Annotated in this window: 47 protein-coding genes and 3 tRNA genes (2 of these 50 cut by a window edge); 21 read left to right on the top strand and 29 right to left on the bottom strand. The window is 43.0% G+C overall.

Going from position 1 to position 56473, the window contains the following annotated elements; genetic code table 11:
* A protein-coding gene (typA, locus tag ACZ42E_RS01900) for a translational GTPase TypA (protein WP_464892771.1) crosses the window boundary here: on the top strand, positions 1-1158 show its 3' portion. It extends 663 nt beyond the left edge of the window; the window shows 1158 of its 1821 coding nt (coding positions 664-1821); its start codon lies off the left edge, out of view; the stop codon is at positions 1156-1158.
* Between the two features lie 143 nt (positions 1159-1301).
* Here the strand turns inward: typA and ACZ42E_RS01895 are convergent.
* The 4 genes from ACZ42E_RS01895 to ACZ42E_RS01880 all read right to left on the bottom strand — a co-directional run bounded on the left by ACZ42E_RS01895 (position 1302) and on the right by ACZ42E_RS01880 (position 3554).
* A tRNA-Val gene (locus tag ACZ42E_RS01895) sits at positions 1302-1377 on the bottom strand.
* A 5-nt stretch (positions 1378-1382) separates the two neighbouring features.
* Positions 1383-1457, bottom strand: a tRNA-Glu gene (locus tag ACZ42E_RS01890).
* A 75-nt stretch (positions 1458-1532) separates the two neighbouring features.
* On the bottom strand, positions 1533-2417 hold the full coding sequence (locus ACZ42E_RS01885) for a YitT family protein (protein ID WP_464892770.1): 885 nt from the start codon (positions 2415-2417) through the stop codon (positions 1533-1535).
* A gap of 249 nt (positions 2418-2666) precedes the next feature.
* Positions 2667-3554 carry a YitT family protein gene (locus ACZ42E_RS01880; protein ID WP_464892769.1) on the bottom strand — a complete coding sequence of 296 codons (888 nt, stop codon included), beginning with the start codon at positions 3552-3554 and terminating at the stop codon, positions 2667-2669.
* Positions 3555-3749: 195 nt separating this feature from the next.
* On the opposite strand from ACZ42E_RS01880, the gene ACZ42E_RS01875 reads away from it, so the two are divergent.
* The 7 genes from ACZ42E_RS01875 to ACZ42E_RS01845 all read left to right on the top strand — a co-directional run bounded on the left by ACZ42E_RS01875 (position 3750) and on the right by ACZ42E_RS01845 (position 12593).
* A complete protein-coding gene (locus ACZ42E_RS01875) occupies positions 3750-5123 on the top strand; it encodes an MATE family efflux transporter (protein WP_464892768.1) in 1374 nt (457 codons plus the stop codon).
* A gap of 158 nt (positions 5124-5281) precedes the next feature.
* Complete coding sequence (locus ACZ42E_RS01870) at positions 5282-6325, top strand: mannose-1-phosphate guanylyltransferase (protein ID WP_464892767.1); 1044 nt, start codon at positions 5282-5284, stop codon at positions 6323-6325.
* Positions 6312-7709, top strand: coding sequence for a phosphomannomutase/phosphoglucomutase (locus ACZ42E_RS01865; RefSeq protein WP_464892766.1), 1398 nt, complete (start codon positions 6312-6314; stop codon positions 7707-7709). The genes ACZ42E_RS01870 and ACZ42E_RS01865 overlap by 14 nt, the downstream gene beginning before the upstream one ends.
* Before the next feature lie 76 nt (positions 7710-7785).
* Positions 7786-8949, top strand: a complete 1164-nt coding sequence (locus ACZ42E_RS01860) for a glycosyltransferase family 4 protein (protein WP_464892765.1) — start codon at positions 7786-7788, stop codon at positions 8947-8949.
* Positions 8942-9964, top strand: a complete 1023-nt coding sequence (locus tag ACZ42E_RS01855; RefSeq protein ID WP_464892764.1) for a hypothetical protein — start codon at positions 8942-8944, stop codon at positions 9962-9964. The genes ACZ42E_RS01860 and ACZ42E_RS01855 overlap by 8 nt, the downstream gene beginning before the upstream one ends.
* Positions 9965-10050: 86 nt before the next feature.
* The gene (locus tag ACZ42E_RS01850) at positions 10051-10416 is read left to right on the top strand and encodes an ArsR/SmtB family transcription factor (protein WP_464892763.1); all 366 of its coding nucleotides are present in this window, start codon (positions 10051-10053) and stop codon (positions 10414-10416) included.
* Between the two features lie 20 nt (positions 10417-10436).
* Positions 10437-12593, top strand: a complete 2157-nt coding sequence (locus tag ACZ42E_RS01845; RefSeq protein ID WP_464892762.1) for a heavy metal translocating P-type ATPase — start codon at positions 10437-10439, stop codon at positions 12591-12593.
* A gap of 34 nt (positions 12594-12627) precedes the next feature.
* On the opposite strand, the gene ACZ42E_RS01840 is transcribed toward ACZ42E_RS01845, so the two are convergent.
* From ACZ42E_RS01840 to ACZ42E_RS01815, 6 genes are all read right to left on the bottom strand, one after another.
* Complete coding sequence (locus ACZ42E_RS01840; RefSeq protein WP_464892761.1) at positions 12628-16146, bottom strand: glycoside hydrolase family 130 protein; 3519 nt, start codon at positions 16144-16146, stop codon at positions 12628-12630.
* A gap of 128 nt (positions 16147-16274) precedes the next feature.
* Complete coding sequence (pepF, locus tag ACZ42E_RS01835) at positions 16275-18062, bottom strand: oligoendopeptidase F (protein WP_464892760.1); 1788 nt, start codon at positions 18060-18062, stop codon at positions 16275-16277.
* A gap of 141 nt (positions 18063-18203) precedes the next feature.
* Positions 18204-20132, bottom strand: a complete 1929-nt coding sequence (locus ACZ42E_RS01830) for a TRAP transporter permease (protein WP_464892759.1) — start codon at positions 20130-20132, stop codon at positions 18204-18206.
* A complete protein-coding gene (locus ACZ42E_RS01825; protein ID WP_464892758.1) occupies positions 20129-20644 on the bottom strand; it encodes a DUF1850 domain-containing protein in 516 nt (171 codons plus the stop codon). Before ACZ42E_RS01825 ends, ACZ42E_RS01830 begins: the two co-directional genes overlap by 4 nt.
* 14 nt (positions 20645-20658) lie before the next feature.
* A complete protein-coding gene (locus ACZ42E_RS01820; RefSeq protein WP_464892757.1) occupies positions 20659-21624 on the bottom strand; it encodes a TAXI family TRAP transporter solute-binding subunit in 966 nt (321 codons plus the stop codon).
* A 332-nt stretch (positions 21625-21956) separates the two neighbouring features.
* A complete protein-coding gene (locus ACZ42E_RS01815; RefSeq protein ID WP_464892756.1) occupies positions 21957-22691 on the bottom strand; it encodes a TIGR00266 family protein in 735 nt (244 codons plus the stop codon).
* Between the two features lie 107 nt (positions 22692-22798).
* Here ACZ42E_RS01815 and ACZ42E_RS01810 point away from each other — a divergent pair, with 107 nt between their 5' ends.
* Both ACZ42E_RS01810 and ACZ42E_RS01805 read left to right on the top strand, forming a co-directional pair.
* Positions 22799-23296: an NUDIX hydrolase gene (locus ACZ42E_RS01810; RefSeq protein WP_464892755.1), complete on the top strand. Its 498-nt coding sequence runs from the start codon at positions 22799-22801 to the stop codon at positions 23294-23296.
* Between the two features lie 30 nt (positions 23297-23326).
* On the top strand, positions 23327-23920 hold the full coding sequence (locus tag ACZ42E_RS01805) for a DUF502 domain-containing protein (RefSeq protein WP_464892754.1): 594 nt from the start codon (positions 23327-23329) through the stop codon (positions 23918-23920).
* On the opposite strand, the gene ACZ42E_RS01800 is transcribed toward ACZ42E_RS01805, so the two are convergent.
* The 5 genes from ACZ42E_RS01800 to ACZ42E_RS01780 all read right to left on the bottom strand — a co-directional run bounded on the left by ACZ42E_RS01800 (position 23917) and on the right by ACZ42E_RS01780 (position 28263).
* Positions 23917-24795 carry an LCP family protein gene (locus ACZ42E_RS01800; protein ID WP_464892753.1) on the bottom strand — a complete coding sequence of 293 codons (879 nt, stop codon included), beginning with the start codon at positions 24793-24795 and terminating at the stop codon, positions 23917-23919. The two genes, ACZ42E_RS01805 and ACZ42E_RS01800, sit on opposite strands and share 4 nt — an antisense overlap.
* Before the next feature lie 148 nt (positions 24796-24943).
* Entirely contained in the window at positions 24944-26101 is a 1158-nt protein-coding gene (locus ACZ42E_RS01795) for an LCP family protein (protein ID WP_464892752.1), read from the bottom strand.
* A gap of 85 nt (positions 26102-26186) precedes the next feature.
* Entirely contained in the window at positions 26187-27272 is a 1086-nt protein-coding gene (gene hflX / locus ACZ42E_RS01790) for a GTPase HflX (protein ID WP_464892751.1), read from the bottom strand.
* A 15-nt stretch (positions 27273-27287) separates the two neighbouring features.
* Entirely contained in the window at positions 27288-27968 is a 681-nt protein-coding gene (locus ACZ42E_RS01785) for an SdpI family protein (protein WP_464892750.1), read from the bottom strand.
* Positions 27969-27990: 22 nt separating this feature from the next.
* A complete protein-coding gene (locus tag ACZ42E_RS01780) occupies positions 27991-28263 on the bottom strand; it encodes an autorepressor SdpR family transcription factor (protein ID WP_464892749.1) in 273 nt (90 codons plus the stop codon).
* Between the two features lie 229 nt (positions 28264-28492).
* Between ACZ42E_RS01780 and pflB the strand changes: the two genes are divergently transcribed.
* The 3 genes from pflB to ACZ42E_RS01765 all read left to right on the top strand — a co-directional run bounded on the left by pflB (position 28493) and on the right by ACZ42E_RS01765 (position 31947).
* Complete coding sequence (gene pflB, locus ACZ42E_RS01775) at positions 28493-30724, top strand: formate C-acetyltransferase (protein WP_464893456.1); 2232 nt, start codon at positions 28493-28495, stop codon at positions 30722-30724.
* A 21-nt stretch (positions 30725-30745) separates the two neighbouring features.
* Complete coding sequence (gene pflA / locus ACZ42E_RS01770; protein WP_464892748.1) at positions 30746-31483, top strand: pyruvate formate-lyase-activating protein; 738 nt, start codon at positions 30746-30748, stop codon at positions 31481-31483.
* Between the two features lie 65 nt (positions 31484-31548).
* Positions 31549-31947: a hotdog fold thioesterase gene (locus ACZ42E_RS01765; RefSeq protein WP_464892747.1), complete on the top strand. Its 399-nt coding sequence runs from the start codon at positions 31549-31551 to the stop codon at positions 31945-31947.
* Positions 31948-32036: 89 nt separating this feature from the next.
* Here the strand turns inward: ACZ42E_RS01765 and ACZ42E_RS01760 are convergent, their stop codons facing one another.
* Genes ACZ42E_RS01760 through ACZ42E_RS01750 form a run of 3 tightly spaced genes read right to left on the bottom strand, consistent with a single transcriptional unit; the run spans position 32037 to position 36417 of the window.
* Complete coding sequence (locus ACZ42E_RS01760) at positions 32037-34565, bottom strand: hypothetical protein (RefSeq protein WP_464892746.1); 2529 nt, start codon at positions 34563-34565, stop codon at positions 32037-32039.
* 57 nt (positions 34566-34622) lie between these two features.
* Positions 34623-36275 carry a zinc-ribbon domain-containing protein gene (locus tag ACZ42E_RS01755; protein ID WP_464892745.1) on the bottom strand — a complete coding sequence of 551 codons (1653 nt, stop codon included), beginning with the start codon at positions 36273-36275 and terminating at the stop codon, positions 34623-34625.
* A 10-nt stretch (positions 36276-36285) separates the two neighbouring features.
* Positions 36286-36417 carry a hypothetical protein gene (locus ACZ42E_RS01750; protein WP_464892744.1) on the bottom strand — a complete coding sequence of 44 codons (132 nt, stop codon included), beginning with the start codon at positions 36415-36417 and terminating at the stop codon, positions 36286-36288.
* Between the two features lie 1034 nt (positions 36418-37451).
* Here ACZ42E_RS01750 and ACZ42E_RS01745 point away from each other — a divergent pair.
* From ACZ42E_RS01745 to ACZ42E_RS01730, 4 genes are all read left to right on the top strand, one after another.
* Positions 37452-38621: a [FeFe] hydrogenase, group A gene (locus tag ACZ42E_RS01745; protein WP_464892743.1), complete on the top strand. Its 1170-nt coding sequence runs from the start codon at positions 37452-37454 to the stop codon at positions 38619-38621.
* A gap of 17 nt (positions 38622-38638) precedes the next feature.
* Complete coding sequence (locus tag ACZ42E_RS01740) at positions 38639-39001, top strand: iron hydrogenase small subunit (RefSeq protein WP_464892742.1); 363 nt, start codon at positions 38639-38641, stop codon at positions 38999-39001.
* Positions 39002-39023: 22 nt separating this feature from the next.
* Entirely contained in the window at positions 39024-39683 is a 660-nt protein-coding gene (locus ACZ42E_RS01735; protein ID WP_464892741.1) for a formate dehydrogenase subunit gamma, read from the top strand.
* Positions 39684-39848: 165 nt separating this feature from the next.
* Complete coding sequence (locus ACZ42E_RS01730; RefSeq protein ID WP_464892740.1) at positions 39849-41624, top strand: long-chain-acyl-CoA synthetase; 1776 nt, start codon at positions 39849-39851, stop codon at positions 41622-41624.
* A gap of 46 nt (positions 41625-41670) precedes the next feature.
* On the opposite strand, the gene ACZ42E_RS01725 is transcribed toward ACZ42E_RS01730, so the two are convergent.
* Positions 41671-43320, bottom strand: a complete 1650-nt coding sequence (locus ACZ42E_RS01725; RefSeq protein WP_464892739.1) for a methyl-accepting chemotaxis protein — start codon at positions 43318-43320, stop codon at positions 41671-41673.
* Positions 43321-43509: 189 nt separating this feature from the next.
* On the opposite strand from ACZ42E_RS01725, the gene ACZ42E_RS01720 reads away from it, so the two are divergent.
* Positions 43510-44514, top strand: a complete 1005-nt coding sequence (locus tag ACZ42E_RS01720; protein WP_464892738.1) for an S-layer homology domain-containing protein — start codon at positions 43510-43512, stop codon at positions 44512-44514.
* Between the two features lie 393 nt (positions 44515-44907).
* Here the strand turns inward: ACZ42E_RS01720 and ACZ42E_RS01715 are convergent, their stop codons facing one another.
* The gene (locus ACZ42E_RS01715; RefSeq protein ID WP_464892737.1) at positions 44908-46086 is read right to left on the bottom strand and encodes a methyl-accepting chemotaxis protein; all 1179 of its coding nucleotides are present in this window, start codon (positions 46084-46086) and stop codon (positions 44908-44910) included.
* Between the two features lie 177 nt (positions 46087-46263).
* Between ACZ42E_RS01715 and ACZ42E_RS01710 the strand changes: the two genes are divergently transcribed.
* A complete protein-coding gene (locus ACZ42E_RS01710; RefSeq protein ID WP_464892736.1) occupies positions 46264-46683 on the top strand; it encodes a Fur family transcriptional regulator in 420 nt (139 codons plus the stop codon).
* A gap of 25 nt (positions 46684-46708) precedes the next feature.
* A complete protein-coding gene (locus tag ACZ42E_RS01705) occupies positions 46709-47257 on the top strand; it encodes an NADH peroxidase (protein WP_464892735.1) in 549 nt (182 codons plus the stop codon).
* A gap of 61 nt (positions 47258-47318) precedes the next feature.
* On the opposite strand, the gene ade is transcribed toward ACZ42E_RS01705, so the two are convergent.
* From ade to ACZ42E_RS01690, 3 genes are all read right to left on the bottom strand, one after another.
* Complete coding sequence (ade, locus tag ACZ42E_RS01700) at positions 47319-49022, bottom strand: adenine deaminase (RefSeq protein WP_464893455.1); 1704 nt, start codon at positions 49020-49022, stop codon at positions 47319-47321.
* Between the two features lie 93 nt (positions 49023-49115).
* Positions 49116-50441 (bottom strand): NCS2 family permease, encoded by a 1326-nt coding sequence (locus ACZ42E_RS01695; protein WP_464892734.1) that lies wholly within the window; start codon positions 50439-50441, stop codon positions 49116-49118.
* Positions 50442-50700: 259 nt separating this feature from the next.
* Entirely contained in the window at positions 50701-51483 is a 783-nt protein-coding gene (locus ACZ42E_RS01690) for an enoyl-CoA hydratase/isomerase family protein (protein WP_464892733.1), read from the bottom strand.
* 187 nt (positions 51484-51670) lie between these two features.
* Between ACZ42E_RS01690 and ACZ42E_RS01685 the strand changes: the two genes are divergently transcribed.
* Positions 51671-52483, top strand: a complete 813-nt coding sequence (locus tag ACZ42E_RS01685) for an MBL fold metallo-hydrolase (protein WP_464892732.1) — start codon at positions 51671-51673, stop codon at positions 52481-52483.
* Between the two features lie 3 nt (positions 52484-52486).
* Here ACZ42E_RS01685 and ACZ42E_RS01680 read toward each other — a convergent pair whose 3' ends face one another.
* The 6 genes from ACZ42E_RS01680 to coaE all read right to left on the bottom strand — a co-directional run.
* Complete coding sequence (locus ACZ42E_RS01680; RefSeq protein WP_464892731.1) at positions 52487-53053, bottom strand: L,D-transpeptidase family protein; 567 nt, start codon at positions 53051-53053, stop codon at positions 52487-52489.
* A gap of 120 nt (positions 53054-53173) precedes the next feature.
* Complete coding sequence (locus tag ACZ42E_RS01675) at positions 53174-53560, bottom strand: bacteriohemerythrin (RefSeq protein WP_464892730.1); 387 nt, start codon at positions 53558-53560, stop codon at positions 53174-53176.
* Positions 53561-53671: 111 nt separating this feature from the next.
* Positions 53672-53758 (bottom strand) — tRNA-Leu (locus ACZ42E_RS01670).
* Between the two features lie 86 nt (positions 53759-53844).
* A complete protein-coding gene (locus tag ACZ42E_RS01665) occupies positions 53845-55461 on the bottom strand; it encodes an ABC transporter substrate-binding protein (RefSeq protein ID WP_464892729.1) in 1617 nt (538 codons plus the stop codon).
* Positions 55462-55578: 117 nt separating this feature from the next.
* Positions 55579-56145: a lytic transglycosylase domain-containing protein gene (locus ACZ42E_RS01660; protein WP_464892728.1), complete on the bottom strand. Its 567-nt coding sequence runs from the start codon at positions 56143-56145 to the stop codon at positions 55579-55581.
* A gap of 47 nt (positions 56146-56192) precedes the next feature.
* Positions 56193-56473 carry the final stretch of a dephospho-CoA kinase gene (gene coaE / locus ACZ42E_RS01655; RefSeq protein ID WP_464892727.1) on the bottom strand. The gene runs 322 nt beyond the window's last position, so only the last 281 of its 603 coding nucleotides appear in the window; the start codon falls outside the window, past its right edge — the gene reads right to left on this strand; its stop codon occupies positions 56193-56195.

Genomic DNA, 56473 nt, shown 5'->3' with positions numbered 1-56473 from the left:
GGTATAGGTAAAATTTATCAAGGACAAATCTCTAAAGGCCAGGAAGTAGTAATATGCAATATGGAAGGGAAAGAAGAAAAGGTTAGGGTAAATACCCTGTATACTTTTGAAGGATTAAAAAGGGTAGAATTGGAATCCGCTGGCGCAGGAGAAATAGTTGCTGTATCAGGTGTAGAAGGCATAAATATCGGAGATACTTTATGTTCTCCTGAAAAGATTGCACCGGTAGATTTCGTCCATATTGAAGAACCTACCATATCCATGAATTTTGTTGTAAACGACAGCCCTTTTGCCGGATTGGAAGGAACCTATGTGACCAGCCGTCACCTTAAAGAACGGCTCATGAAAGAACTGCTTTCCAATGTGTCACTTAGAGTAGAAGAACTTTCTCCCGATACATTTAAAGTCTCCGGACGGGGAGAGCTTCATCTTTCTATACTGATTGAAACTATGAGGCGCGAAGGTTATGAGTTTGCCGTAACTCGCCCGGAAGTAATTCTGAAAGAAGAAAATGGTATATTGAAGGAACCTATAGAAAAGCTGTTTATTGAAGTACCTGAAGAGTATGTAGGTACCGTTATCGAAAGCTGTGGAAGGCGCAAAGGCGAACTTATCAATATGACCAATAAAACAGGTAATATTGTAAAATTGGAATTTTTAATACCTTCCCGCGGCCTCATAGGTTACCGGTCAGAATTTCTGACCGAAACCAGGGGCAACGGCATCATGAACCATGTTTTTGAAACTTATGCACCATTTAAAGGGGAAATCCCTTCCCGTACCCGGGGAGCACTGGTAGCTTCTGAAACTGGAACAGCTGTTGCATATGGTCTTTACAACGCTCAGGAAAGAGGAAATCTTTTTATTTCTCCGGGAACCGAAGTATACGAAGGCATGATTGTAGGGGAAAATTCACGATCCGGAGATATAACCGTAAATGTATGTAAGAAAAAGCATCTTACCAACACAAGAGCTTCCGGATCTGACGACGCACTTAGACTGGTGCCTCCTGTGGAAATGTCGTTAGAAAAATGCCTGGAATTTATAAATGATGATGAACTCCTGGAAGTTACGCCAAAGTCGCTGCGCTTAAGAAAAATGATACTGGACAAAACTACCCGCGAAAGAAAGCAAAAACAGAAAAATAAAGCTTCATGAAAATACCCTTACTCACCAGCCTGAACTTCAGAATTCAGGCTGATTTTTGTTTTTTGGCCAAAATAAAAGAGGTTAATCTTAAAAAAGATTAACCTCTTTTTCCCTATTTTTAACTGTCTAACCACAGTTTTTAAATCTAAATATGGTGGGCGATGCAGGGCTCGAACCTACGACCCCCTGCTTGTAAGGCAGGTGCTCTCCCAGCTGAGCTAATCGCCCGTAATTGGTGACCCCTAGGGGATTCGAACCCCTGTTACCGCCGTGAAAGGGCGGTGTCTTAACCACTTGACCAAGGGGCCTTATTCATTTCAACCGCTCAACGATAGCTATTTTACCTTCTTATCATCATAAAGTCAAGGGGTTTTCATATAAAATTAAAAATCGACATTGCTGGGGCTGAAACCTTTGCCAAAAGCTTCAATAGTTTCATTTATTATGATAAAAGCTTCCGCATCAATCTGAAATACAATCTCTTTAAGCCTGGGAAGTTGTGTTTTACCTACCGTTACCAGAATAATTTTTCTATGTCTTCCGGAATAAGCCCCTTCAGCCGGAATATAAGTACATCCTCGTCCCAGTTCATTCATAATAGCATAAGCTATAGCTTCACTCTGTTCAGAAATTATCATGGAGGTCCGTGTAACATTAGGTCCAGCTTCCACCGCATCTAAAGTCTTAGAAAAGACATATATTGATATAGCTGAAAACAATGCCAGCTCCAGGTTAAATACTGCCAGTGAAAGAGCTAAGACAGCCAAATTGCCTATGAAAAAAGTTTGTCCTATGCTATATCCCCACAGCCTTTTCACTATAACTGCCACTATATCCATCCCGCCTGATGAAGCTTTATAACGCAAAATAATGCCAGATCCCAAACCATTTAAAGCTCCTCCAAAAATAGCAGCCAGCAGAAGGTTATCAAGGTTTAGATCAATAGGCGGCATGATGCCCAGCAAGAATGTCTGCAGCAAAGTAGCAAACAAACTGTAAAAAACAAAACGGCGGCTCACAAACTTGTACCCGGCCAAAAAAATTGGGATATTTAGAAGTATAAACCATACCCATACATCTACACCCGTTATAAACTGCAGTACTATGGCTATACCTGTAACCCCACCGGTTAAAACCCTGGCTGGTATGAGTATGGACTGTATGGCTATAACTACAATAATGGAACCTGCTATTATACCTACAATATCTTTCCAGGAAACCTGTTCCGTGAAACTGCTTATACCCTTTTTAACCTGCATGCTTACCATATTTTCACCTCCAGTTTTAATCAATTACCCATTTGTGCTCCACAACTAATCACGTCAAATAAATTACAGCATCAAACATACTGCCCGGGTAAACAACCATTTAAAAGTAAAATTTTTATCTGCCTTGCTGTATTTAACCTGCCATATTAATTATAATAACCGATGGTAAATTAATTTTTAAATTCTTCTTGTCAAAATGTGCAAAAAATAAAAGGACGGGTTAATTTGTTTTCCCGTCCCGGCATTTCTTCAAAATTCAGCCGTGCTTGCTTTAAAGCCTTTTCCTAATACTTCAATAGTTTCATTGACCATCATAAACGCTTTGGGATCAATTTCAAAAACGATTTCCTTTAGCCTGGGCAACTGCGTCTTTCCCACTGTAACCAGAATCATACTTTTTTCTTCCCCTGTATATGCTCCCTTCCCTGACAAATAAGTACAGCTTCTATTAAGCCCATTTATAATTTCATCAGCTATAGCTTCTGTTTTTTCAGAAACAATCATGGCTGTTCTGGCCACATTAGGACCAGATTCCACACTATCAATGGCTTTGGAACAAACATAAATAGATATAGCCGAAAATAACATGGTTTCAATATTCGAAGTAAGCAGAGAAAGAATTAAAACCAACAAATTACCCAAAAAGTATGTCTGCCCCAAACCATATCCCCATAATCTCTTGATAATTACTGCTATTATATCAATACCCCCGGTAGACCCTTTATATCGCAAAATAATACCCGTCCCCAAGCCATTTAAAATCCCTCCCAAAATAGCAGCTAACAATAAATTATCCAATTTAAGGCTTAAGGGCTCCATGATACCAATAAATAAAGATTGAACCAAAATAGCAAATAAACTGTAAAACACAAAGCGCCTGCTTACAAATTTATACCCGGCTATAAAAATAGGAATATTCAACAATATTAACCAGGTCCAAATAGGTATTCCTGTTACAAAACGCAAAACCATAGCTATTCCTGTAAGTCCCCCAGTTAATACCTTTACTGGAGCAAGTACGCACTGAATTCCTATGACCGTTATAAAAGCTCCTATAAATATCCCTACCATATCATTAACAGTTATTCTTTCTTTAAATTTATCCATCCCTCTTTTGATTTGGATACCAGTAAGCATTTTTAACCACCCTTCCTGTTTTATATTACTTTTATTCATTAAATTAATTACTTTATTTTTGTTTATGAAGCCAGAATAGATTATAAACACCGCGAGCAAAAAAATAAAGACATTTTAAAATACTTTACTTGCTTTAATGACAAAATATTAAGTATATTAAGTAAGTGATTAATAAACAAAAAGAAGGGATAAATCATGCGATTTAAAGGTAATCTGGGCGAAGACAGCATAGGAAGACTGCTGATAACCATGTCTCTTCCAGCCATGATTGGCATGACTATTCAGGCATTATACAACATTGTCGATACCTTCTGGGTAGGGAAAATCGGCAGCGGAGAAGCTATCGCTGCATTAACTATCTGTTTTCCCATTCAGATGGTTATGATTGCTATTGCTTCCGGAACAGGAATAGGTTTAACTTCCATCATCTCGCGCCGCCTGGGCGAAAAAAAAGCCAGTGATGCCATAAATGCTGTAGAACACGGGCTTCTTATCGTATTAATCTATGCCGTTATTACATTGATCCTGGGCCTGCTGTTTATAGAACAAATCCTGAGTATTTTCGGAGTTACCCCTGAACTATATTCTATGAGTTTTGACTATATCAGTGTTATTTTTATAGGAAGTATACTAAAGTATTTTGCCATGATGTCAGGAAGCATGATTCAGGCAGAAGGGAATGCTGGCATCCCTATGAAATCAATGGTTACCGGCGCGGTAGCCAACATGGTGCTGGATCCCTTATTCATCTTCGGCATCGGTCCTTTCCCTGCCTGGGGAGTTAAGGGAGCAGCTGTCGCAACCCTTATAGGACAGGCCGCAGGAAGCGCTATAAACCTTCACTATCTCTTCTTCAGCGGGCAGAGTCAGTTAACCCCCGGGCTCAGAAGTTTTAAATTTAATACTCTAATCTTTAAAGAAATATACAAAGTAGGCTTCCCTTCCATGATAATGCAGCTGGTAGGAAGCCTTATACTGCTGGTTTTAAATCACAGCCTGGCTCCTTACGGCTACCGGGCTATTGCCGCTATGGGCATATATTTCAGGATCCAGTCTCTTATATTCATGCCGCTTTTCGGGCTTAACCAGGGCCTTATCCCCATCGTAGGGTTTAATTATGGAGCCAGGAACCTTAACCGCATGAAACTGGCTATTAAAAGAGCAGCTCAAGGGGCTTTTATTATAATGACCACAGGATTCCTCTGTTTTCAGCTTTTTCCGGCCCAGCTGGTTTCCATTTTTAATCGCGATCCTGAGCTTATAAAAATGGGAATAATAGCCATGCGCAATATAACCTGGCTGCTTCCTTTAGTAGGGCCTTCTATAATAATGTCCAGCACCTTTCAGGCAGTCGGAAAAGGGTTTACTGCCATGTGGCTTTCCCTTCTGCGCCAGGTAATACTCCTTTTGCCCCTTTTGTTTATACTCCCCAGATTCTGGGGAATAAAAGGTATATGGCTGGCCTTTCCCTTTTCAGACTTTATTTCTATAAGCATAACGGCAGCCGTTTTCGTAAAATATATAAGACATTTAGAAAAACACGGTTTTGTTGAAACAGAAGCCAAATAATAAACCCCATTCCTCCCGAAACGGGAGGTTTTTTTGTCAAAATAAGTTATATTATTTCTCCCGGCAGTTAATACTATTGAGAGGCACAAATTCATATGTAATATCTAGGACATTTGTTTATCCAACCTGATCTACAGGTTATAGAGGGAGGTAAAAATATGCTGTCAGTCATCCTGGCCGGGGGAAAGGGGTTAAGGCTTTGGCCGGAAAGCAGAAGTTTCCGTCCCAAACAGCTCTGCCGGCTGATAGGTGAAAAATCCATGCTCGAGCATACTATTGACAGAATAAAAGAAGCAGGAAGCCAAAAAATAATAATCCTGACCAGCAACCATTTAGTAAAGGCGATTGAAGAAATAATTGCCAAACATCCAGATAGAGAAAACATTCAAATTATCAGTGAACCAGAGAGTAAAAATACTGCTCCGGCAATAGGTTTAATTCTTTCCTATTATGCAGAAAACATAGATGACATAATCGGTTTTTTCCCGGCCGATCATCATATATTAAATCTGCAAAAATTTGCCGAAACTATACAAAAAGCCTGCCTGGCAGCTAGAGCCGGCCATTTGACTACTATCGGCATAAAACCGGACCGTCCGGAAACCGGTTTTGGCTATATAGAAAAAACTAAAATGGAAATAGGGCAAATACCTGATGTATATAAGGTTAACTCTTTTTATGAAAAACCTGACTTTAAAACAGCGCTTAGCTACATAAAAAGCGGGAACCATATGTGGAATTCAGGTATATATATTGGCCAGGTCAAGACTTTTTTAGAAGAATTCGCCCACAATCTTCCGGAAATATATGAAAAAATAAAAAAAGGCCCGGAATTTTATATAAGTTCATATCCCGACCTGCCGGATATAAGCATAGACTACGGCATAGCTGAAAAATCATCGCGCCTGGCCGTAGTCCCTTCTGATTTCGGCTGGTGTGATTTAGGAAGCTGGAGTTCACTTGAAAAAATATACCCCAGAGACGAAGCCGGGAATATAGCATTCGGCCCTGATATTGTATTTTTAAACTCCAGCAACTGCATTGCCAGACAAAAGGAAAAAACCCTGATTTTATTCGGAGTTGATAATTTGCTGGTAGTAGAAACGGAAGATATAGTTTTTATATGCAACCAGAACAAATGCCAGGATATGCGGGAAATTACTGACATGCTTCAAAAAATCGGCCGCTATGATTTGCTGTAAAAAGATAAGAAGGGTAGCCGATAAGGAGGAGATGACCATTAAAAATATCTTTAGACAGTACGACATCCGCGGCATAGTGGAAAAAGAACTTACTTACGAAAATATGGACAATATTGTACGCTCTTTTGCGTTTTATGCTCACAAAAAAGGTGAAAATACCATGCTTATAGGCATGGATAACCGGGAATCTTCCCCCGATCTGCACCGCATAGCTGTTAATGCTCTTCTGGAATCTGGCTGTCAGGTAGTTGATCTGGATACGGTAATAACCCCTATGTTCTATTTCGCTTCCAAACACCTCCATATTAAATCCGGCATAATGATCACTGCCAGCCATAACCCCAAAGAATATAACGGCATGAAACTGCTTCTGGGGGATTCTACCATTTACGGAGACGAAATTCAGCATATAAGAGAGCTTACGGAAAAGAAAGCTTCCATAAAAAGAGATGGGGGTTCTATCCAAAAAATAAATATTTTCCCGGACTATGCTGCCATGATAAAAAGCAAGATAGGTTCCCTGCCCCGCAAATTAAAAATAGTAGTCGACTGCGGTAATGGCACGGCTTCTTTTTTTGCTCCCCAAATATACAGAAACCTGGGTTGTGAAGTAATTGAACTATACTGCGAATCAGACCCCCGTTTTCCCAATCATCATCCTGATCCGGTTGATCCAAAAAACATGCAGGATTTAGCCAGGAAAGTAAAAGAAACCGGAGCCGATTTCGGTATCGGCATTGACGGAGATGGGGACCGCATCGGGGTAGTAGATGACCTGGGAAACCTTATATGGGGGGATATGCTGATGATACTTTTCTGGCGGGACATACTTCCCCGCTATCCTGGCACCCCGGCTATAGTAGAAGTAAAATGTTCACAGAGCCTCATTGACGAAATAGAACGCCTGGGGGGAAAGCCGATTATGTATAAAACCGGGCATTCACTCATAAAAGCCAAAATGAAAGAAATCGGAGCTGTATTTACCGGTGAAATGTCAGGCCACATGTTTTTTGCAGATGAATATTACGGTTTTGATGATGCGATTTATGCAGGGGCACGCCTTATTTCACTGGTTGCCCATAAAGGGGAAAAGCTGAGCAGGATGCTTGCCGATATCCCCAAATACCACGCCACTCCTGAATTAAGGATAAAAAGCAGTGATGAGACAAAATTCAGGATAGTAGAAAAAGTGATAAGCCATTTTAAGAACAAATATAAAATCATCGATATCGATGGAGCACGTATAATATTCCCGCACGGCTGGGGACTAGTGCGAGCTTCCAATACCGGACCAGAAATCATCGTGCGCTGCGAAGCAGATTCTCCGGAAAATCTGGAAAAAATAAAAAATGAAATATTTTCCTTTCTGGAAAAGATATCCTGATTTATTCAAAATACAGGTATATTTTATAGAAATATATGGAAAAATATTTAAAAACTTTAGCAAGGAGGAACCTGTTTTGGCCATCTTAAATTTAGGCACTTTCCCCCCCAAACAATGCGGGATAGCTACCTTCTCCCAGGACTTGAAAAACAGTCTGGAAGTAAACGGGGAAAAAGTAAAAATTATAGCTGTCTCTGACGCGGGTTATGATTACCATTATGGGGAAGAAGTCATTTTCAATATAAGACAGCAGAAGAAAACTGATTACCTGGAAGCAGCGATACTGGTTAACAATACCCCGGATATTGAAATAGTGATAGTTCAGCATGAATACGGCATATTTGGCGGCGAAAGCGGAAGCTATATCCTGAGCTTTACTGAAAAACTGAATAAACCATATGTGGTGGTAACCCATACTGTTTTGCCTGAACCTCAAAAAAATCAGCTTAAAATATTGAAAAACCTTTGTACCGGAGCAGGCGGCGTAGTATGCATGACAGAGAACTCTGCTCAGCTCCTGACAGGATTATATAAGGTAAACCCGGACAAGATAAAGGTTATCAGTCACGGTGTCCCTCCCTTTAAAAAGGAGGCTTCCGAAGTTCTCAAAGCCAAATATAATTTAACCGGATACCAGATAATAAGCACTTTCGGCCTTATTGGCCCCGGCAAAGGGCTGGAGCTGGGCATCAAGGCTATGGCCGAAGTAGTAAAAGAATATCCTGACACTATATACCTTATTCTGGGACAAACCCATCCGGTACTTAAAAAAACAGAAGGGGAAAAATACCGGGAAATGTTAATCCGGTTAATTTCAGAACTGCATCTTGAAAACCATGTCCGGTTTGTAAACAGGTTTTTATCTGATGAAGAACTGGGAGAATACCTTTATCTTACTGACATCTACCTGAGTCCTTACCCTAATAAAGACCAGGCAGTAAGCGGAACCTTAACCTTTGCCATAGGCTGTGGACGGGCTATCGTATCTACCAGCTACACCTATGCCCTGGAAGTGCTTAAAAATGGGCGGGGGCTTTTAGCCAGCCAGGCAGATCCTGATGAACTGGCCAGATTAATCAAAATGATTTTAGGGGACAAGGAACTTAAAGAAAGATTGCAGTCTAATGCCTGTGAGTTAGGGCAAAAATGGCTGTGGCCCAATATAGGCCAGGAATATGCCCATTTCATAAGAAAAATTATTCAAAACAGCAAAGGAGAGCAAAACTTAAGCTATGCTTGATTACAGGCATTTTATGCGCCTTACGGACGAAAACGGCATCCTGCAGTTTGCCAAATTGAGTTCTCCTGACCCTTTAAGCGGATATACACTGGATGACAATGCCCGGGCACTGATTATAGCTCTCCAGATGGAAGAAGGTTATGAACTGGCTTATAAATATGCCTCCTGGCTCTCAAACGCTATACAGCCTGACGGAAGCTGGTCCAACTTCCAGCTTAACGGTACCTATTACCATACTTTTGATTCGGAAGACAGCATAGGCAGAGCTCTTCTCGCCTGCAGTGCAGGCATGAACAGCCCTTTTGCCGATATAAAAGCCATGTGTCAAAAAATGCATGCCCTTTTCCTGCCTTCTTCCCTCAAATTTAAGTCTCCCCGGGCAGTCGCCTATACCCTGCTCGGTTTATGCAAAATAGAAGATAAAAAACTTAAAGCAAAATATATAAAAAATTATGGAGATAAATTGGCACATTTCCTTATCTCCCTTTACCAAAACCACCATACCAGAAGTTTTCGCTGGTTTGAGCCTTACCTTACTTACTGCAACGGCATCCTTCCCCAGGCTCTCTGGGCCTACTATGAAGTAAGCGGAAATAAAAAAGCCCTGAAAATTGCCCATGATTCCCTTAATTTTTTAAACAGCGTCCTGTTTAAAAAAGGTTATTTAAACATTATCGGCAATCAGGGCTGGTACCACAAAGGCAAAAAAATCCCTTTTTATGATCAGCAGCCAGTAGATGCAGCTTCCACTGCCTTTGCCTGTTTTGAAGCGTATAACATAAGCGGGGAAAGCGAATATCTGGAACTGGCTGTACTCGCTCACAAATGGTACCGGGGGCACAATATAAATAACCTTCCCCTTTATGACAAAAAAACAGGAGGCTGTTTTGACGCCCTTACCCCGGAAGGGGTCAACCTCAACCAGGGAGCAGAAGCAGTCATTTCCCTTCTCCTTGCTGATACCCTGATGCTTAATTTCATTCGCGAAAAAGCCAATATGGAAAAAACCTCTTAAAAAATATCCCTCTTTACATAAGGGGGATATTTTATTTATCATAAACATATGAATAGTTGTTCAATTGTTTATATAGGGGGTGCAGAATGAAAAAAAACAGATTAAGAGAAGAACTTTGTGAGGTTCATGAGGTACATGAAGAAAAGGTTGCCCGGGTAAAAGATATAATGCTGCCGGAAGAAAAAGCCCAGGCCCTGGCCCAGATATTTAAAACTCTGGGAGACCCTACCCGTATACGCATCATTTTTGCCCTCATGCAGGGGGAACTCTGCGTATGCGACCTGGCTGAAATAACCAGCTCTTCAGAATCAGCCGTATCCCATCATTTGCGGCTTCTGCGCACCCAGAAGCTGGTTAAATACCGCCGGGAAGGGAAAAACCTGTTTTATTCGCTTGATGACCACCATGTAGAAAAGCTTTTTAAAGAAGGACTGGAACACGTATATGAATAAAAATGCGGGAGAGGATCAAAATGGAAGCATCAGTTCTGAAAGCAAGCCCTGCTGAAACATTGCAGGCCGACTTTTATGTAACAGGCCTTGACTGCCCGAATTGTGCCGCCAAACTGGAAAAAGCGGTACAGGAGCTGCCGGGAGTTGTAAGTGCCTCCTTAAATTTTGCCAGCGGTAAGCTCAAGGTAGAATTCGTGGAAGGGAAAGCAAGCAAACAGGAAATCATAAACCTTGCCCACTTCTTAGGCTATGAAGCCAGAGAAGCTGAAGGGAACAAAGTTTACGAGGAGGAAAAAAACAGCTTTTATGCCCTGCTCTTATCCAACCCCTTCGGCGTTTCCTCCATAATATCAGGGATCTGCCTTCTGGCAGGCGGAATTATCTGGCTTATAGGAGGAAATGCTCGTCTGATGGATTTTTTCTTTATAGCTGGCATAATCGGGGGTATCATCATGCCCGGCCGCAGTGCCTTTAATACCCTGTTAAGGCTTAGAAAGCTCGACATAAACGCACTTATGATAATAGCGGTTACCGGTGCTATCTTCATAGGGGAAACAGCAGAAGGCGTAATGGTCGTATTCCTTTATTCCCTGGGCAATTTCCTGCAGGCTTATACCTTTGACAAAACCCGAAACTCCATAAGAAGCCTTATGTCCTTAACTCCCAAAGAAGCACTGGTTATAACCGACAAAGGTGAGATAATAAAACCCTTAAATCAGATTATGATTGGGGATATAGTTCTGGTGCGTCCCGGCCAGTCTATCCCGGTTGATGGCATAGTAGTAAGCGGAAATTCTGCGGTTGACCAGTCTTCCATTACCGGAGAATCTGTACCGGTTTACAAAGAAAAAGGGGATGAAGTTTTTGCCGGCACCTTAAATACCAACGGGATTTTAAAAATAAAAGCCACCAGATTATATAAAGACACTGCCCTGCAGAAAATAATCTACCTTCTGGAAGAGTCCCAGGCAGAACGCTCCCCTGCTCAGCAGACAGTAGACAGGTTTGCCGGCTACTATACCCCGGCAGTTATCATGATAGCTCTACTGGTAGCCGCCATTCCTCCTCTACTGTGGGGGGAAGAAGCACACAAATGGGTTTACCAGGGTTTAGCCCTGCTTCTGGTAGCCTGTCCCTGTGCCCTGGTAATCTCCACCCCGGTAGCTATAGTATCTGCCCTGGGCAGCGCTTCCCGCAAGGGAGTACTCATAAAAGGAGGAAGCTATCTGGAAGAATTGGGGAATATCAAAGCAGTAGCTTTTGATAAAACAGGAACTTTAACCAGGGGAAAGCCGCAGGTTAGCAGAGTTATTACCAGGAAAGGGGATGAAAAAACCCTTTTATCTATTGCGTGTGCCATAGAAAAAAATTCCGAACACCCTCTGGCCCTGGCCATAACCGAATACAGCATGGAAAAAGGAATCTTTCCCTTTTCAGTATCCCATTTTGCAAATGTGCCTGGCCGGGGTGCTGCAGCAGTTGTCGAAGGGAAAAGATATTATATAGGAAACCCCCTTTTCATTGAGCAAAACGGGATTAAAACTGACTGCATCAAAAAAGATATAGATAATCTCGAAAATGAAGGCCAAACGGTTGTAATCATCGCTTCTTCCTCAGAAATCCTAGGTCTTATAGGTATTTCCGATACCCTGCGGGAAGAAGCCAAAGACGCAATAAAAAAACTTAAGGAAACCGGTATAGAGGAAATAATCATGCTTACCGGAGATAATGAAAAAGTAGCTTTAAGTACAGCAGAAAAACTGGGGATAAAATCTTTTAAAGCAGAGCTTCTGCCCGAAGACAAAACAAAGATAGTAAAAGAAATAAAGAAAAAATATAAACTGGCTATGGTAGGAGACGGCATAAACGATGCCCCGGCCCTGGCAGCATCTGATATAGGCATAGCCATGCGGCATAAGAATACGGACATAGCTATGGAAACTGCCGACATGGTCCTTATGTCCAACAACCTGTCTGCCCTGCCCGAAATAATAAATTTGAGCCGCCGGACAGTAAAAATCATAAAACAAAATATATTGGCATCAGTACTTATAAAATTATTAATCTTTCTTCTAATAATACCCGGCATGCTCACCATGTGGCTGGCAGTGCTGGCTGATGTAGGAACTGCTCTGGCCGTAACCCTTAATGGAATGAGGCTTCTTAAATATGACTAAAGTAAAAAAGGCGGTGCCTTGAGCACCGCCTGCCTTATTTCCTAAAAGCCTCTGGAATAAGATCGGCCAGTTTTCCGGTAGCCACTCCTATGCTGGTATCAGCTGCCCCATAATAAACCAGGATTTCATCATCATCTTCCAGTATTTCCTTGTCTTCAGCCGGCACCGCACCACAGGTAAAAACTACATTGGGCACCCAGGCTCCATCCAATCCTACCTCATAATCCTTTTCCGGCTCCAGGATGGGATTTAGTGAACGGTACAGAATTTTGCCCGGATTTTCCATGTCCACCAGCAAAACTCCCAGCCGGTATATATAATTATGGTCAACTCCGTGATAAATGAGCAGCCATCCGTATCTGGTCTTTAAAGGCTGGGCTCCAGCCCCAATTTTCAAAGAATCCCACATGCGTCCCGGTCGGGGACCAGCAATTATGGCATGTTTTTCTTTTATCGGAAACTTCAGCTCATCTGTATAAGTTACCCATATACTCGGTTCAATGCGGTGATAAATAACATACTTGCCTTTTATCTTTTCCGGCCAGATAATAGCATCTTTGTCCCATATATTGGTAAAAGCCAGCCCTTCCCGCTTCCATGCCGTATAATTCCCTTTTTCAAAATCGCTCAGCTTGATAGATGCACAGGCCACCTGGGCTATATTGCCATCATAGGCCGTATACAGCATAAAAATCTTATCCCCCATTATAATCACCCGCGGATCTTCACATCCCATTTTCTCTTCCGGAATAGCAGGCGAAAATATAGGGCGGGGAAGCCTTTCAATAACATTAAAACCATCAGTAATAGCCAATCCTATATGAGAAACATTATACTCCCCTACTGCACGGTAGAAAAGATATACTTTATCTTTTATGCGCAAGGCTCCCGGATTTAAAACATACTTCGATTCCCAGCTGTGTTCCTTTATAGGCTCCAGAATCGGATTTTTTTCATATCTCTTGAGATACCTGCTCGGTTCATTGGTAATCTCCTGTACTACTACCGCTACATCCCGCGGGCGGGTCGGAAGCAGCGTATCCAGAAGGTTGTGGCTGCTTTTGCCCTGCTGGATTAACCGGTAAACTATATCCTTTATCTCTTCTGGTTCATACCCCAGCTCCCGATATAAAACTTCCAGAAATTCATGATTAAACCAGCGGCTTTCTACACTGGTAGTAAAAGGGGTAGGAATTTTAAGCCCTCCTTTAAAACTGTACCCTGCCCAGCTCCAGGCCGTACAGCTTAAAAAGGTTCCATCCTCCAGAACCTGGCTCAAGCCATAGCTGTCAGCCATAAGCTGGAAAAGGCGGGCTTTTTCCCCCTCTCCCTCTTCCTGCAGTTTCTCAGCCAGCTTCCTTATCTTATCTACTAACCGGCGGTGCTGATAATTTTCAAAAATATGGTAAGCGGAAAAATCTTCTCCTTTAGCCATAGATAGGAGGGAATTTTTTATCTTCTCGCCGATATTTTTTCTCTGCCTTACAGTAAGCTCAAACAGTTCTCCATAACTTTCTGCCAGGGAAATCCGGCGCAGAATACTGGTAAAATATCTTAAACGCGGATATTTGCCTCCCCTTTCTTCCGGCAGCTTCCTCACTGCTATCCTGGCGGTTATGCGGTTAAGATAGCTTATTTTATGCCCGCTAAGCCCTCCTCCCTGTACAATCTCATCTTTCAAAACCAGAGGCTTAAGCTTTATCTTGCTGAAACTCTCTGGCCTTATATTCTCAACCAGCCACAGAAGGTCCCTATCCGTATAACTCCAGCTTTCAATAAGATTGGCATAAGTTACCGCATCCCGCACATCCATACTCTCCATCAAATCCTGCGGTTTATAAAACCCCAGGGGAATCATAAGGTTTAAAGGCGGGAAGCGCATAAGCATCTCCCTTAAGATTTCATCATTTATGGTAAACATTTCAACGGGGAATAAATCCATAATCTTGCCTGCAAAACAGCTCAGCCCTTCTTCTGTATCAAGCCGGCCAGGGAACAGCTCTTCCAAAGCCTTTTCCAGCCTCAGCATGAAACTTTCCACGGCACCAACAACCAGAAAAGGAGGAGCGTCTTTTTCTATTCCCAAACCATCACTCAAAAACCGGTCAAACCTTTCTTCATACACCTTGCGCAAATGCCTGAAAATAGCATCCGTATTTACTATCCTTTCATCCTTGCCGGTTATAGTTTTGGGTACCACCACAGGCTTATTAGGCACATATTCCATATACCCAAGCGGTATAATGGGAGGTTTGTGCTGTTCCTTCAATTCCAGCCAGCGGCGGTTAAAGTCAGGTTTTATCCCTTTTAATCTTTCAACCAGGTATCCTCTTATTTCATCCGCTTTATACCCTAAAAGCTTTCTGCTCTCCTCTTTTTCCAGGTTTTTCAGCTCTTCTGCGAAAAACTCCAGTTTTTTTGCAAAATTGGCGGCATACGCTGCATAACAGGCAGTTAAAATTTTTATTATCTCATCTGTCTCTCCGTCGTCGGCAAATGAATACAAAAGCATAAGCTCAGTAAGCACATATGCCCATCTCAACTCTTCCATCTCTTCTCCGTGTCTTAATAACCTCTTGACTTCCGTGGGATATAAAGGTTTTACCGAGGTTACCCCGTTCTTTTCTTCCTGATACACCCCTTTAAACGCTTCCTGCATGCGCGGCAGCAAATGGGCATAAAACAGATTTCCCGCGCCATGCAGACTGTTCCTGCCGGTATCTATCTTTCTGGTAACCAAACGATCCTTGAGCCATACTGCACTGTCCCTCTTTATTGCCGTGAGCAAGGTTTTTAAAGTTTCTTCCACCCTTTTCCTATCCACAGTAAAACTAAAACCTTTTTCTCTTTTTAAATCAAACAGGCAAATATTCTTATTCCAGCACAATGCTCTGCTTATAAGCCAGAAATCTATCCCTTCCCCGCTTATCAAATCTCCCCAAAAACGAGCTTCATGTGCCAGCTCTTCGATAAAATCATGACAAATAGCATAAACTCCTCCCCAGGAATTCTCTATGAGGGACCCATAAAAAACTTCCAAAACCGGGGATATTAAAAGGAGGTGTAAAAGGCTTTTATCCATATCAGCATTAAAATCGCCTATCACCATATCATAATTGCCCTGGATTGGAAATATAAATCCATCCATCCACAAATAATCCTTATCGGCAAAAAGATCCAGAGCATCAGTAGAAAAGAATATAAGATCAGCATCAATAAACTTGCACATTTCAAGCAAGGCTCTTACTTTCATACCTCTCCCCTGCATGCCTTCCGGCAGGCACCACTTAAGGCAGGGATGATGTATGGCAATATCTTCTCCCCAGCTTTTTTTATCCCTTTCCTGGCTATCGCCTATACAGACAATAAGCTGCCTTTTCCCCATCCATTTAAAAAGAAGCTTATCTACCTTTTTCAGTATTTCCAGCAGGTTGTGGTCTTCCTTCTCAAAGAGAATACCCACTACCAGGTCATAGTTTTTAAACCCTTCTAAATCCCGGTAAAACTCACGCAAACTCTGTTCAAACTCTGCCTCCCGCATTAAATGCGCCAAAGCCTAAACCTCCTTCACAGCAACTCATAGTATAATTATGCTCCGTTAAGGCGGATTATATTAGTCTTACAAAAACAAATCAGGCTGTTCTGGCTTTATTCAAACTACCAGAACAGCCTTTCTTTCTACTACTTAACCAGCTTTTCCATCTCCTTTACCAGAGAAGCAAAGTAGCTTAAGGCTTCCTCTACCGGCTGGGGGGTAGCAAGGTCTACCCCGGCCTTTTTAAGTATATTGAGCGGATAGTCAGAGCCTCCAGCTTTCAAAAAGTTCATGTATCTTTCCACCGCCGCTTTCCCTTCTTCCTTTATATGCTGTTTTATGGCCGTAGCAGCTGAAAAGCCGGTAGCGTATTTATACACATAAAACGCAGAATAGAAATGGGGGATTCTCGCCCATTCCAGGGCTATCTCATCATCCAGCACCACCTCGTTTCCGTAATAAAAGCGATTAAGCTCTTTATAGATGCTGCAGAATTCATCAACCGTTACCGGCTCTCCCTTCTCTACCTTTTCATGCACTATCTTTTCAAATTCAGCGAACATAGTCTGCCGGTAAACGGTGCCCCTGAATTCTTCCAGGTAATGATTGATAAGGTACAGCTTTTCCTTTTCATCATTAGTATTCTGAAGCATATAGTCGAGCAGGAGCGATTCATTTACAGTCGAGGCTACTTCTGCCAGCAGTATGGGATACTGGCTGTAAACATAAGGCTGGCTGGTATTTGAATAATAGCTGTGCAGGGCATGTCCCATCTCATGCGCCAGAGTAAAAACATCATCCAGCCGGTTATCATAATTAAGAAGCACATAAGGATGGCTGTCATAACAGCCCCAGGAATAAGCCCCGCCTGTTTTCCCTTCATTTTCATAAACATCTATCCAGCCGCTTTCCAGACCTTTCTTAAGCTGGTTAATATAATCATCCCCCAGAACCTTTAAGCCTTCCAGCACCAGTTCCCTGGCCTGGCTGTAGTCATATTCCTTTTTGTATTCCTTAACCAGAGGCACATAAAGGTCGTACATGTGAAGTTCATCTACGCCTAAAACCTTTTTACGCAGGGCGATATACCTATGCAATGCATCTATATGTTTATGAACAGCATTAATCAGGTTTTCATATACCTCTACCCTGACATTGTCCTGGTCCAGGGAAGCTTCCAGAGCTGAATTGTACCTGCGCACCCTGGCATAAAAAATATCCCGCTTTATGGAAAAACTTAAAGAGGCGGCCAGGGTATTTTTCAGTTTTTCATAAGAACTGTAAAGGCCTTTAAAGGCAGCCTTTCTTACTTCCCGGTCATAGCTTTCCATAAACCGGCCAAAATTACCCTTGGTAAGCTCTACTTCCCGCCCTTCTTCATCCTTTATCACGGGAAACTTTATGTCTGCATTATTGAGCATGGAAAATATCTGGGAAGGGGCTGCAGAGATATCAGCCGTCATAGCCAGGATTTTCTCTTCATTTTCCGAAAGAATGTGTTCTTTCTTGCGCCTCAGTTCATCAAAATAATGCCGGTAAAGAGCTAATTCCGGCTCCTCAAGAAAACTGTCCAGGGTTTGGTCAGGAATATTCATCATTTCAGGAATCATGAAAGAAAGACTGCTATTTACCTTAACCCCCAGCATTTCTGCCTTATCACACAGGACCTGGGATGATGACAGAGTATTATCCTCATCCCTCTTCATGCGGGCATAAACATAAAGCTTTTCCCCCAGCCTTTCTATTTCTTCACTGAGCTTGATGGCCGTCAAAAGTTCCTGAGCAGAGCCCCCCAATTTCCCTTTATACTTTTCTATTTCCCCTAAAAGTTTTTCTACCCTGGCATAATCATCATACCAGGATTTTTCATCCGGATACATATCAGAGAGCTTCCATTTATACTCTTCACTTATCTCCTGTCTCTTCTTGGACATCCTTTCTCCTCCTTGCCAAACCATTTCCCTAACATTATAAAATACCTCTCATGCTAGTATCTACCAAAAAACAATCCCTGATACATAAGCATTCCTTAAAATCCAGGATAAAAGATAAAGCCGGGAATCACTTCCCGGCTTTTACGCATTGGTTCTGGATATCCTGATCCTTTGCAGCAAATAGGCTGCTGCCATAACCATAAGTCCTATCAGGTCAGTATACAAACCTGGACTGATCATCAAAAGGCCGCCTACAAAAAACATAATCCGGTCATAAAAACGCCCATGGGTAATAAAATAACCCGAAACAGCTGCCGCTACGCCAATCATCCCTACCACAGCGGTAAATACTGCCAGCAGCACCTGCGATAAGTGAGCGTCTATCATAAGCAAAACCGGTGACATTACAAATATATAAGGAACGATGAAGGCTGCTATTGCCAGCTTGGCCGCATTTATCCCTGTCTTCAATGGATTGCTGCGGGCAATGCCGGAACCGGCAAAAGCCGCCAGAGCTACCGGCGGAGTAACATCAGCAATAATCCCGAAATAAAAAGCGAACATATGGGCAGCCAGAAGGGGCACTCCCAGCCCGACAACGGCTGGAGCTGCAATAGTGGAGGTAATAACATAGTTAGCCGTAGTGGGAACCCCCATGCCCAGGATAATTGAGGTTATCATGGTGAAAAACAGGGTTAGCAGCAAATTGCCATCAGCCAGGCTGATAAGTGTTGAGCCAAGCTTCAGGCCTAATCCTGTTTTGGTAACTACCCCAATTATTATGCCAGCTGTGGCGCAGGCTATTATTACCCCTAAAGCGCTCCTTGCCCCATCTTCCATCCCCTTTAAGATATCCCGCACTGATATGCGGGTAGATCTTTTAAGCATGGCAGTTGCGATAGTGAGGGCTATAGCCCACAAGGCCGCTTTCATAGGGGAAAAACCTTTTACCAGCAGATATACAATAGCTATAAGAGGAAGGGCTAAATGTCCCCGTTCTTTTAAAACCTCACCAATCCTTGGCAGTTCTTCTCTGGGTATCCCTTCCATGCCGTTTTTTCTGGCTTCCAGATGAACGCCCAGCATTATACCGGCAAAATAAAGCAGGGCAGGTATGATAGCTGCTTTTACCACCTCTATATAGGGCACCCCTACAAATTCTGCCATAAGAAATGCAGCTGCTCCCATAATAGGAGGCATAAGCTGTCCTCCGGTAGAGGCAGCCGCCTCAACTGCCCCTGCAAATTCTGGCTTATAGCCGAGCTTTTTCATCATGGGGATAGTAAGGCTTCCGGTACCTGCTACATTGGCTACCGAGCTTCCAGAAATAGTCCCCATAAGGCCGCTTGATATTACTGCCACCTTGGCCGGTCCGCCTCTGGCCCAGCCTGCTACTGCATTGGCCAGATCGATAAAAAATTGACCCAGTCCAGTTTTTTCAAGATAGGCAGCAAAAAGTATGAACAGGAAAATAAAAGTGGAAGAAACTCCCAGAGGAATCCCAAAAACTCCTTCGGTCGTAAAATAAAGATGTTCAACCAGCTGGGGCAGGTTTACCCCTCTATGGGCAAAAGCTCCCGGCATGTAAGGTCCAGCATAAGCATAAGCCACAAATATAACCGCTATAACTACGATAGGCCAGCCCACTACCCGGCGGGCAGCTTCCAGAACCAGCAGAATACCTAAAGTTCCCACAGCTATATCCAATGCTGTAGCCATACCAGCCCTGGCTACCAGGTCTTGATAGAAAAACACTATATAAAGTGGAACCAGAGCAGCAACTACAGCCAGAATCCCGTCAACAAGGTGCAGATGTTCCCGAGACCATGATTTGCGGGCAGGATAAAGTAAAAAAACTAAAGCCATGGCAAAAGAAAGGTGCACAGCCCTCTGCAGTATAGCATCCAGAGTGCCAAATATTCCGGTATATATATGAAACAGCGAAAAACTTATCGCAATAATCGCTATTACCAGCCGAAAAAAGCCATCATAACGACGGTAGTCTGACTCCCGGTCATATTTAGCCAGAAACTCATACATATTAAAACCTGTTTCATTTTTTGCTGTCATTTCCCTGCCTCCTTTCCTGCTTGCCAGTTTTGATACCAAATGGCAGCCAAGCATTTATTGGTGATCTTCAGTTCTATAAGTTCTCCTGGTTCACAATAGTCAGCAAACAGATACTTTTTATCTCCATAAATCAGGGCCTGCCTGGCTATGGGCATAAAACCCCAAGTAATTTTCTCATATCGGCGGTTCATATTCTCGATTTTAAAAACACCATTTTCTTCAACAAACTTTCCCTCTTCCGGCAAAAAAGGAAGCCCTACTCCTAAAGAACTATAAGTTGTAGAAGTCAATAAAATTACATTTCCCGGTGCGGGAACAAAATGTTCCTGCACCGGGGTCTTCTGTACCGAATGTAAATACTCGTAAGTAAAAGTTTTTTCATAAACAAGCGGGATGATTAAAATCTCCCTCCCGTCCTGCCGGGACAAAACCAGAGAAGGCAGCGGATAAAATAAAACTATAATCAAAATAAGGAAAGCTGCCAAAATAAGCATCTTTAATTTGCTTCTCATATAACCCCACTTACTTATTCATTAAAAAACTTTTCGGCACCTTTATGCATAGGTATAGACAGCCCTTCCTTTGCCGTCTCCTTGCTTATAACCTTGCCTATCGGATGAGCAGCCCCCAGACGGTCCAGGTTGTTAAAGATAGCCCTGGTAATTTCATAAGCCATTCCTTCATCCATTCTGTCCGTAGCTACCAGCATAGCCATAACTGCTACCGTTTCCACATCTTTATCCTGTTTAGGATATGTTCCTGCCGGAATAACTACCCGGGTATAAAAAGGATATTCCTTTAAAAGACTGGCCTGTGCATTTCCTTCTACCGGAAGCAGCACTATATCATGCTGAGCCGCAATATCCTGTACAGCAGCAGTCGGGAAACCTGCTGTAAGAAAAGCGGCATCAATGTTCCCGTCTTTCAAGCTGTTGGCAGCTTCGGCAAAAGAAAGATACTTAACATTGATATCATCATATGTTATGCCATAAGCCTTAAGTATCTGCCGGGCATTGGCTTCCACTCCGCTTCCCGCAGCTCCAACCGCAACCGTCTTGCCTTTCAAGTCAGCTATACTCTTAATGCCGGTTTTCTTCAATGTAACAATCTGGCAGGTTTCCGGATACAGGCTGGCTATAGCCTTAAGCCCTTCCACCTTGTTGCCTTCAAACATCTCTATCCCATTGGCAGCATAATAGGCAATATCATTCTGAATAAAAGCCAGGTCAGCATCCCCGCTCTTTAACTGATTGGTATTGGCTACTGAAGCCCCCGTTGAAGCAGCGGTAGCATTCATGCCTTCAATATTGCTGTTAAGTATTTCGGCAATAGCTCCCCCTAAAGGATAATAGGTTCCTGCCGTTCCGCCGGTAGCAATCGTCAAAAATTTTTTCGGCGCAGCCGTGTCATTTTTTCCGCCACAGCCTGCCAAAGCTGCCAGCATGGTTAAAACCAGCAGCAAAACCAAACCTTTCTTTCCCAGGTTTTTCAATGTAAAACACCCTCCTTTTTAATATTTATAAACCTGCTCCGTTCAGGCACATACTTTATAATTATAGCCTATTTTGCTCTCCTATAAAATCTATTTTTCTTGCCAAATCGACAAAAATTATAGCATAATTTCCATCTAAACCATTACCTGTATAAAATAATATCTGCTTAATCCTTATTTTTTATCCTCAGCTATACTACCTAAAAATAAAAACAGCAGTTATTCTAATATAGAAAAGTAGAGAAAAAACCAGTAAGAAATAAAAAATCGGAAAACACAAAAAGGTCCTGTTTTAATAGCCTAAAACAGAACCTTTCTAGCCTTATTTTATATTAATCAATATTTATGCTTATCCCTCTATTCTCATCCCTGTTCTGCCATTTGGCAGCGGCGGCAATGCGGTCAGCCAGCCTCGATAAAGGCAAGCTCTGCATGTAAACAATCCCCGGCCCTTCCAGCCGCACCAGGAACAGCCCTTCTCCGCCAAACAAAGCGTTTTTAAAGCCGCCTATAAATTGAATGTCATAGTCAATGCCAGGCGTAAAGGCCGCCAGGCATCCGGTATCCAGCTTTAAAACTTCCCCCCGCTTCAGTTCGCGTTTAATCAAAGTGCCACCAGCATGTATAAAAGCCATTCCGTCCCCTCTTATCCGCTGCAGAATAAAGCCTTCCCCTCCGAAGAGGCCTGCTCCCAGCCTTTTGGTAAAAGCTATGTCTATATCTACCCCTTTGGCTGCGCACAAAAAAGCATCTTTCTGGCAGATGATTTCCCCGCCAAATTCTTTAAGGTCAACTGGAATAATCTTGCCCGGATAAGGAGCGCCAAAGGCTACTTTCTGCCTGGTCCTTCCTTCATTTAAAAAGGTGGTAATAAAAAAGCTTTCCCCGGTAAGCATCCGCTTAAACCCTTTAAAAATACCGCCTTCCACACCAGTCTGCATCCTTATATCCTGGTCCATATACATCATGGCTCCTGCTTCCGCCCTTACCCCTTCTCCCGGATCCAGTTCAATCTCCACGATCTGCATATCATCCCCGTATATGGTATAGTCAATAACATCAGCCATGCCCTCTATCCCCTTTCCTATTGGATATACTTAAATTATAATATATATTTAAGCCAGTTGCGATTTTTTTGGAAGAAAAAGCTAAATTTTTAACAGGAAGTGAAAAAATGGATTACAAATACTGCCCTTTATGTACCGGTATCCTGGAATGGGGGTTTTTCTACGGGCGCAACCGCCAGTACTGCCCCAGCTGCGGCTTTATAAATTATGTAAACCCCCTCCCCACTACCGTAGCCCTGGCTGAGAGGGACGGCAAAATACTCCTTATAAAAAGAGGCATTGAACCATTAAAGGGAGTCTGGACTCTGCCCTCCGGCTTTATGGAAACCGGGGAAACCCCGGAGCAAGCCTGTTTAAGGGAGCTCAAAGAAGAAACCAGCATGGAAGGGAATATAGAAGGCCTCATCGGGGTATTTCACAGCATAACCCCCATGTATGGTGATATAATAAGCATCGTCTATTATATAAAGCTCTGTCCGGGAAATCCTGAGCCAGGTGATGACGCTGACGGGGTCAAGCTGGTAGCTATCAATGAAATTAAAGACCTGGGTTTTCCCTCTTTCAATAAGGCTTTTGCGCTTTTTAAACAGAAATATTTTTCCTAAACCATCCTAAAGCAGGCAGGAGGAATCAGAATGAGAAAGCTGGCTTCGCTTTTTTTAGCTGGGTTAGCCACCCTTCTTCCCATAGTAATATCCCTTTACTTTATATACTGGATTTTTTCCGCCGTTGACAGCATACTGGCCCCCGTAATCATGCATTACCTGGGCCGCCCCATCCCCGGGCTAGGTTTTGTTCTAACTATTGCCCTGGTAACCTTTATAGGCCTTATTTCTACCAATATCGCAGGTAAAAAAATAATCGCCTGGTGGGAAGACATTCTGATAAAAATCCCTCTTTTAGGCAAAATATACGGCACAACCAAAAGAATAACCAGCTCCTTTTTTTCCAAAGAAAAAAGCTCTTTCAGCAAAGTAGCCCTGGTTGAGTTTCCCCGCCCCGGCATATATTCCCTGGCTTTTGTCACCAATGAAGGGGTCCCTTTCCTGGAAGAAGAGGTTTACACCCTTTTTATCCCCACTACCCCCAATCCTACTTCTGGCTGGTTTGTAATGATGCCCAAAGAACAGGTCAAAATTCTGGACATAAGCATTGACCGGGGAATAGAGATGGTTATATCTGCGGGTATGGTAAATGGTGAGGATAAAATAAGTACCCAGAAAATTTAATAGCCAGGTTCCTGTATCACTTCAAACCGGCTGCCTTCATAAAGCGAAGGCAAAATACTCCTGGCCACCTTTTCATCAACTATCCAGTAGCTGGCTCCGGAGTAAGGGCACCAGTAGTGATAACCAGGCAAAGTCTGGGTAATTACATTTTCTTCCCCTATTTGATAGGCTACTCCCGCTAGATAAATAATTTCATCAAAAGATAAATTTGTATCTATACTCTTGCTGAGCTCATCTACTATTCCTGGAATTTTATCTATATTTTCCCTCTGTTTCAGCTGGTTAAACAGGGCTACCATCAGCTTCTGCTGCCTTATGGTCCTTCCTATGTCAGCATCAGGCCCACCCCTGAACCGTACATATGCCAGAGCTTCCCTTCCATTAAGCCACTGCGGCCCCTTTTTTATTATAAGTCCCTGCCTGTACCATTTTATATCAACATCTACATCGATATAGACTCCTCCCAGCCTGTCAATTATCTCCTCAAAACCCTGCAGGTTAGTTAAAACATAGTGGTTAACCTTTGCCCCCAAAAGCTTGCTTACCTGTCTGCAGGTGGCTTCCGGCCCGTAAAGCTGGGACAGCATGTTTATTTTTCGCGTTCTCCCCTGGTAATTTACCCTGGTATCCCGGGGTATGGACAGTAAAATTATCCTGCCTATCTTTTTATTCATGCTCACCAGGATTATGGCATCACTTCTGGCCATATCTTCTCCAGGACGGGCATCTATACCTAAAAGCAGGATATTTACACTTTCCCCCTCCGCCAGCTGTTTCTGCAGGGAAGGGAAAAAGGCTTCTTCCAGCTTAACACCAAGCAAGGTCAGGCTTATTAAAAGGGCAATCAGAAAAGGAGGCTTTTTGAACTTTTTCACAGGCATCATCCCTGATAAGCAGCTTTCTATGCTTTAATTAATATGCGTAAAGCTGCTCTTAAATAACTCCTGCCTGAAACAAAAAAGAGCCTTGCCGGCTCTCCTATTTGCCTGCCCTTCGGCAAAAAAATCTAAAAAGGCAGTATTTTCAGGGGGAAATAGAATTATTCCCTTCCTCCCCGGTATAGCTATTGTCAATACTGCTGGTACTGCTGCCAGTATCACTATCTATACCGTTTGCAGCTCCCGTATCCTCACCTTTATCACTTTCAGAAGGCAAAACGGTATTCTGCTGTATCGTGGTATTAGTGTTTTCCCCGGTATTTGCGGAAACACTGGTTTTGCTTTTCTCACTTCCGGCATAACGCGTTCGGTTGCCTCCTTGCCAGGAAGGAGGATCTTTGGCTACTTCATAAGTTTTGCCATTAAACAGGTCATCAATTATTCCTCTGGCAATTTCCCGGTCTGCCTCCCAGTAGCTGGCTCCTGTCCTGGGATCGGTAAAAGAATAGCCGGGAAGAGTCTGGGTAACGATATTGGCTGGATCAAATTTTCTGGCCATTTTCGCCATGCGCACCGCTTCCGTGAGGGGGATATTGGTACGCACATTCTCCATAAGCTCCGGAACCAGTTTGGGAAGTTTTAAAATATTGCCGCTTTTGAACATCTGTTCCGCCAGGGCTTTGATGAACTTCTGCTGCCTGGCTGTACGCCCTATATCAGCAGTGGGTCCACCCCGGTAGCGTACATAGCGCAGGGCATCTTCCCCGCTTAACACCTGTTCCCCCCTGGATAAATTTATATTCAAAGTTGGGTCTGGGTCATAATGGTACATATCAGTTTCCACATCAATTTTGACCCCGCCCAGAGCGTCGATTATCCTGGCAAAGCCGGCAAAATTGACAATTACATAATATTTTACTTCACAGCCTAAAAGTTCTCCTACCGTCGCACAGGCTGCTTCCGGCCCCCTGAAAAGGTTTACGCTGTTTATCTTGGCAGAAACCCCGGGCTTTACTTCTATCCTAGTATCTCTGGGTATCCATACCAGAGCTGCCCTGTTATTCTTTTTGTCAATACTGGCTAAAATCATGGTATCACTGCGCGAATTAAGCTCAGTCTTTCTAGCATCAATCCCCATTATAAGCACATTAACCCGGCCCTTGCCGACCAAATCCTTAATATCATCAGGGCTGAAAAAGTGAAGCTCAAGCTGTTTGCCTATCAAACAACCGGTGCCAAAGGTAAAGGCAAAAACAACTATGATTGATATCAAAAATCTTACTTTGTACCTTATGTCCTTCACCAGCTTTCTCATTTTTTCTACACCGAAACTATTTTAGCAGGATAAAACAAAAAATGTCCATAAAAAAATAAGGGGTGCCCCCTTATCAAAGCAGCCGTGAAATCCTTTTAAGCAAATCCTCAAGACCCTCTCCGGTTCTGGCTGAGATGTAGACTCCGCTGCCATTTTCATGCGGAACTTCCCCTGCCAGGTCAATCTTGTTATATACCAGCAATATCTCCCGGTTATCCGCACCCAAATCCTTAAGCACCTTTTCTACTGTTTCTATCTTATTAAGGTATTCGGGATCAGAAATATCAACTACATGCAAAAGAAGGTCGGCATAAACAGTTTCTTCCAGGGTGGAACGAAAAGCCGCCACCAGGTGATGGGGCAGATCCTGAATAAATCCTACCGTATCGGTTATTAAGACTTCCTGCCCCCCTTTCAGCTTTATCCGCCGGGTTGTAGTATCCAGAGTCTGAAAAAGCCGGTCATCAGCTTCCACCTCTTCACTTTTCCTTTCATGCAGAGCCCGGCAGAGCAGGTTAAATAAAGTAGATTTTCCCGCATTGGTATAGCCGACCAGGGCAATTTCCTTGATCCCCGAACGCTGTCTCTTCTTCCTGTGCAGTTCCCGGGTTTTCTTCACCTTTTCCAGCTGCTTTTTAAGCTCCTGTATCCTTCTTCTTATATGTCTTTTATCAAGCTCCAGCTTCTGTTCCCCGGCTCCTCTGGTACCAATACCGCCGCCCAGCCGGCTCATCTCCTTCCCTTTGCCGGTTAAGCGCGGCAGCCTGTAGCTAAGCTGTGCCAGCTCCACCTGCAGCATTCCTTCCCGGGAACGCGCCCGCTGGCTGAAAATATCAAGGATAAGCAAAGTCCTATCCACAATTTTTATCTCTCCAAGCGCTTCCTCAAGATTTCGAAGCTGTACGGGAGAAAGCTCCTGGTCAAATACTATAAGGTCAGGTTCTGTCTCTTCTGCCAAGTGTTTCAATTCTTCCAGTTTCCCTTTGCCTATATATATGGAAGGGCTTGGTTTTTCCCGGGCCTGGGTCAAAACAGCAGTTACCTCCCCTCCAGCTGCCTTGACCAGCCCCTTTAGTTCATCCAGGCGATAAGCAAATGCCCTGTCATCTTCGCCCCGTCTTCTCATTCCTACCACAATAGCTTTTTCTATTCGGTCCAAGGCTACATCTCCTCTTTAATCCTGTAATTTTTCATAAATGGTATACGAATAAACAACCGGCACCAAAACCATAACCATCAAGGAAGCAAAAAACAAACCTGTTCCCCAGACGCTGTCCATAAAAGAAGCCAGCAGGCAAACTATTCCTCCCAGTACCCATACCCTGGCCCCCAGACGGTGAGTCTTCTGCCATACTTCCTCACTGGCCAGCGTCCAGGGAGTCCTGATCCCCACAAAATAATTGTGCCTCAGCTGTCCCATAAAATTGCCAATTAATATAAACAGTACCGCTACCATAGCTTTTACCAGAAAGCCTACATTTAAATTATAGCCCATGCCGGCCAAAATACTTATAACATAAATCAAGCCTAGAAAAATAACTAATAGCTGGCGAATAAAAGTATAGGCCCCGGCAAAACGCTGATAATTTTCCCTTTTGGGATCTAAATATGGCAAAAATAACATTAGAAGATATACGCCAGCCATTATAAGCAGAGGAACAAAAACCCCGTAAGGCTTTGCCCAGTAAGCATCAACTTCCCCTTTAAAATTCCAGTGCCTGGGAATTTCCTCCGGCAGATGGGGATAAACAAGCAAGCTGCCTATTATAAGCCCCCCCAGTAAAAGCCATAAAGGCCAGTCTTTTTTAATCGCTTCCCGAACTGAAAAACCCCGGTTTTCTTCCCCTTTTCTCATAACCCTTCTCCTTTCCTTAATCTTACTTGCGTTCGATAAAATCATAAAACCAGCCTATAACTTCCTGGAAAACCGTAGTGTTGAGGGAATAATAAATATTCTGCCCCTTTCTCACATCCTGCACCAGGTTGGCCTGTTTTAAAACATTCAGGTGGTGGGAAATACTAGGCTTGGTCATGTCAAAATGTTCAGCTATTTCCCCGGCAGTAAGGTCGCCTTTCTGCAGAAGCTTTAAGATCTCCCGCCGGTTAGGATCAGATAAAGCTTTAAAAACATGGTTCAAGGGCACACTCATCGCTCCCACATATTTTTATATTTAGAAAATTATCTAAATATCTAATTAGATTTTAATCCATGTTTAAAGCAAAATCAATAACATTCTGTCTAAAAGCGGATAACAAAAATAAAATCGGAAAAGATAAAACAGGGATAAAAATAAACAATCCCCCTATAAACAGGATAAATAAGCAGCAGCATGTTTTATGTTTTATAATTATAAATAATAAATTTTATAATATGGAGGAATAAATATGCAGGCATGGCGCAGTTTCAACCATGGAAGATGGATGGAAGAAATAGATGTACGCGACTTTATACAAAAAAACTACATTCCTTATGACGGAGACAGCTCTTTCCTGAAAAATAAAACAGAAAGGACAGCCCGCCTATGGGCTAAATGCCAGGAGCTTTTAAAGGCTGAATTTAAAAAGGGCGGCGTCCTGAAAGTAGACCCACAAAATCCTATTACCATCACCAGCCACCGTCCCGGCTACATCGATAAAGATTTAGAGGTAATAGTAGGACTTCAGACTGATGAACCTTTAAAAAGAGCTATGAACCTTTACGGAGGCTTGCGCATGGCTGTAAAGGCATGTAAGGCATATGGCTATGAACCCGACCCTGATATAGTAGATTTTTTTGCCCGTCACCGTCCCACCCACAATGATGGGGTATTCTCCGTTTATACTCCCGAAATGCGTTTAGCCAGGCGGGTAGGAATTATTACCGGCCTGCCTGACTCTTACGGACGCGGCCGGATTATAGGGGATTACCGCCGGGTACCTTTATATGGAGTAGACTCCCTCATTGAACAGAAGAAAAATGAACTCAGATACCTTAATCCCCTTATGAATCACGAAATGATACAGCTAAGAGAAGAAATATCCAGGCAGATAAAAGCGCTGGAAGATCTCAAAAAAATGGCTTTAAGCTATGGATTTGACATATCAAAGCCTGCTGTCAATGCCCGGGAAGCAGTACAGTGGCTCTATTTTGCCTATCTGGCTGCTATAAAAGAACAGAATGGCGCTGCCATGAGCCTGGGGAGAGTCTCCACTTTTCTTGATATCTATCTGGAAAGGGATATTAAAGAAGGTACCTTGACCGAAGAAGAAGCCCAGGAGCTTATCGACCAGTTCGTAATAAAGCTTCGCCTGGTAAGACATCTGCGCACCCCGGAATATAACGAACTTTTTGCCGGAGATCCTAACTGGGTTACCGAATCTATAGGAGGTGCAGGAATAGACGGCCGGCATATGGTTACCAAAACCAGCTACCGTTTTCTGCAAACCCTGCGCAATCTGGGCCCCGCCCCTGAACCTAACATGACAGTGTTGTGGTCCAAAAATCTTCCCGATAACTTTATGCGCTTTTGCTGCGAACTATCTATCGAAACCAGTGCCCTGCAGTATGAAAATGATGATGTGATGCGCCAGTTTTACGGAGACGACTATGCTATCGCCTGCTGTGTATCCGGAATGAGAATAGGTAAAGAAATGCAGTTTTTTGGAGCTCGCTGCAATCTGGCCAAACTCCTGCTTTATGCCATAAACGGCGGCCGGGATGAGATAACCGGTGAGCAGGTAGGTCCTTCTCTTCCTTTATATAATAAAGAATACCTGGAATATGAAGAAATAATAAACCGTCTTGATATACAAATGGACTGGCTGGCTAAACTTTATGTAAACACCATGAATGTTATCCACTATATGCACGATAAATATGCCTATGAAAGTCTACAGATGGCTCTGCATGATGCTGAAGTCCACCGTTATATGGCATTCGGCATAGCAGGACTTTCAGTGGCAGCTGATTCTTTGAGTGCGGTAAAATATGCCCGGGTAAAACCGGTATTTGATGAAAGAGGTATCGCGGTAGACTTTATAACCGAAGGAGACTTTCCCAAATACGGAAATGATGATGATCGGGTAGATAAAATAGCTGTAGAGCTGGTAAAAATGTTTATAACCAAGCTTAAAAAATACAGGACCTACCGGGAAGCTGAACATACCCTCTCTATCCTTACCATTACCTCCAATGTAATGTATGGGAAACATACCGGCACGACGCCGGATGGGAGAAAAAAGGGGGAACCCCTGGCTCCTGGTGCCAACCCCTTACACAGCCGGGAAGAAAAGGGAGCCCTGGCAGCATTAAATTCTGTAGCCAAAATTCCCTATAAATATGCCAAAGACGGCATTTCCTTCACCTTCTCTATTGTACCTTCCGCTCTGGGCAAAGACAGAGAAGAAAGGATAAATAACCTTAAAGGGCTGCTCTACGGCTATTTTATCCAAGAAGCGCACCACATCAATGTAAATGTGCTTAATATCGAAACCCTGAAAGAAGCTATGGAACACCCTGAAAAATATCCCGACCTTACTATCCGGGTTTCCGGCTATGCTGTCCATTTTATAAAGCTCAGCCGTGAACAGCAGGAAGAAATCATCATGCGCACCTTTTATAAAACCATGTAAACTTATAAGGAAGGAAAAACTATGTACGGGATTATCCACTCCATAGACTCATTCAGCACCGTGGACGGGCCAGGCATAAGGACAGTAATCTTTATGCAGGGATGCCACCTGCGCTGCAAATACTGCCAGAATCCGGACACATGGAAAATTAATTCCCCTTCTGCGCGCCGCTATGAAAAAGAAGAACTTATGCACATAATAAGGCGGGGCAAGCCTTATTTTAAAGCTTCCGGAGGCGGAGTCACTTTTTCGGGAGGCGAACCTCTCCTGCAGGCTGATTTTTTGCAAGAAATCCTGTTTTCCTGTAAGGAAGAAAATATTCATACTGCCCTGGACACCTCGCTTTATGTAAGGCAGGATTTAATACTAAAAGTCCTCCCTTATACCGACCTTTTTCTGGCTGACATCAAGCATATGAATCCGGAAAAAAGCCGGCTCCTAACCGGTTTTTACAATCTGCTGAACCTTGACAATCTTAAAATGATAAGTGCCAGGGGGATACCGATATGGATAAGATATGTCGTTTTGCCCGGCTATACTGATGATTTTAGAGATATAGAAAATATGGCCTATTTTATAAAAACCCTGGACACCGTGGAAAGGCTTGAACTTTTGCCCTACCATAACCTGGGACGGCATAAATGGTCTATGCTGGGGATGACATATGATCTGGAAAAAGTATCTCCCCCCTCTCCTGCTCTTTTGCAAAAAATCAAGGAACTAATAACCTCTATATGTGCCAGGCCGGTTTTTATCTAAAAAACTTTAACTTTGCGGGAAAATTCTGTAAAATATTATCAAGATGAGGTGAAGGAGGAGAGGGTATGGAAGATAAAACCCCGTTTGATGTTAAGGGTACGGTGCTGGAAACCCTGGATATAAGGATAACTGAATTTACACCGGAGCGGGTAGTCGCAGTCATGCCGGTAGGCCCCAAGGTATACCAGCCTTTCGGCATAATGCACGGCGGAGTTTCACTGGTGCTTGCTGAAACAGTAGCTTCCGCCGGCAGCTACCAGTTTATCGACGGCAAAACCCATCGCGCCGTAGGTTTGGAAATAAACGCCAACCACGTCCGCAGTGTAAGCAAAGGCCTGGTAAAGGCTGTCGGCTATCCCCTGCACATAGGCAAACGGACCATCGTATGGGATATAAAAATATACGATGATAAAGAAAACCTTATCTGCATCTCCCGCTGTACGATGGCAGTGATTGAAGCTTAAAAAATACCGGTTTTTAAGAAAGCCAAACTAGCCCTCCTGGCAGCAAAAGCAAAGGCGGGTATTATGGTTTGCCCGCCTTTTTATAATTTTTAATTATTTTGTTCTATATTTTTGCGCCAAACTTCGGTACCCCTGGTTCTTATATATCCACCATTCTTATAGGACGGATGATAAAAAGTTTGTACATAATTTCCCCTTATCACCATCTGTTCCCCTTCTACGGCCAGCTTCCCTTCAAAAACATACCTTTCCGTTCCACCACTGCTGTCATTGAATCTGTAGTCCCGGCTGCATATTATATTTCCATCCTCATACTTATAATTATATGTTAAATATGAAGGCGGAACATTTAAATTGGCCCCTGAAACATGCACGGTAAGTGTTCCATCCGCACTGCATGTTACATCAACCCAGCCCTGGCTTGATTTGCTCAATTTCTCATACTGTTCTCTTATCGCTTTATCAGCAAAAGCATCTCCCGTGTTAGCTTCTATCCCCTCTATAGTAGTCGTAACCTGCCATTTTCCGTTCAACTCTTCCAGGGAAGGAGCAAAAAAGCTGTCCACGATTTCGCCGGCCATCTCTTTCACATACCCATCAACTACATTGGCAAAGAGGTTATCTATATATTCCTTGCCTGAACTCCCGACTACCGACTGCAGAGCCTCCTTATAACCGGACAGTGAATTTTCAAAAGTTTTCCTAAACATCTCTTCCAGGCTTTCCTTCCCCGCTTTTTTGATGCTCTCTACTGCCTCTTTTTTGCCCGGTAGCAGGTTAACCATTTCTTTTAGCAGGGTTTCCCGGCATTTTTGCATATCCTGGATTAAATTCTTATTTATATCCATAAGCATTTCATTGGTGCTTAAAGCCTGCCAATCTCCCCAGGACAAGCTCTTCTTGGCCAGAATATCCGCCTTTTCCTGCATAAGCTTCTTTACCTGCTGATTAAACTGGGCTTCTCCTATAAAACTCCCGGCAGCCCTGGCTGCCAGCTTTCCTTCCTCAGCCAGTAACCCTCCTACCTGGCTTGCCCTGACCACACTCTTGCTGCCTCCTACCATAGCCAGGGTTATATCCAGAACCCCTTCAGCCATTTCACCAGCACTGGCTCCTGTATCTGCTATCTTGTATACCCCCTTGGCCAGGTCGGTAAAAAACCCTACTGTAGTCTTGGCTACAAAGTTAGCTGTCCAGCTGGTTACCCCTTTGCCTATAACTTTTTCTACCCCGCTTCCCGCTATTTCACCTACTCCCTGCTCTATGCCCTCTATATAGTCTCTGGCAGTTTTGAAGGTCTGGGAACCGGCTATCCCTTTTTTGAAGTTGTCTATCAGCTCCTGGTTGTTTTCCCGGCACATCTCTACTATATCTGTATAGCTCATTCCGTAATACATTCCATAACCAGCTGCCGTCATGTTCCTTAACCCTGTTCCCATAAGGTCTACAGCACCGCCAACTACATTCTTTGCTTCCTGCGCTGCGCCCTTTACAAGTTTCCAGCCTTTGCTGAAGTACCCTTCCTGTTCTTCAGCAGCTTTCTTCTGGCTTGCTGCTGCTTTTTCTATGTCTATATTCAGCACATCAAATGCATTTTTGTAGTTGGTGGCCACTTCTTCGGTTGCCCAGGCATAGCCTGTTTCCTCTCTTTCTGCTATCTGGATCAGGAATCTTTTGTCTATGCTGTTTACGCTCTTTTCGCATTCAGCTATCCATTTTTCATAAAAATCTATATAGGTTTTTAAATCTTCTATCTGTTTTTCGCTTATGACTTCATTTGCCCTTATCTCCGCTGCCGCTTTTTTTACAGCAGGCATTTCGCTTTTCATGTAGGCTACTGCCGCTATGGCCAGGTAGTTGTCAGCAGTGATAAGCTGCCTTAAGCCGCAGTCTACTTTTATAAGGCTTTCCTGCACTTTTTGCAGGTCTTTTAGTTTTCCATCATAGCCTTCCATAGCCCTGTCAAATTTAAGGGCAGCGTCTTTTACCTGGTAGTCAGGATGTCCGGACAGGAAGGCATAAGCTATGGCTCCCCTTCCCAGTATCTCATCTGCTTCTTTAAGTATATAGCCAGCACTTTCCATGGCCTTGTAAACTTTGAAATACTGAACCCATGCCCTGCTGTAAGGAAGGGAGTTTTCATCCACTTCCAAACTCCGGTACTGGGCAAGAGCAATGGCTCTCCCCGAGCTTAAGCTGCCAAGAGTTACCAAGGTTTCCCGGTTGAACCCCTCCAGTTTGGCTTCTTTTTTCCCGGCTTCATCAAGAAAAGCAAGAAGCTCTTTGCGGACATCCCCTACTTCATCTTCGGCATCTTCCACTGCTTTTATAAGGGTTTCGGCCTCTTTTATAATCTCTTCTATTTTGGCCTGCCTTAAGTTTTCATACTCTTCCAGCTTCTGCCCCGGCAGGGGATAGGCCCCGGAATAAAAGGGGGTAGCAGAAGCTATGGTTTCCAGGGTGTCTCCATCTGTAAAAAAGCCTATATTTTCTTCGGTTATCTCATAATCGACAGTAAAAGGATTAGTTACTTCAGGCCCCTTTTTGCCGCATCCGGGCATAAGAGCCAGGCTGAAGCTTAAAATAAGCACCCAGGCTATTACCTTTTTTATGCGCATAAAAACTCCCCTTTCCCTTACTGGCATTTTTACCTTTCCCTAATTGCACGCTGCCTGCTACTGGGCATCTCCGGTTTCATCCGTTACCATGAAATTAACTGCCGCATCAGGCTGCTGCCGGTCATCAATATACATCTCCACCCGGTATTCTCCCAGCGGCCAGGGGCCATTGTTGGTAAGATTACCAAATACATACATACTGCCTGCCCTGTCTTCTGTATTCAGGACATTTTCCCCAATAACCATATTCTGGGTCATATATTTCCAAACAAACTTTACCCGGGTATGAGCAGGGGCATTATGCAGTTCAGCAGCTGCTACAAACTGCGGGTCAGTGTTCAAATAAACATCCACCTGGTCTACCGGTTTTCCACTTCCATCAACCGCTGTCGTCATGTGCGCGTTCTTAAGGCTGGCAGCCCCCTCGCTTATTCCTCCAGCCGCATTCTTTTCCACTACCTTGAAATCAACTACCGCATCTGGTTCTTCCCGGTCTTCCACATACATCTCCACCCGGTAATCCCCTGCCGGCCAGGGCCTGTCGTTGGTAAGATTGCCAAACACATATACATTGGCGTCATTATTGCCGCTATCCAGCTCATATTCCCCGATAAGCTTGTTTTCCGTCATGTATTTCCACACAAACCTTATCTTCGTATTAACCGGGGCGTTGCGGAGTTCGGCGGCTGCGATAAATTCCGGATCAGTGGTAAAATAAGTGTCCACCCGGTCAACCGGTTTTCCTTCGTCAATAGCTGTCGTCATATGGGCATTTTTAAGGTTAGCCGTGGTAAAGTTTATATCATCAGTGGTAGTAAGGCTTAAAGTTACCAGGAGTATGAGTAAAGTTGCTCCCCATAAAATAAGATTTAACAGGCATCCTTTCCCTGCCAGTTTGCTCTGCAGGAAAAAAGCAGCCCCCAGTACCCCCAGCGATATTATCCATCCTGCCGGGCTTGCTTTTGCACCTGCCAGTATGCCGATAACCAGCAGGGCAACAATGCCCCAGCCTATAAACAGCCACTTTCCACCCTTGCCGCCTTTCTGCTGAGCTTCCGAATAAAAGGCCCCTTGCTGGTTGCTGTAGCTCGAAGAACCAGCAAATCCAGACATGCCGGCATACCCTCCAGGGCTTAATTCTTTCCCACATCCGGTGCAAAATCTGTATCCTTCTTCTACAACCGTACCGCACTGCGGACAGGTATTGCCTTTCACTTCCCCGGAATTCTGACCAGCCAGCTGGCTAAACTCCCCTTCCAGCGGAGAAACATAACCGGCTGGATACATCGCCTTATTTTTCCTGATTACCGTTTTAAAATCCCAGCCATAAAACCTGGCCGCTTCTTTTACCGCTTTGGGAATGGCACCTAAATCAAGGCTGTACTCATAAACTTTTCCTTCCGGGCCATACTGCACGCTTTTTACCTTTCTAAAAAGGGTTTTCCCGCTCTGGAAAAAAGTTCCCCCTTCCATGCCGAAGGAAAACCCGCGCCCGGTTTCTTTCGTCATCTCCCACATAAAAACTGTGCGGTTCCTTTCATCAACAAATATGGAAGCTTCATAAACTATCCTCTTTTCACCGGTACTCCAGCCAGCATCCAGAAACTCCTTCCAAACCGAAATATCAGTCTCTCCTCCCAGCTTGAAAGAGATTCCCAGCCTGTTAAACTCCTGGATTATCCGATTTATTATCTCTCTCTTTTCCATCATATACCTCCTCTCAAAAATATCCGCCTTCCCTTTTGGCATCTATCTTTAAACTGCTGTTTCCCACCCCCAGGTAAACTATTGCCCTTATCCAGATCAAAAAGCTAACGCCTGCTTTCAGGCTGTACCTTATAACTGCATGCATTAAACAGCAAGCTAACCTTTCGCATCCAAAATCCAGGGAATATCTGCAAGGAAGGTTTTATAAACCCCGGCTGGAAAAAACGGCATGCAGATACGAAGATCAGCTGGCTGTATAACTAAATATTAGTTCAATAAAAAAATTTCCATCCCTTCTTATATTCCCTTTAAAACAGACTATTTTTTATAAATCCATAATGTGCAGCACAGTACCTGAAACAAAAAATGAATATCCAATAATTCAATATTTAATTTGTGCAGAGGTTACTTTTATTAAAATTTAAGCTTTATTCAATTGCAAGGCGCTTATATATTTTGTCATTGACATTTTTATTTTGGGCAGCTCTTCTTAATTTGACAGTTAGTATTTAGAGCCCGGGAATAAAATGTATTTTTGACTTCCTGATTGGGCGTAAAATCTTCCTGTCTAATACCTGAAACATTTTAGTCATTTTCTGATATCCTTAAATCCTTAATTTATTCAGAACTTAAAAAGAACTTCCATGAAGTTGCCTTTTACATTTTCATTACCTGAACTACACACTTCACGCCCTAAAAAGTCTTCAAGCAAATAGTTCTGCGACTTTACTTTCATAAGTATCTGTTCTATAATTTTTTAAAATATTTGTTCTATTTTCCACATTTAGCCTGTTATATTAACATACAATAAATAATTCCCCAATAGAAGGCAAATTCACGACACAAGCTTGCGGGATTTTTATTCTTGTTTTTTATTTATATTATTTATTTAAGTTATAAATTGTGTTTATTATAAGCTTAATACCAATCCCATTCTTTTTCTTCCCGCTTTTCTAAAGCGGGTTTCTTTTCGTAAACAAGTTTGTTAAATAAATCACATAAAATATAATCATTAAAATTTGACATCAACATAACAATTTATATAGCAAAATTTTTATAAAGATACAGGTAATACTCCCTTAAAGAGGGATAAAATCTTATCTTTCGGGTGGAGGTGAAAGCACTTTATAAAATCTCTACTTTTCGAAAAATTTACAAGTAAAGGGGAGGGAAGGTTTTGTGAGTACAGTTGCAACTAAAGAAATTATTAATGTAATTGATGAAAAATGTAAGTCATGCGACCATTGCACATCTGTATGCCCAACCGGAGCTATTACAGGACGTATCGGTGTAAAGCACCACATCGACCACAAAAAGTGTGTAAACTGCGGACAATGTCTCATCAACTGCCCATTTGGCGCCATAACTGACATGAGCATGGTAGAACAGGTTAAAAAGGCTTTAGATGACCCACAAAAATTTGTGGTGGTACAAACCGCACCAGCTGTAAGGGTGGCCCTGGGAGAAGAATTCGGCCTCGAACCCGGAACCAATGTCAAGGGCAAGATGTTTGCCGCTCTTAGAAAACTGGGATTTGACAAAGTATACGATACCGAGTTTACTGCTGACCTGACCATAATGGAAGAAGGCACCGAGCTCATCCACCGTATTTTTGCCCATGTAGGACTGCCGGGTTATGAAGGCGCAGGACCGCTGCCCCAGTTTACTTCCTGCTGTCCGGCATGGATTAAGTATGCTGAAGATAAATATCCGAAAATACTTCCCCATCTTTCTTCTGCCAAATCACCCCAGCAGATGTTTGGGGCAGTAGCTAAAACCTATGCTGCTGAAAAACTCAACGTAAATCCTGCCAATATGTTTGTAGTCTCTGTAATGCCCTGCACAGCCAAAAAGTTTGAGTGCCAGCGGGAAGAAATGATCGCCAGCGGATTTACGGATGTTGATGCTGTAATAACTACCCGTGAGCTGGCTCAGATGATAAAAGAAGCCGGTATTGACTTTAACAGCCTTTCCAATGATGAACAGGCCGACAGGCTCATAGGTTCCTCCACCGGTGCAGCTACCATATTCGGGGTTACCGGCGGGGTAATGGAGGCTGCTCTGCGTACCGCTTATGAAATCTTGAGCGGACAATCTTTGGGGGTAGTCGAATTCAAAGCAGTAAGAGGCAGAAAGCCTGTGCGCGAAGCTACAGTCAACATACCTGTAAAAGAACTTGGCAAAACAGTACCTGTAAATGTATGTATAGTAACTGGGCTTAAATATGTTGACGGAGTAATTGAAGATGTATTGGCTGGCCGCAGCAAGTATCACTTTATCGAAGTAATGAACTGTCCCGGCGGCTGCATAAACGGCGGCGGACAGCCTATAAGAAGAGATACTTACTAAAAAGCGAGGTGGGGTAAATGAATATCTTTGTTGAAAAAAGCGGAATAACCAGACGCCAGTTCTTCAAAGGAGCCGGTATACTGGCAGCAACTGCAGTTTTTGCTGGAGTCCTGGCCAAAATCGGCATCGACATAACCAAAGCCAGTGACAAATATATAGAAAAACGTATTGCTGGCCTTTACACCCTTGATGAAAGAATGACCATAAGAAAGTCCCATGAAAATCCAGAAATAATCCAAATATATAAAGAATTCCTTTCTCCCGGGGAAGTTAAGCCTTTAAGCGAAAAAGCTCATCATCTCCTGCATACCAGATACGGCAACGACATCCCCAAACTGATAGAAGAGCTCACTGCTCACAGCGGGCATCATGCGGCCTAAAAATTGAACAGGAGGGATTGTGATGAGTGAAATCAAAGGCAAAGTCTTAAAACACAGTGAACAGACCCGCACCATGCACTGGGTCCACCTTATATGTTTTATTATCCTTGGTTTGACGGGCATTGCTTTCTATTTCGATATTGCAGGCATCGTGAACCTCTTCGGCGGCGAAGCCAGCGCTTCCGATGTTCATCACTGGACCGGGGTGATTTTCACTCTAGGGCCCCTGGTTTATGTCCTTTTCAACTTTGAACGTTTCTCCAAATTTATTGATACCATAACTACCTTTACCAAAGATGATTTCGGCTGGCTCAAAACCATGGGAGGATATATTCCTTTCATAAAGGCTGAACATATTCCTCCTCAGGACAAGTATAATGCCGGCCAGAAAATGCTGGGCCTCCTGGTAATTGCCGGCTGCATTCTCATGATTGTAACCGGTTTTCCCATGTGGCTCCTCAAACACTCCATGCCGGCTGTACTGGTTTGGCTTACCTGGAAAATCCACTTCTGGACAGCTGTTATACTGATACTGGCTGTTCTGGGGCACTTCTTCCTGGCTGCTATCCATCCCAAGTCCAGGGTAGAATTTGCCTCCATGATGATTGACGGCTATGTAGATGCTGAATATACTTCTCACCATAATGCCAAATGGTTTGCAGAGCTTAAGAAAGCTGAATAAACTATAACAAAAATAGCAGGTTTAAGGCCTGCTATTTTTTATGGCTATTTTTATTACAAAAACAAAATATATAGCGTTATAATTATTACATAAGGAAATTTAGAGGAGGTGGTACAAAACAAAAATACCGTCTCAGGAAAATATTATTTGAAGGGGTGAAGATTGATGTCATGTGAGTTTGATGCTCAAAGGCACCTTAAAACAGTTTTGAGCCTTAGAGAGCCACAATTTATGTCCCTGGGCTCTGAACTGGAATCGCAAGCAGCCATAAGACCCTCCCATCCTGCTATTTTATGGGAAGATGAGGTAATAACCTATCAGGAATTAAATACTAGAGCCAATCTTTATGCTAATTTCTTTCTCAAAAAAGGATTTAAAAAAGGTGATGTAGTAGCGCTCCTCATGCAAAACAGGCCTGAATTTTTAATCGCTGCCAGCGGCCTGAGCAAGCTGGGGGTAATTGTTTCCCTTATAAACAGCGGAGTGAGAGGCGAAGTACTGGCTCATGCTCTAAGCATCTGCGGCGCCAGGGCGTTAATCGTAGGCCATGAACTTTTAGAAGCATTTCTTGAAGTAAAAGATAAGGTTTCTTTCCTGCCTCCAGCTGAAATTTTTGTAGAATGCGAAAAGAACACTGCAGACAATATCCCATCAGGCATTCAAAACCTGAATAACCTGCTTTCTGCCATGAGCAGCGAAAACCCCCCTACCACCAGCACAGTATCCAGCGAAGATATTATCGTTTACATATACACCTCCGGTACTACTGGCTTCCCCAAGGCAACTGCCGTGACCCAAAAACGCTGGCTTATACTCGGCCACCTGTTTGCCTTATATGGCCAGATGACTCCCCAAACTGTGCAGTACATGGTCCTGCCCCTTTACCACAACAGCGGGTTTGATATAGGATATTCATCTATGCTGGTATCCGGAAGCACCATGGCTCTGAAGCGCAAATTCTCTGCCCGCGCCTTCTGGGATGATGTCCGCAAATACAATGCCCAGATGTTTATATATGTAGGTGAACTCTGCCGTTACATCTACAACCAGCCGCCTCGTCCCGATGACGCTGATAATCCATTAGTTCTGGTAGTAGGCAATGGGATGCGCGGAGATTTGATGGAACCTTTCCGCAAGAGATTTAATATAAAACATATATATGAAATCTACGGAGCAACTGAAGGAGTAGGCTCATTTTTAAATATGGAAGAAATTCCGGGTATGTGCGGCAATTTGGTATTAAATGGAATGAGGCAGGGAGAAATCATAAAATATGACCTGGAAAACGATGAGATAGTAAGAGATGAAAACGGCTATGCTGTAAAATGTGAAGTAGGAGAAATCGGGCTCCTGGTATGTGAAATTAACGAACTCAACCGTTTTGCCGGTTATGTAAACAACCCGGAAGCTACAGAAGCCAAAATACTGCGCAATCTGTTTCGCCCGGGAGACGAATATTTTAACAGTGGAGATCTGGTAAAACTGCATGAAAATGATTATTTCTCTTTTGTTGACCGTCTGGGCGATACCTTCCGCTGGAAAAGCGAAAATGTTTCTACCAACCAGGTTTCCGATGTAATAAATAAATATGGCCACATAGAAGATGCCAATGTATACGGGGTAAAAATCCCTAATACCGAAGGTCGCTGCGGCATGGTAGCACTGAAGCTGCTGGAAGGTGAATCTATCGACTGGGATGATTTTGCCCGTTATGTAATAGAAAAACTGCCTTCTTATGCTAGACCCTATTTTGTGCGCATACGGGACCGGATAGATGCCACCGAAAGCTTCAAACAGGTAAAAAAACATCTGCAGGCTGAAGGATTCAATCCAGAAACTATTTCCGACCCTCTCTATTTCCTGCATCCGGAATTAAATACCTATGTACCGCTTACCGCCGAGCTGTACCAGGATATAATCACCCATAAAATACGATTTTAATAACCTCCTGATAAGGGGTAAACTTTTAAGTTTACCCCTCCTTGTATTAATTCCACCTGAACCTCCCTACCAGCCTGTTCATTTCTTCCGATATCCCAGCCAAAGTCTGGGCAGAAGCGCTTACCTCTTCCATCAGAGCACTTTCTTCCTCAAAAACCGCCGCTACACTGTCTACCCCTTCATTCATCTTCCTGATAGCTGACTCAATCTCAGCAAAACTGGCAGCCAGAGAAAAGATATTTTGGTCTATGATCTGAAAGCTCTTTTCTGTATCTTCAGCATTTTCGGCAAAATAAGCAAAGGCTCTATATACTTCTTCCATTATATTCTGGACTTTCTCGGCACTTTCACTGTTTATGCTTATAAGCCTGAATATATCCTTGGCCGCATTGGCTGCTTGTTCGGCAAGTTTGCGCACTTCTTCGGCAACTACCGCGAAACCTTTGCCCGCTTCCCCGGCCCTGGCTGCTTCAATGGCTGCATTGAGAGCCAGCAGGTTAGTCTGGTCAGCAATACTGGTAATAAGGCTTACAATCTTGCTGATTTCACGGGAATTTTGCAGGAGGTCATGCATGGTTGGGGGAATCTTCTCTGCCACCTTAATCCCCTCCTGTATCCTTCGACTTAAATTTTCCGTAGAAGAAGCCCCCTTACGGGCAACTGTTTCTGCTTCTTTTGCTTTTTGGGCAATATTTAATATATTGTCTCCTACTTCTTTCACCATGCCAGTTATGTCATTTACATCTTTTGTCTTCTGCACTATCCCTTCGGTGACCTGTTCGGAACTGGTCCCCAGTTCTTCAGCGGAGGCTGCAACTGTTTCTGCTTTTTCCGCTATATCTTTTATCATCGTTCTCACCTGTTTTATCATGCTGGCTATCGAGTGTGATAATCTGCCTATCTCATCACTGCTATGTTCAGTAATATCTCCTGTCAAATCCCCCCCTGCCACCTTTTCCATTACAGCAGTCAGATTATTTAATGGATCAATCATCCTCTTCCTGCGTATTCCATTTATATATATAGTAAGCAAAATGCCCAAAAATATATTAAAGATTACAAGTATAAGAACTGTATTCTTTGCCATACTGCTCTTCTGCAAAGCCTTTTTTGCCATCCCCTCAACCCACAGCTTATCAGATGCTGTAATATCTTTAAGTATCTTCTGGGCGGCCAAAAACTCTTCCCTGGCTTCAAGGGAAGCCGCAAAGGTTTCCTCATCCAGGGAAGCAATCAAAGGATCACCCGAACTAATCCCGGAAGCTAAAAGTTCATCTTTCTTGCGGGATAAATCTACCACCTTTTCATGTTTCTCCTTCCACTTCTGCCAGGCAGCTTCAAGTTCCCTCAGCTCTCCTCTCTCTTTTTCAGTTAAGGAGAGAGAAGAATAAGAAACGAAAGCCTTATCCGCTTCTTTCATCGCATTCTCAATGTAGTTATACTGGGCTTTTCTAATATCCTCCCTAAGCATCTTCCCATTTATAAGCCCTCTTTCCCCCACCAAAATTTTATGCTGAGCCTCACTTATCGCTAACAGGTTTTCAACGCGGTAGAGATATTCATTATTAAAACTGTACAAATTCCGGGTTAAAAAAACTATCCCCCATATGCTGACCACCCCGGCTGCAGCTGTCACCATTCCCATTAAAACGAACGCCAGCAAAATCTGAACCGAAATACTGCTTTTTTTAAACAAATTTATTTCACCTCGTTTACATTTTTTTCTTCTTATGTATAATATTTAATCCGCTTCCTTTCGGTTCATATGCCGGACATTGTTTATATTTAGTATTTTAGTCCTATTTTTTATAGCCAATTGTCGTTGCCTGACTTTAAATGCTATAATGTAATTATCATAACAATCAAAAAATAGGGGAGGTAAGTTATGAAAAAAATAACCGCCTGTTTTTTAACTGCCCTGCTTTTATTTTCCCTGGCCTGTTCACCTGCTCTGGGCAAGCCTGGTAATGGCAAAAGCTCTCTTTCCCCTGGCAAAGCAGGAGCAAACTCTGCCAGCAGCCAGGCAGACAAAAACGCTTTCTCTGAAGTAATAAAAAACCGGACTGAACAAACTACCCGCCTGGAAGAAAAACTGCAAAGCAAATCTTCAACCCCGGCCGTAAAGGCAAAAAACCAGGTTAGAATAAGGCAGGAAATAAAGGAAATGCTCCTCTCCCAAAACAGGGAGCAGGCAAACCAGGCACTTCCTGAATTTTCAGACATAAATAACCACTGGGGAGCCAGATCAATCAAAAGGCTGGCTGCTTTAGGAATCATAAACGGTTATCCTGACGGCTCCTTTAAGCCGGAAGGGGAAATAACCCAGGCCGAAGCTTTATCTCTTATTATGCGGGTAGCTGATTCAGAAGCAGACGAAAGCAAAATAGATGAAAATACATCAGAAGCTGAAACACTTAAATCCGTTCCCGATTGGGCCAAAAAGGCTGTCCGCACCGCTGCCAGAAACAGGATTATAAACATTGCCCGCTTCCACTCTAAGATGCAGGCCACCCGTCTGCAGACAGCAGTATGGATAGCCAAAGCCCTGGGCATTGAGCCTGCTGATACCACCAATATTCCTTTTAAAGACGGCATTCTGATATCTAAAGAAGACCTGGGATACATAATCGCACTCTATAATATGGGCATCATAAAAGGCACTCCGGACGGCAAATTCAACCCCAACAGCCATATAACCAGAGCTGAAATAGCAGCCATTATCGAGCGCCTTCTCCAAAAATCCTCTGCGGATGAAGGAAGTGAAAATAGCGGGATAACAGAAGAAAACAGTTCTTCATCCTTGAATCAAACAAGCGAAACAACCGGTACAGAAAATACTTCCGAACCTGCTTTGGAAAATGCAGAGAGCACAGAAAATCAATTCTCTTAAAAAAGCCTCCGGTAATAAATACATTTAAAAAAGCCCGCCTGAAAGCGGGCTTTCCCTTTAATAGCCTAATTCTTTTCGGATCAATTCCGTAAGCAGCTTCCTGTCAATACCTCCATCCATAACCAGCTTTCCCCCTATAAAAACCAGCGGAAAAGATTTCCCCTGCTCTTTAAGCCTGCCTATTTCTGAATCAGGATCCAGGACATAACGCGAAGTATCTTCAAAAACAAGGTTTACCTTATCACCATATTCTGCCTCAAATTCTTCCTTCAGTTTGGCATAAACCTTTTCCGTCGCTTCCGGACTCCAGCCCGGCCTGGTACATCATCCGGATGCATAATTAAACCCGGCATATATCTTTACCTCTACCATAAGCCAGCCTCCTTTTGGTTCTTACAGATTTTGAGCTTCCTTAACCAAAACCTCTGCCAGAGCATTAATCTCCTGAATGCTGGCATTTATCTCTTCCATAGCCGCTGCCTGTGATTCAGCGGTGCTTACCGTATAGTCAGCTGCGGCTGCCGCTTCTTTTATCTGATTATTTATATAGCTTATAAAGCCTCTAATCTGGTTTACTGTCTCTTTTGACTGTTCAGACAGTTTGCGAATCTCATTGGCTACCACACTAAAGCCTTTGCCTACTTCGCCAGCCCTGGCTGCTTCAATAGCCGCATTTAATCCCAGCATCTTGGTCTCTTCCGCCACTTCCTTTATAAATTTGAGTATGCCTTCTATCTTATCAGATGCCTGGCCAATTTCCTGCACTTTTTCATTAAGCCGGTTCTGCTGTTCCACTACTTCCGTTATCGCCTTTACCACACTTTCAATAGCTACTGTAATCTGGCTTATAGATTCTTCCAGCGACTTCACATGGTTTTTTACATCCTCATTTATCGTGCGGTCGATGATGCTGCAAAAAGCGCCTATTACCTCGCCTTTTTCTGAGCGAATAGGAAAAGAAGTAAACTCAAAGGCTACCCCCAGCTTATCCCGGGTATAGCTGGCATCCTCTTTTACCATCCGGTTCTGGACAATAGACTGTTTGATGGAACCATCGGGAAAAAGCCTGGTTCCCGGCTTCAAACCCGAAACATGAGCATAATTGGTGGATAAAGCCCTGGTGGCAGCTACTATTTCTTCCGTATCAGTCAATACAAAATTTATCCTTTTATCAAGTGCACAGTCAATAACTTCCGCCAGCACTTCAAAAGACTTGTAAACTGGATGCGGGCTGGCGGTAAAAATTACAAAAGCTCCGACCGCCTTTCCCTCATCATCTAAAACAGGGGCTCCTGTAATGTTAAGGTTCATGCCCGCCTGTTTTAATCCATATTTTTTCCCCGCGGTAGAAAATTTAACCATTTCTTTTTGCTGCATAACCCGGTCAAAAATTTCTTCCCCTCTTATACTTCCCCCTTCTGTTATCCCCGGTATGTCAAAACCACCCGAACATGCCTTATATACAATCTTATCCCCTTCGGCTATTACCACACAGGCTCCATCTTCCCCGGCTTCAATTATAAAAGGAGCAATCATCCTAAGATAAGGTATAGCATCAGTTTTCAAAAACATAAAAATCCTCCTCCTTAAACCTGCTAATTGTCTGCTATACCTTCTCTCCCCAAGTATTTATAAATTATTTTGGATAAACTATTGACATAAAACAAAATTTAGATGATAATTAAATTGTAATCATTACAAATTTAATTTATATTTAATTTTATATTGTTTTCAAAAGGGGTAACGAATATGGATTACAAAACTATAGAAGAATTTTTGAAGCAACACGATATAAAGCCTTCTTATCACCGGATAAAAATACTTTCTTATCTGGCGGAGAAAAAAAACCATCCGACTGCAGATATGATTTATCAGGAACTGGTAAAAGAAATCCCCACCCTTTCCAAAACTACGGTTTACAACACCTTAAACCTGTTTGTAGAAAAAAATGTAGCCATAATCATAACCATTGATGAAAATGAAGCCCGCTATGACGCGGATATTTCCCTGCACGGACATTTCAAATGCAGCTTATGCGGGAAAATTTACGACATAAGGCTCAAGGCATCGGAGATTATTCCAGCAGAATTAGGCAGTTTCAAGGTAAACGAAAGCCATATCTATTTTAAAGGAACCTGTCCCTCATGCCTTAACAAGGCTTTATCATAACACTACAAATAAAGGAGGAATCATAATGAAAAAATTTGTTTGCGGAATCTGCGGTTATGTCCATGAAGGGGAAAAAGCCCCCCTTAATTGTCCTCAATGCAATGCCCCATCCGAAAAATTCAGCGAAGTAAGCGAAAGCGAAAATCTAGTCTGGGCTGATGAACACAGAATAGGCATTGCCAAAGGCCTGGACCCCCAGGTAATAGAAGGCTTAAAAGCCAATTTTATAGGCGAATGCACGGAAGTAGGCATGTATCTGGCCATGAGCAGACAGGCCGACCGGGAAGGTTATCCAGAAATCGCCGAAGCCTACCGCCGCATAGCTTTTGAAGAGGCAGAGCATGCCGCCAAATTTGCTGAACTTCTGGGCGAAGTTGTAACTGCTGATACCAGAACCAACCTTAAAATGCGGGTGGAAGCCGAACACGGAGCCTGCAAAGGCAAAAAAGACCTGGCAGCAAGGGCCAAAGAACTCGGCTATGACGCTATCCATGATACAGTCCATGAAATGGCCAAGGATGAAGCCCGGCATGGAGCAGCCTTCAAGGGACTTCTGGAAAGATATTTCAAATAAGCCCCCTGTAGCTATACCACCAGAGCCCTGCCCTGTTAAAAAGGCAGGGCTCTGGCCTTTTTCATGCCCACAATGAAGTAAACTCTATTTTGCTGCTGTCAATAAGCCCCCGGTCAGAAAGACGAAGATTAGGTATAACTGGCAGGGCAATAAAGCCCAGGCTCAGGACAGCATCGATTTCTTCTTTTACTCCAAGATTTTCTGCTCTCTTAAGTATTATCTTCAAACGGTCCTTTACTTCATCCAGGGAAAGGGTGCTCATAAGTCCTCCAATCGGCAACGGAAGCTCATAAAATTCTTCTTCATCCCAGAGAACTATCCCGCCTTTTATTTCTCTCAGCCTTGCCACCGCTTTTAAAATGGCTTCATCAGTAACCCCCACCGCCACTATATTATGAGAATCATGAGATATAGTCTGGGCAATTGCCCCCTTCTTAAGTCCGTATCCGGTCAAAAAGCCAACTGACATGCCGCCATTTTTACCATGCCTTTCAATAACCGCCACTTTCAATATATCCCTTTCCGGATCTGCTTTCAAAAAGCCGCCTTCCTGTTTGGGCTCCACAATCTGGCATTCTGTTATAATCTGGTGGGGCAAAAGCTTAATCGCCTTTACCCGGCTGCTCCTGGCAGGAACTGCGAGATCTATTTTATTTATATCTACATGTACACTGTTGGGGAAGTTTTCATACAAATTGCGCTTCAAGCCATCGGCAATTTCGCCATCTTTTACAATAAGCCTTCCCCTCTTAAAAACCATTTTGGGAACAAACTTTTCAAGATCTTCAAATATATTAAGGTCTGCCAGTTTGCCAGGCGCGATAATTCCCCGGTCTCTAAAACCAAAATAACGTGCCGGGTTAATAGTAGCCAGACGCAAAGCAATAACCGGTTCAATTCCTTTTGCCACCAAAAATGCCAAATGCTTGTTAAGATGCCCTTCCTGCAGAAGGTCTTCCGGATGCCTGTCATCGGCACACAGGAGCAAAAACTCGGCGGTCTTTTCATTTACCAGGGAATAAAGATTAAAAATATCCTTGGCCGCAGAACCATAGCGCAGGAGTATATACATGCCGTAGCGCAGCTTTTCCAGGCCTTCTTCCACCGTTGCTACCTCATGGTCAGACTGTACCCCGGAAGCCAGATAGGCATTGAGCCATTTATCACCTATCATGGGGGCATGGCCTGCTACTTCCAGTCCCATGGCCCGCGTTTTCTCAATCTTGGTCAACAGGTCATCATCGCCAAAAACTACCCCGGGAAAGTCCATAACTTCTCCCAGGCCTACTATACGCGGATATTTTAAAGCATCCTGCACGGCCTTTTCATCCAGCCTGGCCCCCGCTGTTTCCAGAGAGGTAGCCGGAACACAGGAAGGAACTTCTAAAAAGAGGTCTATTATAGCATTTTTGCTGTCTTCCAGCATAAATTTTATCCCCTCAAGCCCCATAACATTAGCTATTTCATGGGGATCAGCCACCACCGTGGTGGTACCATAAAGGGCTACCGCCTTTAAAAACTCAGATGGGGTAATTAAAGAGCTTTCAATATGCACATGGCTTTCGATAAAACCTGGCGTAACATAAGCCCCTTCAAGATCTATCTCTTCATAAGCTTCATAATCTCCTAAACCTGCAATTACCCCTTCACATATTGCTATATCTTTTTCCAAAATTTCACCGGTAGGCAAAAAAACTACTTTTCCATTTTTAAGCAGAAGATCAGCGGGTTTCTCTCCTCTCGCCACTTCCAGAACCCGGCGCATATCCACCTTATTTTCCCCCTTTTGCTTTTAAGTACCTGCCTTAAGCTGATACAAAAAAAGAGGGGAGCCCCCTCTTTTTTTGACTTTAGACATTTAGTGCAAGCGCATAGCAAAGTTGATAACAAACAGAAGAGCAATTATATACATCATCCAGTGCAGTTCTTTATAGCGTCCAGTCAAGATTTTAACAGCAGTATAAGCGATAAACCCTAAGCCTAAACCGGTAGCAATACTGTAAGTCAGGGGCATCCCTATAACAGTCAAGAATACCGGGAAAGCTTCGGTAAAATCTTCAAAGTTTACATGTACAATTTCAGAGAGCATCAATGCTCCAACTATAATGAGAGCAGGAGCTGTAGCAAACCCTGGAACAAGCCCAACCAGGGGAGCAAAAATAAGAGCCAGAACAAAGAGTACGGCAACTGTAATGGCAGTAAGTCCGGTTTTGCCTCCTTCAGCAATACCAGCCGCACTTTCAATATAGGAAGTTACGGTACAGGTTCCGCAGACAGCGCTGGCCATAGTACCAATAGAGTCACTTATAAAAGCTTTTCCCAATTCCGGCGGCTGTCCTTCATCGCCCATAAGGCCAGCTTTGCGCAGGAGCCCCATCAGGGTACCCATGTTGTCGAACAATTCAACAATGGTAAATGTGAATATAATGTTGAATAATCCAAAACCTAAAGCCCCTTTAAGATCAAGCTTGCCAAAGGTAGGAGCCAGGCTCGGCAGATTAAAGCTCATGATATCGCTTATGCCTTTCGGGGCAGGAACTGCTCCTACTACCATACCGGCAACCGTGGTAGCCAAAATGCCTATAATAAGAGCTCCTTTTACATTAAGTGCCATAAGCACAACAGACACAATTATACCAAATATAGCCAGCAGTGTCTGGGGAGCAGCCAGATTTCCCAGCCCCACAAAAGTAGCTTCATTTGATACAACTATGCCTGCACTCTTAAGCCCTATAAATGCGATAAACAGACCTATACCAACCGGGATAGCTGCCCGCAAGGAAGGCGGCACCGCATCAATAATCCAGGCCCGCACCTTGGTTACGGTCAGGATAAAGAACAGAACCCCGGAGAAGAATACCGCTCCCAGAGCAACTGTCCAGTGCAGACCAAAACCCAGAACAACCGTATAGGTAAAGAAAGCGTTAAGCCCCATGCCAGGTGCAACAGCGATCGGATAGTTGGCAAGCAAGGCCATCAAGACCGTTGCTATAACCGTAGCAGCAATAGTGGCAGCAATTGCTGCTTCCTTGGGTATTCCCGCATCCGCCAGGATAGCAGGGTTAACAAAGATAATATAACCCAGGGTTACAAAAGTGGTAAGTCCAGCCAGAATCTCGGTTTTTACACTTGAACCTCTTTCACTGATTTTAAAAAACTTGTCCAGGGCATGTGCGTTTTCCAATGCAATCCCTCCTGCAAATTATTTGTGCTTTAAACTGCGGGGTTCCGGAACCCACCTATTTTTTTTGCAATAACTATGCCAGCCGTCAAAGGGGCAATAAACAATATTTATAGACCAATAAACAGAAAAAATTACTCAGAATAATTTTCCCCCTTAAGAAAATTATTCACCTGTCTGATATAAAATCTGCTGCCACTGCTCTTCCCTTAGTTAGTATATACCTCCCATAAATAAATATACGAAATGCCCCAGATAACAGCTATCTTTCTTTAAATTCCGGCTTGCGCTTTTCAAAAAAGGCCCGAATAGCTTCATTCTGGTCTTCCGTTCCACAGCAGAATATGGACTGAATCTGCTCTAAAAGCATTCCCCCGGCTATACTGCTGTCAAGGGAAGCATTTATAGCTTTTTTGCCGAAGCGAACCGCCCAGGGAGGATTATTTACAATCCTTTTGGCCATTTTTAAAGCCCTCTCATAAAGCTGTTCCCTGGGGACCACTACTTCTACAAAACCTATTTCTCTCGCTTCTCTGGCATCTATTTCTTCACAGGCCAGAATAAGCCTTTTAGCCTGTCCCGGCCCAACAAGGCGCGGCAGTCTCTGGCTTCCTCCCATATCAGGAGACAACCCAAACCTTACTTCCGGTATGGCAAATCTCGCATCTTCAGAGGCTATCCTTATATCCATACAGGTAATAAGCTCAAAACCCGAACCATAACATAAACCGTGTACAGCCGCAATGCTTACTGCATTCATCTCCTGCCATCTGCTGTAAAGCCTCTGCAGCCAGGCTATATTATCTGCCACCCAGTAAGAATCAACCTTTTCTAAATCTTTTAAATCAATGCCGGCACAAAAATGTTCTCCTTCTGCCCTGATGATAACCGCCCTTACTTCCCGGTGCGCATCAATCTCGTCCTGCAAAAGCGCCATTTCCTTCCAGGGAGCATAACCCATGGTATTTAACCGGTCAGGTCGATTCAAGGTAACCGTTGCAATAGGCCCCTCGATGGTTAGATCATAAAATTCATATTTGCTCATTATTTTACCTCCTTTAATTTACAATTAAATATAATACTTTATGAAATATTTTATCATAATAATTATTCTCGATGAGTAAATTATCCTGTTCCAGAAGAATAAAATAAAAAAAAATAAAAGGAATTACATTTTTCTTCTAGAATTTATCATCACAACCTATCAAATAAAAAACAGGAGGCCTATAAAAGTGGAAAAGTGTTATTTTAAATTTTCCGACTTTAACCTTCATGTACTGCAGGGATACATATGCAACATTTTCCTGCTCGAATACGCTCATGGACTTCTACTGCTTGATTCAGGATCTATAAATGATATAAAACGTATCGAAAAATACTGTAACGAACATCTTGGCTGTTCTCCTTCCCACATCAAGCTGGCTATCGTCTCCCACATGCACCCTGACCATTCCGGGGGAGCCAACACTTTAAGGGAGAAATACGGCATTCCCATTGCTGCCTATCATACCATAGACAACTGGTACAGCGGTATAGGAGGAAGGCTGCAGCACAAGCTGGACTGCATAATGGCCCAATCTGTGGCCAGAGGCCAAAAAAGACGTCTGGAAAGGACTTTCTTTAATCCCGTAATAAACCCGGAATATCCTCTCTATGACGGGGATTTGCTCCCTTTTTTTCCGGACTGGCAGGTGCTTTATGTCCCGGGACACACCCTGCATGACATAGTATTATTCAATAAAAAAGAAAATATAATGTATATAGCTGATGTGATAGTCAATGTAAAGGACAAATTCCTTTTACCTCTGCCCGTACTGTTCCGGGATAAAATGTCTTCTTCTCTTGAAAAAATAGCACAAACCGGAGCTTCTCTGCTCTTGCCTGCCCATGGCAGTTTTATAGAAATGGAAAAGCACCCCTATCTTTTTTCCCATATGCAAAAACTTCTTTCCAAGCCACCCAGCAGCTTTGAAAGAAGAGTACACCTGCTCTCCATATATTCACCTGAAATATGGAAAGAAAAAAAGGCCTCCCACAAAGTTTAATCCTTATTTTGCTTTCGCATATTCCCTGCGCAGGGCATCCAGAGTAAATACACCTACTATACCGTCCACTGCCAAACCTTTGCCTTTTTGAAAATCCATTACTGCCTTTTCCATAAAATCCCCGTAAATTTTATCTATCCTGGCTTTATAATACCCCAGTTTTTTGAGCATTATCTGAACTTCCATAACATCTGTACCTGTATCTCCTTTTTTGAGCGGCCTGCCGTTGTATGCCCTGCCTATTATATAAACCCTGCTTCCCACAGGGGTTAGGTCATATACTTCAACCACATCCTCATTATACATTCTTATACACCCATTGCTAACCGCCTTCCCTATAGATTTGGGGTTATTGGTACCATGAATCCCATATCCTCCCCAGGGTACACTTAAGCGCATCCATCTCACGCCAAAAGGTCCTCCCGGATCAACCGTCTTTTCCACAATAGTCCAATCTCCCAGCGGGCTGGGAGTAGTTTTTTTCCCTACAGCTACCGGATAAGTTTTTTTAAAATTATCTGCCAGAAAAACCAAAATCCTGCGGTCAATGTCAACAATTATATTAACCACCTTTTATCCCCCAAAAATCCCGTTTAAATATACTATGCACATTTTACCTATCCCGTACCTCTACCCCTATCCATAATAAAAAGGCACATATCACACAGGATATATGCCTTAAAAAACACCCTATTTTATCATTTTATCCATTCCCAATATATGTTTATCAATCCAGTTGACTATAAAATCCAAAAGTTCCAGTATAAACTTATCCTGTTCCTCGTCTATTTTGTCCAGGTCTATACTGTTCACCTTTTCTATGAAATCATTATGCTCGACTTTATGGGATAAAAGCTTTTTGTAACCTATGCTCTGCATATATTCCTCTTCTGAATGAAAATGATAAACCGTATACTCCTTAAGTTCGTTCAAAATAGCCACAATCTGGTCATATTTATCCACACTCAAGCTGTTGCGCATAACTTCATAAGCCCGACCTGCAATTTCAAAGAGCTTGCGGTGCTGCTCATCAATATGTTCCACTCCCATAGTATATTCTTCTTTCCATTTTATCACATCTATAACCTCCTCTTTTTTGAATTATTACTTAATTCAAGAAATAACCGAAAAATCCCTGCTCAAAAAACAAAAAAGCTGCAGATTTTTCTGCAGCTTTTCTTATCTTTATGGTGCGGTGAGAGGGATTTGAACCCTCACTCCCTAGTGGGAACTTGCCCCTCAAACAAGCGTGTCTGCCTATTCCACCATCACCGCATACTTTTTTAACATTAACCGGCAAGAGTTATTATATACCAGACCCTTGATATTTGTCAACATATCATAAATTTAAATCTAACCTGTTAGACTTTTTCTTCCCCTGCTGGTTTTAATAGTTCAATTTCATTCCAGTTGAGCATGCCCATGGAATCCAATTCAAGGTTATTTACCTCTTTGCCTTTAAGAGCAAAAGCCCTGTGCTGGAACAGGAACAGGCATGCTGCATCATCGGTAATTATATCTTCTGCCCTCCTTAAAAGCTTAATCCTTTCTTGATTGCTCTTCACTTCAGCCCTGGCTGCATTAAGCAATCTATCCACCTGGGGATTATAATATCCCGAATAATTGGTAATCCCTATCATCCTGCTGTGAAACATACTGTATAAAAAGCTGTCTGCATCTGGATAATCTGCATACCAGCCCAGGCGAAAGAGGACCAGATCCCTTTCCTTTAGTTTCTTCTTAAATTCCCCCCAATCTAAAGGCCTTATCTTAACCGGAATACCTATCTTCCCTAACTGATGGGCTATGGACTCAGCTATCATGCTGTGCCCTTCATCCATATTATAAGCCAGCACCAGGGGAGAAAGCCCCTTACCCTCGGGATAACCTGCCTCTTCCAAAAGTTTTTTCGCTTTGTCCTCATCATGGGTATATCCCCACATCTCATTCCGATAGCTTCCCAATCCTTCCGGCACCACTCCTTTAAGCGGGATATAAGCTCCCCCCAGCACATTATCAATAATAGCCTGGCGGTCAATCGCATAATTTATCGCCCTTCTAAGCTGATAATTGCCTGCCAGGGGCTCTCTTTCCAGATTAAACCCTATACAGTAGGTGGCAAAAAGGTTTTTCTGAATCATAAGATCTTTGTACTCATCACTACCCTGCAGGTTTTTTATTTCTTTTAAAGGCACTTTATCCAGATAATCCAGCTTGTGGGCTTTATATTCACCAAGAGCCGAATAAGGATCTCTAAATATCTTTATATTCAGGGCAGAAACTTTAGGCCCTTTCCCATGGTAATTTTCATTCTTCAAAAGGATTATATTGCCGTCTTTAGATTCTTTAAAAACAAACGGCCCGGTTCCGGGAGGAACTTTTACCTTATCATCCAGATCATATATATAAAAAACAGGATTGGCCAGCATATAAATAAAAGCAGAATTAGGTTCCTTAAACCTGACCCTTACCGTATACTTATTTATCACCTCTATTCCTGAAACCTCCGGACTTTTGCCTTTAAGCCTTTCCTCACTGCCGGCAATAGATAAAAACATGCTCATGTCTGATATCTCTTTAGTATTAACAAAACTATTTTCCCAGGACTTTTTTACATCATAGGCCGTAAAAATTTTGCCATTATGAAACTTTACATCAGGCTTCAAGCATAAAAGCAAACTTTTCCCATCACCGGAATATTTCCAGTTAACTGCCAGGTTAGGCCTTATGCTGCGGCTTTCTTCATCATAACACACCAATCCTTCATACATAGCAGAAGCAATCAGCTTTTCTTCATTACTGGTAAATAGCGGAGGAGAAATATTATAAATATTCCCCACCACTCCCAAATTAAAAGGCCTTACATCAAGGTTGGACACCGACATTATCCGGTTCTGAGCCCATATAATGCCTATTATTAAAATAAACAGGCCCAAAAAAGATGTAACTACTGCTGCTTTCCTGAATCTTATATACATAAATATCCCCCCTGTCACCGCCGCCCAGCCAGGCTATCAACAATATATTTCCTTACAAGTAAATATATTCCTGCAAAGGCAAAAAAATAACCGGATACATCCGGCTTTCCGCTTTATCTATTCTTCATATATAGCTTTGTAGGCTTCATAGGCCTTGAGCACATTGCGCACATACTCTCTGGTTTCCGGGAAAGGTATATTATCAAGCTTTTTAAGATCTCCATCCCATCTTCCTTCATTCAGCCATTCCCTTACATTGCCACGCCCTGCATTATAAGCAGCTATGACCAAAGGCAAATTGTTGTCATACTCCCTGGCAAGATCTGCAATATACCAGCAGCCAAACTCTATATTAACCTCCGGGTCATGCAGCAAGTCGGCATGGAAATTATCCATCCCTTTCTGTTTGGCTATCCAAAAGGCCGTATCCGGCATGATCTGCATAAGCCCTTTGGCTCCTACTGAAGATTCAGCTGAGGTCTGATACTTGCTTTCGGTACGAATGATGGCAAAAACCAGATAAGGATCTATATTATTTTGATGGGCATGGGCAAAAACTATTTCACTGTGCGGCTTGGGATAAAAAACAGTAATCCATTTAGGGAAAGTCAAAACTACAGCCATAAAAACCAGTATAAAAATCCATATCGCGACCGCCAGGCGGGAAGACTTATTCTTTCTCAAAACAAAACCTCCAGGATCAATATATATATTCTTACTATAAATTTATTTTAGGAACCTTGTCTTATTTCATTAAAATATTTAACGGTTTTAGCTATTGTTTCCTCCATGCTATGGCGGTTATCTATTACCACCTTCGCTCTTTTAGCCTTTTCATCAAGCGGCATCTGGGCTTCTATTCTCTTTACCGCATCTTCGAGGCTTATATTATCTCTCCGGCATAACCTTTCTATTTGCGTTTCACGGTCTACCCACACCACCCACACTTCATCACATATGCGATCCATATGGGTCTCATATAATAAAGGCACCTCCAGGACTACTATCGAGT

The organism is Thermosyntropha tengcongensis (genome assembly GCF_055381335.1).
The sequence above is the reverse complement of the archived record's forward strand: the minus strand, read 5'-3'. Positions and strand labels throughout refer to the sequence as shown.

Bases quoted from the DNA above. Each gene is read 5' to 3' on its own strand.
- ACZ42E_RS01885 (WP_464892770.1), bottom strand. From the start codon at position 2,417: ATGGTAAGCATGCAGGTTAAAAAGGGTATAAGCAGTTTCACGGAACAG.
- ACZ42E_RS01880 (WP_464892769.1), bottom strand. From the start codon at position 3,554: ATGCTTACTGGTATCCAAATCAAAAGAGGGATGGATAAATTTAAAGAA.
- ACZ42E_RS01875 (WP_464892768.1), top strand. From the start codon at position 3,750: ATGCGATTTAAAGGTAATCTGGGCGAAGACAGCATAGGAAGACTGCTG.
- ACZ42E_RS01870 (WP_464892767.1), top strand. From the start codon at position 5,282: ATGCTGTCAGTCATCCTGGCCGGGGGAAAGGGGTTAAGGCTTTGGCCG.
- ACZ42E_RS01865 (WP_464892766.1), top strand. From the start codon at position 6,312: ATGATTTGCTGTAAAAAGATAAGAAGGGTAGCCGATAAGGAGGAGATG.
- ACZ42E_RS01855 (WP_464892764.1), top strand. From the start codon at position 8,942: ATGCTTGATTACAGGCATTTTATGCGCCTTACGGACGAAAACGGCATC.
- ACZ42E_RS01850 (WP_464892763.1), top strand. From the start codon at position 10,051: ATGAAAAAAAACAGATTAAGAGAAGAACTTTGTGAGGTTCATGAGGTA.
- ACZ42E_RS01845 (WP_464892762.1), top strand. From the start codon at position 10,437: ATGGAAGCATCAGTTCTGAAAGCAAGCCCTGCTGAAACATTGCAGGCC.
- pepF (WP_464892760.1), bottom strand. From the start codon at position 18,062: ATGTCCAAGAAGAGACAGGAGATAAGTGAAGAGTATAAATGGAAGCTC.
- ACZ42E_RS01830 (WP_464892759.1), bottom strand. From the start codon at position 20,132: ATGACAGCAAAAAATGAAACAGGTTTTAATATGTATGAGTTTCTGGCT.
- ACZ42E_RS01825 (WP_464892758.1), bottom strand. From the start codon at position 20,644: ATGAGAAGCAAATTAAAGATGCTTATTTTGGCAGCTTTCCTTATTTTG.
- ACZ42E_RS01815 (WP_464892756.1), bottom strand. From the start codon at position 22,691: ATGGCTGATGTTATTGACTATACCATATACGGGGATGATATGCAGATC.
- ACZ42E_RS01810 (WP_464892755.1), top strand. From the start codon at position 22,799: ATGGATTACAAATACTGCCCTTTATGTACCGGTATCCTGGAATGGGGG.
- ACZ42E_RS01805 (WP_464892754.1), top strand. From the start codon at position 23,327: ATGAGAAAGCTGGCTTCGCTTTTTTTAGCTGGGTTAGCCACCCTTCTT.
- ACZ42E_RS01785 (WP_464892750.1), bottom strand. From the start codon at position 27,968: ATGAGAAAAGGGGAAGAAAACCGGGGTTTTTCAGTTCGGGAAGCGATT.
- ACZ42E_RS01780 (WP_464892749.1), bottom strand. From the start codon at position 28,263: ATGAGTGTGCCCTTGAACCATGTTTTTAAAGCTTTATCTGATCCTAAC.
- pflA (WP_464892748.1), top strand. From the start codon at position 30,746: ATGTACGGGATTATCCACTCCATAGACTCATTCAGCACCGTGGACGGG.
- ACZ42E_RS01765 (WP_464892747.1), top strand. From the start codon at position 31,549: ATGGAAGATAAAACCCCGTTTGATGTTAAGGGTACGGTGCTGGAAACC.
- ACZ42E_RS01760 (WP_464892746.1), bottom strand. From the start codon at position 34,565: ATGCGCATAAAAAAGGTAATAGCCTGGGTGCTTATTTTAAGCTTCAGC.
- ACZ42E_RS01755 (WP_464892745.1), bottom strand. From the start codon at position 36,275: ATGATGGAAAAGAGAGAGATAATAAATCGGATAATCCAGGAGTTTAAC.
- ACZ42E_RS01750 (WP_464892744.1), bottom strand. From the start codon at position 36,417: ATGCATGCAGTTATAAGGTACAGCCTGAAAGCAGGCGTTAGCTTTTTG.
- ACZ42E_RS01740 (WP_464892742.1), top strand. From the start codon at position 38,639: ATGAATATCTTTGTTGAAAAAAGCGGAATAACCAGACGCCAGTTCTTC.
- ACZ42E_RS01735 (WP_464892741.1), top strand. From the start codon at position 39,024: ATGAGTGAAATCAAAGGCAAAGTCTTAAAACACAGTGAACAGACCCGC.
- ACZ42E_RS01730 (WP_464892740.1), top strand. From the start codon at position 39,849: ATGTCATGTGAGTTTGATGCTCAAAGGCACCTTAAAACAGTTTTGAGC.
- ACZ42E_RS01720 (WP_464892738.1), top strand. From the start codon at position 43,510: ATGAAAAAAATAACCGCCTGTTTTTTAACTGCCCTGCTTTTATTTTCC.
- ACZ42E_RS01715 (WP_464892737.1), bottom strand. From the start codon at position 46,086: ATGTTTTTGAAAACTGATGCTATACCTTATCTTAGGATGATTGCTCCT.
- ACZ42E_RS01710 (WP_464892736.1), top strand. From the start codon at position 46,264: ATGGATTACAAAACTATAGAAGAATTTTTGAAGCAACACGATATAAAG.
- ACZ42E_RS01705 (WP_464892735.1), top strand. From the start codon at position 46,709: ATGAAAAAATTTGTTTGCGGAATCTGCGGTTATGTCCATGAAGGGGAA.
- ade (WP_464893455.1), bottom strand. From the start codon at position 49,022: ATGCGCCGGGTTCTGGAAGTGGCGAGAGGAGAGAAACCCGCTGATCTT.
- ACZ42E_RS01690 (WP_464892733.1), bottom strand. From the start codon at position 51,483: ATGAGCAAATATGAATTTTATGATCTAACCATCGAGGGGCCTATTGCA.
- ACZ42E_RS01665 (WP_464892729.1), bottom strand. From the start codon at position 55,461: ATGTATATAAGATTCAGGAAAGCAGCAGTAGTTACATCTTTTTTGGGC.